Here is a 57,671-nt window from a genome sequence, read left to right as displayed (position 1 = left end):
ATATGAACGACGTTCGTCGCATTCATTCCTTTCGCCGTCACGACGAGGATTGCGATCCCTTCTGCCCTCGCCATCCGACTGATAACGGGATTTGCGGAAGTCCGATCCACGCCTTCCGCCAAACGAAGATCCTCCACGGCCTGAATGACCGCCGAATGACTTGCCACGACGGTTTCCGCCGTTATTGCCACGGTGTGCACCGTATGATCCGCGCGATGTGCGCCGTTCCTCTGCCATGCCTTATTCCTTTTCTACAATCACGGGGTTACCGCATATGTGCTTATCTCATGAGCACTGTCCTACACCATCCCGTTCCTTGCGAGAACGCGCCATGATGCATCAGGCTCCGTCTGTGAGTTTGATATTGCCTAGTCCACTATGGATATGGAATTACTGATGGCGCTCCACAACGCCCAGAGCCTTCTTGCCTCGACGGATCACAGCAAATCGTCCCTGCAGGAAATCCGCCTCTTCCATGGTTCGTTCCGCATCTTCAACACGTTGATTATTCAGGTACACACCACCGGAAGCTATGGTCTTGCGTGCTTCGGAAATGGACTTGAACAATCCTGCATTGACGCCGGCTTCGGTGACGCGCTCACCGACTGCACCAGCGGCAAATTGCTTGTCACCGTTTTCGTCAGCGATCTTCAAACCATCAAGCGCCGCTTCCAATGTGCTCTCATCGATGCTTGCAAGTTCCGCACCACGTCCGAATAATGCCGCGGCTGCATCGATGGCCTGTTGAGTCGCCTGCTCTCCATGCACGAAACTGGTCACTTCCCATGCCAAAGTGCGCTGCGCCTCTCGAGCACCAGGGTTGTTCTGAACCTCCTGTGCAAGTCGCTCAATTTCAGCTTTGGGGAGGAATGTGAAAGCACGCAGCAGCTTCTCCACTTCCCCATCGGGCTGATTGAACCAGAACTGGTAGAACTTGTATGGGCTGAGCATGGTGGGATCGATCCACATCGCATTGCCCTCGGACTTGCCGAACTTCTTGCCTTGGCTATCAGTGATGATGGGGCTCGTGAAGACATTGACGGTTGCGCCACGCACCTTGCGAATCAGATCAAGTCCCGAAGTGAGATTGCCCCACTGATCCGAACCACCCAATTGAAGCGTGCAGTTGTATGCGTCAAACAAGTGTAGGAAATCATTGCCTTGCAACACCTGATAGCTGAACTCAGTAAAGGAAATGCCCTCTTCCGAATTCAGGCGACGCGCAACGGTGTCCTTTGCCAGCATCGTGCCCAACCGGAAATTCTTGCCGACATCACGCAGGAAATCGATAACCGACATATCCGCAGTCCATTCGTAATTGCTTACGAATTGGACGGGATTTTCTCCTGAAGTCTCGAGAATGCGCCCGATCTGGGATTTCAGTCGCTGTGCCCACTGGGATACGACTTCCTTCGGATTCAACGTGCGTTCGCCGGATTGACGAGGATCCCCGATCAAACCGGTGGCGCCACCGACCAAAGCGATCGGATGATGACCTGCGGCCTGGAGATGACGCATATTAATCAACTGAACAAGATTGCCTATATGCAGGGATGCTGCGGTCGGGTCGAAACCGCAATAATATGTGATTGGCTCTCCATCCAATGCCGCTGCGAGTTGTTCCTGGTCCGTGGACTGGGAAATCAACCCGCGCCATTGCAACTCATCGAAGAGGGAATCGAACCCTGCTTCCTTGAAATTGGTGACGTGAGCCATCAGTACTATCTCCCTATCAAATTGTGTAATATCAACATGCATTCAAGCCTATTAAGTTTCTCAGCAGAGGGAGACACTTGCGTGCCTTTCGACAACGGCTCTGCAGTGTCACATGATGGCGCATAAGAAGATGTATGAGTTAAGACATATGAAAGGCATCGTCGCCATAGACTTATTGCCGTATTGAAAATGTTTGCTGATAGCTGCGAGTTATCTCATCAGGGAACGCAGTGATACGTCAGGCAAGCAGATATTTGTCACACTGGCATGACGATGCCGCGACGCTCCGGGCTCAACTCGGATTATCGCGGCATCTCAATTAGTCACAACACATTGAACTAGTCATCATATCGAGGTGTCCATGTATGGCTGCGCACGGCCTCTTCGACATCCGGAATATCGACTCGGTTGAGTCCTTCCTTGATGGCTTGCTTCGCAACTGCCATAGCGACGGTATGCGAGAATTCGGTCAGCTTGGAAACTGGAGGCAACACGGCGGCGCCCGGCTTCGAAGCATCAACAATGCCACCCAGTGAGTGCGCTGCCTGCGAGATCATGGTATCCGTGAGCAGTCGGGAATGTGCTGCAATGACACCCAAACCGAGTCCCGGATAGATCAAGGCATTGTTGGCCTGGCCGATTTCATAGCTGACACCCTTGTATTCGATTGGTTCCGAAGGAATGCCGGTAGCGACCAATGCCTTGCCATCAGTCCATTCAATAAGGTCCTTGGCCTTGGCCTCCGCCAACTCCGTTGGGTTGGACAGAGGGAAGATCATCGGGCGTTCGCAATGGGCCGCCATGCTACGCACCACATCTTCGGTAAATGCTCCAGACATCGTTGAGGTTCCCACCATAATGGTCGGATGAATCTCGTCGACCACGGCCTGCAAGGTGGTCAGCTTGTCCGCATTGGCGAATTCACTGCGCTTGCGAGCAAAAGGACGTTGCTTTTCGGTCAGGTCACTCATGTCGTCGAAGAGCAGTCCCTGCTTATCGATGAGGTAGAAGTGCGAACGTGCCTCTTCCTCACTCAGACCGTTGTCAACCATTTCCTGATACACACGCTCAGCAATGCCGCATCCTGCGGTGCCGGCGCCGAAGCACAGATACCGCTGATCCAGCAGCTTGCCTCCTGTAATGTTCAGCGCTCCCAAGATACCGGCCAGTGTAATGATTCCGGTTCCTTCGATGTCATCATTGAAGACTGGATATGTGTCAGCGTACTTATCCAGCAGCACTGCGGCATGTGAGCGACCGAAGTCTTCGAAATGCAGGTAGAGATTCGGGAATTGACGTTCAGCTTCCTGAACGAACTTGTCGAGGAAGGAATAATAGGTGTCGTCATCAATACGGGTGTGACGAGTTCCCAGATACATCGGATCGTCCAGCAAGGATTGGCGGTTCGTGCCGGCGTCGATGACAACAGGCAGGACGCGGGCCGGATCAATGCCGGCTGCGGCGGTGTAGACCATAAGCTTGCCGACAGAGATTTCCACGCCATTGGTTCCCCAGTCACCAATGCCAAGAATACCTTCGGCGTCGGTGACCACAATGATATCGATATCGCGTCCGTCCGCGCCCAGCTTCAGTGCGGATTCAATGTCTTGCGGCCTGGTGGCATCAAGGAACACCGCGTTCTGCGGTTCGATGTAAAACTCGCTATACCGCTTGATATCCTGGGCGATAACAGGGTCATACACCACTGGCATGAATTCAGCGACGTGGTCGGCGAATAGAGCGTAGAACAGTGTGCGATTGCGGCTGAACAGATTCATCAGATAATGACGTCGAGCCACATCATCATGCTGCCCCTGATAGTTGAGATACGCCTGCTTGACTTGTTCTTCCAAGGTCTGAACATATGGAGGAAGCAACCCAACCAATCCGTACCGTTCACGTTCATCGAGAGTGAACGCAGTCCCCTTGTTCAAAAATGGATCATTCAACAATTCAAATGAGGTTTTATTCTGTTCCATCATTTACTCCTTGATCCGGTTGTTGCCGCCCCAGCCACCGAACCCGATGACCCATGAGACGACCTCATCCATGTGTCTTCAGATTATGAACCTCATTCATCACAATAACAGAGCAAAACCTGTGATTTCCCTGTATGCAACAAAGAAGATATCTTGACGTTAGGTGTTGAACATGCACCTATGCACATCTCTCTATGCATGGCGTTAAACCTTGCAATAATACCGTTTCTTGATGTGAGAACATCACGACGTCACAGCCTGGATGCGCAGCTTGATATTAGATTTACGGCATCATCCTCGCAACTTCATAACGAGAGGAAGCTCACATTCTTATTGTGCATTTCACCAGCCGTTTCGCGCTGGTCAACAGGCATCAGGCTGATGATGTCAGTAGGTCACCACGGTTAGATTGCCGTGGTCATATTCCGCGAGGAAGATATCCGAGATATTGTCATATCCCATATCCTTCAGCCTTGCAGTCAGCCATTCCTCATCGTGCTCAACCATTTCCAGAACATTGGTCTGGATACTGCCATCCGTGATCACAGGATATTTGGGATTTTCTTCACCGGCCTTCACGATGATGAGCTGACCGTTCTGCTCCAAAACAGCCCTTTTCACCTCGCGGATACTGTAGACACCTTGCGAACGCAGTTTAAAGGCCACTTCCTGTGCGGTTAACCCGGCATGACGACATGCTTCCACATCAAGATCGCCTCGTTGAATCAAAATTACCGGCTCGCCATCCATAATCCGTTTGACGACAGAACTGCTCGATTTCGCCCATTTGAGTAACAACACCAGACCCAGCCAGATAAGCAAAATGATGATGTATTGCACTATGGTGACCGAGGTGCTGTAAATCACACCGCCGACGATACCGCCCAACACATAATTCTGGACCTGATCGGTTGCCGAGGATGGCGCAAGATTGCCTTTGCCGGAGACGTTGATGACGAATACCAATGACAAAAGACCCAATGCAAGCTTTATTGCGATGTCAAGATATGACAAGTTGACCATTATTGCGCCTCCACAAGCTCGATATCAGGGTTCTTCAAGGTGATGGATTCCAGGACGTAGCCGTCATCGCTGTTATCTGATGCGACAATGCGGTAATAATGGTTGTCCACTGCAATAAGCGTGCCATCCAATGAAGAAGCACTGCTGATATACACCTTGTCGGTGTCTACCTCAAGCTTTTTGGCAACCGATTCGACCACTTGAGCAGCGTTCGCGAATCTGCTCTCCTTCGCTGTCTCCTGCTGGAATTCATCGAATTTGATGAATCCCATAATGAGGAGTCCGACTATGAGAATCAAGGACAATTCGCGATATTTCACCTCGCCATGGGTTTTGTACAATCTGAAAAGCGAAGCACACAGCAGAAGCACCATAACCGCAGTCATGGCGATTTGTATGCCATTGTTTATGGCACTTTGATTGGTGAGATAACCATATGAATACAGCTTCATATCTCCCCTTTCCTGCAGTGCAATGCTATCAGCATCGGCGACTCCGGTGAATTACAACGATTCGGGGGCTTTGTATGCCGCACCATCGCTTATGCTGCGCACGAATTCACCCATTTTGGCCATTTTGCCCTTTGCCGTGATGATCTGCTCGCGCACACGAGCGGGCGAGGTTCCGCCTTTGCCGTTTCGGGCGTTCACTGAACCTTCTGTGGACAGCACTTCACGCACGCCTGCCGCGGTTTGCGCATCAAGGAAATCGTGGAAGATGTTGGCGAAATCCGCATCGCTCAAATCCCACAATTCCTGGCCACGCTGTTCCGCCAACTTCACACAGGCTCCGGAGAGTTCATGTGCATGGCGGAATGGCACTGCATTGCGTACCAGCCACTCTGCAATATCGGTGGCAAGCGCGAATCCGGTAGGCGCTTCCTTTTCCATGCGCTCAGTATCGAATGTCATGGTGCGCACCATGCCGCTGAATGCAGGCAGGAGCACTTCGAGAGCATCCACCTGATCGAATACGGCTTCTTTGTCTTCCTGAAGATCGCGGGCGTATGCCGTCGGCAGACCTTTCAAGGTGGCCATCAAGCCGCTGAGATCACCGATAAGACGACCCGCCTTGCCGCGTGCAAGCTCTGCGATATCAGGATTCTTCTTTTGCGGCATGATCGAGGAACCCGTGGAGTATGCGTCATCCAAGGTGACGAAAGCAAATTCCTGAGTATTCCAGATAATGATTTCTTCGCTCAGGCGAGAGATGTCCACGCCGATCATGGCAGCGATGAATGAGAATTCGGCAACCACATCTCGACTCGATGTTCCATCAATGGAGTTGCTCGTAACACGGCTGAATCCGAGTTCCCTTCCCACTGCGTCCGGATCAAGTCCCAAAGTATTGCCGGCAAGGGCACCCGAACCGTACGGGCTGGCATCGGCGCGAACGTCCCAGTCGGCGAGTCTGCTGACATCCCTCATCAAAGGCCAGAAATGAGCCATGAGTTGATGAGCCAGCAATACAGGCTGTGCATGTTGCATATGCGTGCGACCCGGCATGACGGCATGCCCCGCCGCTTCTGCCTGTTCTACAAGGGCCGCTGCAACATCCAAAGTCGCCGCTGCGATAGTGCGCGCATGGCGACGCAACCACATGCGGATCAGCGCTGCAATCTGGTCGTTACGCGAACGCCCTGCCCTGAGCTTTCCACCGAGTTCATCCCCGGCTATTTCCAAGAGCCCGCGTTCCAGAGCTGTGGCTTCGTCTTCATCGCCTTCGATCGGCACGAATGCCCCGCTGTCGACCCGGCGTTGCAACTCATCGAGAGCGGACTCCATGCGATCAAGTTCTTCGGCTGTGAGCAGCCCGGCTCGGCCAAGTGCACGGGCATGGGCACGGGAACCTGCGATATCATCATCCGCAAGTCGCCAATCGAATTGGGTTGATTTACTCAATCGAGCCAATTCAGGTGAAGGGCCCGACGAGAATCGTCCTCCCCACAAGGCAATGGATGTTTCTTCTTGCTGCTGTTCACTCATAACGGGATTCCTCGCTTCGATTCAAGTAATTCGCATCTACCTTGGATAGTGCATGAGCGATGCGACAATTCGGACTTCCAACTCCTTGCGGAATGGATATGACAAGTGCCGGCGGGATGTGATGTGAACCCGCCGGCACTCATGACCGTAACTTATTTGACGGTGTTTTCAGGCACTTCGATTCCATTGCCGAATTTCACATCGCGAGCTGCAGCCACCTTGCTCGGCAGGCCGTAGATCTCGATGAATCCGACGGATGCGTTCTGATCGAAGCTGTCACCGGAATCATATGTGGCCAGATTGTAGTCATATAGCGAAGTGTCAGAGCGGCGACCGGTGACCACTGCTCGACCGCCATGCATGGTCATGCGAATCTCACCGGAAACATAACGCTGCGTTTCCTCAATGAAGGCATTGAGCGAACGCACTGCCGGAGAGAACCACTGGGCATCGTACACCAGCTCACCCCAACGCTTGTCGATATCGCGCTTGATGCGGTGCTGTTCACGTTCGAGGCAGCTGTTTTCCAGCTCTTGGTGCGCTGTGATCAGTGCGACTGCACCAGGAGCCTCATACAGCTCCCTGGACTTGATGCCGACCAGACGGTCCTCAATCAAATCAATGCGGCCAATGCCCTGGGCGCCGGCACGGCGATTCATCTCCTCAATGGCCTGCAGAGGAGTAACGTCACGACCGTCGATCTTCACGGGAATGCCCTGCTTGAACTCAATAACCACTTCATCCTCAACCGGTGGGAATGCAGGATCATCGGTGTATGCGTAGCAATCCTTGGTCGGCGCATTCCACGGATCCTCAAGGAAGCCGGTTTCGATTGCGCGGCCCCAAACATTCTGATCAATGGAATATGGGCTCTTTTCAGTCTGCACGATCGGCAGCTGGTGGTCCTTGGCGAACTGGATTTCCACATCGCGGGTCAGCGAAAGATCACGGATCGGGCTGATAGCCTTCAACGTCGGATCGATCGACTGGATGGAAACCTCAAAACGAACCTGATCATTGCCCTTGCCTGTGCAACCATGAGAGATGGTATCGGCTCCGAACTGGTGGGCGGCACGGACCAGATGCTTGGTGATCAAAGGACGAGAAAGTGCGGAGACCAAAGGATACACGCCTTCGTACATCGCATTGGCCTTCAGCGCCAGCATGCAGTACTCATCGGCAAATTCTTCGCGCGCATCAACGACATACGCCTCAACGGCGCCGCAATCCAAGGCGCGCTGCTTGATGGTTTCCAGGCTTTCCCCACCCTGGCCGACATCAAGAGACACGGCAACGACGTCCTTACCGGTGCGTTCCTTTAGGAACGGAATTGCCACCGAAGTATCCAAACCTCCGGAATATGCCAGAACAATACGATTCTTATCGCTCATCACGACCCTTTCATAACATGGTATGCACTAGAATATACAACACCCTGCATATATATACACTATCGGTGCGTCGCCTTTACGCAGTAGCACTTTGACCGGTCGAAGCTATCTCCAAAAGCCATTGCGTACGCTGGGTTGCAGATTCATCATCAACGCAGACCACCATGACCGTGTCATCACCGGCTATGGTCCCCAAAACATCCTCCATAGGCTGCTTGTCAAGCACGCTGGCAACATATTGAGCGGCGCCTGAAGGCGTGTGCACGACCATCAAATTGCGAGCCGCAGCCACAGAAGTCACCAAACCGGAAAGCACACGGGACATCTGCTGTTCCACCTTGGCTGTTGACAGGCTTGCTGGCTGAATTTGAGGCTGTGGCTGATCAGCAACCACGTATGCGGTGGATCCGTCTTGCAATCTCGTCTTGGTGGCATGCATTTCATCCAGGTCGCGGCTCAGGGTGGCTTGGGTGACCTCAATGCCCTCATCCGCCAATATCTGAGAAAGCTGCGACTGCGAAGTGATGATATGGTTTGCAAGCGCCTGCTCAATCGCGCTGAGACGTGCAGCGCGACTGGCAGGACGTTGGAGGGATGGAACCGATTCGCTCATCAACGCATCAGGCTTTCGTCTTCACGCTGCCAACCAATAAGCCAGGTGAGCAAAGCTTTCTGCGCATGCAGGCGGTTCTCGGCTTCATCCCACACCACTGATTGAGGACCGTCGATAACCGAAGAAGTCACCTCTTTGCCGCGATATGCCGGCAAGCAATGCTGGAACAATGCATCGGGCTTGGCCAATGACATGAGTTCATCATTGACCTGATACGGCCAGAATGGCTTGGAACGTATGGCATATTCCGCCTCTTCGCCCATTGACACCCATGTATCAGTGAACACGCAATCCGCATCGGCAACTGCCTTACGCGCATCAGTGGTCACAACAATCGAACCACCATTTGCCGCAGCGATTCGTTTGGCATCTTCCACGATATTGGCGGCAGGGAGGAAACCATTCGGGCCTGCAATTCGCACATGCATACCAGCGGTAGCACCAGCAAGCAAATACGAATTGGCCATATTATTCGCACCATCGCCAACATAGGCAATGGTCATGCCCTCGAGCGCATCAACTCCCCCACGCATTTGTGCAATCGTGAGGAAATCAGCCAAAACCTGACAAGGATGGAAGCTGTCTGTTAGTGCGTTCACCACAGGAACGGTGGCATATTGCGCCATTTCCTCAATGCGTTCCTGGCCGAATGTGCGCCACACCAGAACCGAAGTCATACGGGTCAGCACCCGTGTGGTATCTGCAACCGGTTCGCCACGGCCAAGCTGGGAGCCGGACTTGTCGATGACCAAAGGATAGCCACCCAATTCAGCCACACCGACCGAGAAGCTCGAGCGCGTGCGGGTGCTTGGCTTATCAAAGAGCACAGCAACCGCCTGTGGCCCTTCAAAGGGACGGTGATAGAACCGATCTTCCTAAAATGCATGCCCAATGACAGGATCTGCTTCTGCTCTTCATGGTTGATATCATCATCGCGCAGCATATGCCGCAGTCGTTCCGTCATCTCTTTTCCTTTCTGATTCATGCCAATCGTCTTCGCCAATGGCATTGTTATCCGTTACTGAATGCCTTCCTGATGAACATCCAATGGGCTCAATCAGTCATCTGGCAATTCGCAAGGTATTTGGTTCAAAATCGAGAGCGCTTCATTGACTTCAGCCTCGGTGACGATCAGAGGAGGAGCCAGACGCAATGCATCAGGCGCCACGGCATTGACGATCAGACCATGTTCCAAAGCCCATTCCATTGCGGCATGAGCACAAGGATGCTGCAGTTGGATGGCATTGAGCAATCCAGCGCCACGAACACCTGTGAACAGCGGATTACCGCCTGACATCACGCCTGCACGCAACTGCTCGCCACGCCTCCGAACATTGTCAAGAACATGGTCTCTCTCGATGGTTTCGAGTGTCGCCATTGCCGCCGATGCACCAAGCGGATTGCCGGCAAATGTGGATCCATGCGAACCCGGCGTAAACAGTTTGGAAAGCTTGTCCCCGAAAGCGATCATGCCTCCCATGGGGAATCCTGAAGCAACACCCTTGGCGAAGGTGATCATGTCAGGAACGACGCCTCCGGAAAGCTCTTCGTTCTGGAATGCAAACCAAGTGCCGGTACGCCCTATTCCGGTTTGCACTTCATCGATTATGAGCAATGCTTTGTGCTCGTCACAGAGCGCACGAGCAGCCTTGACAAAGTCGGCGCCCACTGGACGCACTCCCGCTTCGCCTTGGATGAGTTCCATGATGACTGCGGCAACCGGCCCCTTGGCATATGGGCCAGATCCCGTCATGCAGAATTCGTCGCGCAATGCGTTGACATCGCCCACTTCAACGAAGTCAACCCCTGGCAGCAATGGTTCATATGGCTTACGAATAACCGGCTTCCACGTGGCGCTCAGCGCACCTAATGTCCGGCCATGGAATCCATGTGTAAGCGCGATAATTCGGGCGGGTTTCCCCCCGAACATCGTCGTGGATCCCGGCAGCGTGCGACCATACAATTTGGCCAACTTCAACGCCGCCTCATTGCCTTCTGCACCCGAATTACCGAAATACACATGCGAACCAGCAGGCGCACCGCTGAGCTCGACAAGTTTTGCAGCCAATTCGATCTGCGTCTTCGTGGCGAAGTAATTACTGACATGCGCCATGGAAGCGGCCTGTTCCTGGACCGCCTTGACCCATGCGGGATGCGCGTAGCCCAAAGCGTTGACTGCTATCCCTGCCAAGAAATCCAAGTATACATTGCCATCAACGTCCCACAGTCGGCAACCTTGGCCATGGTCCATAACACGCAGAGGCGTACCAAACACATTCATATGCACTTGTGAATAGCGCTTAAGCAGCGCTTCATCCTGCGCGCCCAAACCGTGCTGGGTATTAGTGGCCATAGGTGCTCCTCATTTCAATGCCTTCGTCCGGTACCACCATGGTTCCGATGCCGTTTGTTGTAAATATCTCATTCAGTATGGAGTGAGGCTTTCTGCCATCGATGATATGGGCTTTGGAAACCCCTCCTTCGACGGCTCGGGCACACGCTTCCATTTTGGGTCTCATGCCGGATTCCAGATCCGGCAGCATGTCGCGCAGAGTATCCACTCCGATCGATCCGACAAGGGAATTGCGATCAGGCCAATGTGCATATAAGCCGTCCACATCGGTGAGTATCACCAGCTTGCGTGCGCCCAGCGCACATGCCAGTGCGGCCGCCGCAGAATCCGCATTCACATTGAGTACTTCGGTCGGATCGTCTTCATTCGGGGCCACTGAGGAAACGACCGGGATGCGACCGGCAGATATGAGATCCTCGACCGCCGAAGCATCGACGCTGACCACGTCACCGACCAATCCGATGTCGGTCGGAGTGCCATTGATCACCGGCTTTCTCTGCATTGCGGTGAGGAGCCTGCCGTCTTCTCCTGACAATCCGACCGCAAAATGCCCATGGGCGTTGATAAGCCCCACCAATTCCCTGGACACTTTTCCTGTCAGCACCATGCGAACGACATCCATGGCCTCCGGAGTGGTCACCCGCAATCCGCCCTTGAACTCGGACTTGATTCCCAAGGCCTTCAACATATGGGAAATCTGCGGCCCACCGCCATGAACCACAATCGGATGCATGCCCACTTGACGCAGAAATACCATGTCCTCTGCAAAACACTGCTTCAAATGCTCGTCCACCATGGCATTGCCGCCGTATTTGACGACAATGCGCTGACCAGCGAACTCTTCTAGCCACGGAAGGGCCTCGATCAATACCTCCGCCTTCTGATCGGCCCGTAAATCGGCATGCACGTCGAAGTGATACCCCGGCCCTTTCAGCTCTGCCACTTGTTATCCTTCCTGTATGCGATAACCATCGAACGACATCTTCGTGTGCCCACCTGAATGAGGACTGGAATTACGATTCGTAATCGGCATTGATATGGACATAATCATGGGTGAGATCATCGGTCCACACCGTTGTCTCGGCTTTGCCTATATGCAAATCAATATCAATATGCACTTCGCGAGCGCTCATATTGACCAGGCTTCTGTCCTGACCGGGCTTTCCACCATCGCACACTTTGACGCCATTGATGACGACATCGACATCTTCCGGACGGTATTGCGCAATATCTTCGGGAACAACGCCCAAAGAGCTGACCACTCGACCCCAGTTCGGATCATTGCCATAGATTGCACATTTGAGCAGATTTGATGCAGCAACGGAACGAGCGCAAGCCAAAGCGGCATCCTCATGTTCAGCGCCTTTCACCACGATGCGGATGTCATGGCTCGAGCCCTCACCGTCACCGATGATCTTCCGAGCAAGCTGCGCGCAGGCTTGTGAGACCAATGCATTGAATTCATCCGGATCCGGCTCGACTCCGGAAGCTCCTGATGCCAGCAGCAGAACCGTATCATTGGTGGACATGCAGCCATCAACGTCAATGCGGTTGAAGGACATGTCCACAGCCGAGTTCAATGCCGCCTGCAAGGCCCCCGCGCTCACCACTGCATCCGTGGTAATCACGCAAATCATAGTGGCCAATTGAGGGGCGATCATGCCCGAGCCCTTGACCATGCCGCCAACGCGATACCCTTTTCCGTCCAGCTGAACGGTTTTCGGCTGAGTGTCCGTTGTCATGATGGCTTCAGACGCATCAATGCCGGACTGCTCATCCGATTGTCTTTGCCGCAAAGCCTCCTTGGCACCAGAGAGCACACGATCAAGAGGCAGCAATTCACCGATGAGACCCGTGGAGCATACTGCGACCTGTTGAGACTGAATTCCAAGCTCTTTGGCAACTTCTTCAGCACTTGCCTTCGATTGCTCAAAGCCTTCTGTTCCTGTACACGCATTGGCGCAACCTGAGTTCAGCACAACAGCCGTGATATGCCCATCAGCGACAACAGACCTCGACCACTGCACTGGGGCTGCGCAGAAACGGTTCGAGGTGAACACCCCGGCACAGGCATCAAGCGGACCTTCATTGACCACTACGGCCATATCCTTTTTGCCCGCCACCGAAGAAACTCCTGCGACCACACCAGCCGCGCTGAATCCTTGTGCATACGTCACACTCACGGTGCCACTCCTATCTTGCTTAATCCTGCGTCTTCCGGAAGCCCCAATGCGATATTCAATGATTGGATCGCCTGACCCGCCGTGCCACGATTCAAATTATCAATGGCCGCAAAAGCGTACAATCTGTTGGCATGCCTATCAACGGCCACCTGGATATGCGCCGCATTGGAGCCCAGAACATCAGCCGTTGCTGGCATCGTTCCTTCTGGCAGCATGACGATAAACGATTCGTCTTGGTAGACACCACGCCAAATATCGCGAATTGCAGCATCATCCATACCCATCGCCTTGTCGCTCAAAGGAGCTGAAACGACAGCAAGTATTCCTCGCGACATAGGAACCAGTATCGGCGTGAAACCAAGGGTGAAACGAGAGGCTTCAGATGCATCAAATCCTGCTGCATGTGCAAAATTCTGCAGCACCTCAGGAATGTGCCTATGCTTGCCGCCCACGGAATACGGGCTCGCCGAACCGAATGCCTGCGCCGCCAGCAATGAGGGCTTGGAGAGGTTCTTGCCCGCACCGGAATAGCCAACGGCGAGATCGACGACCACATCTCCAGTAACCAGGCCGGCTGACAACGCCGGCTGCATGGCCAGTGTCGTTGCGGTCACATTGCATCCAGGACCCGCTATGCGGTGCGCACCACGCAACTGCTCACGTTGACGACGGTATGCCCCTTCAGCATCCCATCCAAGCAGCAGCTCCGGCATGCCATATACCCAATGATCGTAGAAATCGCCGCCATAATATTCATCCCAGTCTTCACTGCATTCCAGACGATGATCGGCGCCCAGATCCACGACTATTGACTGAGGATCCAGATGTTCCGCCAATTTTCCAGAAGCACCGTGCGGCAGAGCGAGGACGATAACATCGTGGCCATTGAGCACTTCAGGCGTAGTGTCTTGAACGACTGCATCCGCAAGCTGCGGAATATGCGGCATATGCTTGCCCAGTCGATCTCCGACCGAGGAATGACCTGCAACTGTGGTCACCTCAAAATCCGGATGTGAGACAAATAGGCGTAATGCTTCGCCTCCTGCATAACCGGTAGCACCTGCCACCGCGACCGAAAAACGTGCCATAAAACTTCTTTCGCCAGTACTCCAAAGAGGAGATACTGGCGAGTATACACAGTTATGCAGACCATTGCATAATTATGCAAATGGTGTGTCGTTCACGGCATTCATAGTCAAGCTATGCCGAGATACCACCCGTGGGATCAGAAGCAGTTGAGCCAAGACGATTCATAAGCCATTGATAGACCTCGTCTGTCGTTATGCCATGGGATATGAGCCATATGCGCACAAGAAAAGAAATGGTACCCAATACGACGGCAGCAAGGGCCAGCCAATAGCCTTTCATATGAAGCATACGAGTACGCCTCATCGAGAAAGCCCTGACGATAATGGGCAAAATGGGAACCGAGAACAAAGCCATAACCAGCGCAAGAACCGCATTGACATCCCAGCGGCCATACAGCGGATTGCGCTGAGGATCGTCAAAATCCTCCCTATGCATGACGCCGAAACCTTGCGGCGCCATCCCGGACTGCCGATCACGCATTCCTGAAGGACGCACTCGCGCATCCTGACTATTCGTCATACGCTGACTCTGCTGCGGCTCGTCCTTATGGCCGTTGTCTTCGCTTTCCGGCTTGCCATACACATACGGATCGTAATCAGCGGGGAACTGTGCGGCCATTTGACCGAATTCCGGCTGTTTGACTTGCCCGTACTGCGGCTGAACCGGAGCGTTACTGCTCTGGCTCTCGTTGCTATTACCAACCTGCTGCGGTTCAGCCGTCATACGGACTCCTTATGTGCTTCGGATATTCAGTGATTCGAGAATATCAGGCGCGTAGCGTGGCTCCCAACGTTTCCGCCCTCTGCACAATGGCAGCACGAATCGCTTCCGTATCCTGCGAATCCAAGGTCTTGTCCTGGGCGCGGAAGGTCACAGCAAAAGCGAGTGAACGGTTGGCCTCTCCCAATTGCTCGCCCTCGAAGACATCGAAGAGTTCGATGTGCTCGAGCATATCTCCTGAAGCCTCGACAATGGCCTGCTTCAATGCTTCGGCACTGAGCGACTTCGGCGCCGTAAATGCGAGATCCTGCCTGACCAGAGGGAAGGTCGAAATGGCCTTTGCCTGCACAGGCTTCGCGTCCAGCGTGGAGAACAAAGCCGAGAGATTGAGCTCAAATGCAGCGCTGTGTTCAGGAAGCCCAAGGGCCTCGTTCACACGTGGATGCAATTCACCGACCATGCCGACTTCAACTCCAGCGGAAAGCACCTTGGCAGCACGGCCAGGATGCCATTGCACTGGCACGTTTTCAGACTGTGGCTGGTCCAACTTGAGCGATGCACCCAGACGCTCGCCAATGCGATTCACAGCCTCGACCGCATCGCTCCAATCCACGGCACGTTGATCGCCAAGCCATCCGGTCTGTTCCGCCAAGCCGGTGAGTATGCCGGCAACATGCATGGGCTGTTCAGGCAGACCGGCATCAAGGGCCTTGAGCTGCTCATCAGTGGGGCGTACTCCACCCGGTAAGGCGGGGATGGCCGGAGCCTGAGGATCCCACAAATACACATGTCCCAATTCATACAGGCTCACGTTTTCCACACCACGACGCAAATTGCGCTGCACTGTCTGTGCCAAGGTGAGCAGAATGGAACGGCGCAGATACGGGCGATCACCAGCCAGTGGATTGGCAACCTCAACGCTTATCGGAGCCACTTCATCCTTGTCGTACCCGAAGGCCTTGAAGTCCTCATCGCCAACGAATGGGTAGCTCAGCGTCTCATCCATGCCGAATTCAGCGAGCTCCTGAGCCACACGACGACGATATGCCTGCTCCGGGGTCAACCCGACATGGCCGTGAACCGGTGCCGGAGGAACCGTCACAGGAATTTCGTCATAACCGACCAAACGCGCGATCTCTTCAACCAGATCACAAGGCTCATTGAGATCAGGACGCCATGTCGGAGCGGTTATCGAGAACTCGCCATTGCCGCCACCTGCTACCGTGCAGCCAATATCGCTCAGGATATTGCTGACTGTGTTGACATCGACATCCAAACCGGCAACGCGGCTTACTTCATTTGCCTTGAAGTGTATCGGCAGTCGGCGCGAAGTCATATTGATATCGGTCGGATGCTCCGAAGGCGTTCCACCTGCGAGCTGTTCCAAAAGATTGACTGCCATCTGGGCTGCTGCAGGCTGCAATTGGGTATCGACTCCACGCTCGAATCGACGCGAAGCTTCGGATGGGATCTTGTGGCGACGGGCGGAACGTGCCACGGTCACCTGATCAAAATGGGCGGATTCAAGCAGGATATTGGTGGTCTCTTCGGTAACCTCACCGTACAAACCTCCCATAACGCCCGCTATGGCGAGGATGCGAGAACCGTGCTCGCCATTAGGAGAATCCGTGATCACCAAATCCTCGGGATCAAGCTTATGATCCTTGCCATCCAAGGTCGTCAGGGTCTCACCCTCATTGGCACGGCGCACGACAATAGGACCTTCGAGCTTATCCAAATCGAAAGCATGCATCGGCTGACCAAGATCCAACATCACGTAGTTGGTGACATCCACAGCCAATGACAGCGAACGCATACCCGCTCGTGTGAGGCGACGACGCATTGCATTGGGCGTGTGTGCCGAAGCATCAACGCCGCGAATCACTCGCGCATAATACCGATCGCATCCAGGTACCCCGTGAATCGGGGCATTGTCTTCGATCGACACCTCAATATCGGTGGGAGTTCCCGGCTCCAGACCAGTAACCACAGGAGTCTGTTCATTCAAGGCAATAACCGGATCCGTGTACGCAGCGCCTGTGGAATGATGATATTCCCCTGGCCACGCCGCGATATGAGAAGGCATATCCACGATCAGGAGTGATGTTAATCTCCAAAAGGGCTGGTCAAGATGCAGCAGATGCATGGCATCGTCGCCGGGCTTCAACGCCTCATATTCCGCTTCGCTGAATCCATATTCACGCAGCAGGATGATGCCATCGTGACTGTCTCCCAAGCCAAGCTCGCGTTCCGAGGCACACATGCCATCGGAGATGTGGCCATAGGTCTTGCGCGGTTCGATCTTGAAATCTCCGGGCAGGACTGCACCTGGCAGAGTGACGACAACCTTTTCACCAGCTGCCATATTAGGAGCGCCGCAAATGATGCCTCGCGGGACCTTATTGCCATCCTCATCGACTGCGTTGTATTGCTCGCCGACATCCACATGGCACCAGTTGATGATTTTGCCGTTCTTCTGCGGTTCAGGAGTCGCATCGACCACATAACCAACCACAATGGAGCCGGTGACCTGGGAGGCATGGATTTCCTCTTCTTCAAGGCCGACCTTGACCAGATCCTTGGCAAGCTGTTCATATGTGAGGTCTTCAGGAACCTCGACATGGTCCTTCAACCAATCAATATCCACCATTGGCATGGGTTATCACTCCCCCATCACAAATTGTTTGCTGAAACGCACATCACCTTCGACCAGGTCGTGCATGTCATTGATATCGTGGCGCAAAAGCAATGTGCGCTCCATACCCACGCCGAATGCGAATCCGGTGTATTCCTCAGGATCCAAGCCTGCGGACTTGAGCACATTGGGGTTCACCATGCCGCAGCCGCCCCATTCAATCCAACCGGGCCCGCCCTTCTTGTCGGGGAACCACAAATCCAGCTCGGCGGATGGCTCGGTGAACGGGAAATAACTCGGGCGCAGGCGGCTCTTGGCTTCCGGGCCGAACATGGCAACGGCAAGCTTGTCGAGCACGCCCTTCAAATCAGCCATCGTAAGGTTCTTGTCCACTGCAAGAGCTTCGCACTGATGGAATACGGGGGTATGCGTGGCATCGAGTTCGTCAGTTCTGAACACACGACCAGGTGACGCAATATAGAGCGGAACGCCATGCGTCAACAGAGCACGAACCTGATCCGAGGATGTCTGCGTACGCAAAACCATATTTGATCCGACAAAACCTGCGGCATCCTTGGCTTGGTTTCCTTTGACATAGAATGTGTCCTGCATTTGGCGGGCGGGGTGATCCGGACCGAAGTTCAAAGCGTCAAAGTCGTACCACTCGCTTTCCACTTCGGGCCCTTCAGAAATCTGCCAACCCATGGAAATAAAGAAGTCTTCGACATTTTCCAGTAATTTCGGAAGAGGATGGCGAGAGCCCAAAGGTTTGCGATGCACCGGCATCGTCATATCCACGGTTTGCGCAGCCAATGCCGCTGCTTCTTCGGCTGCCTTGACCTGCTCTTCCTTGGCTGCAAATGCGCGACCGAATTCGGCGCGCAACTTGCCCATGAGCTTGCCTGCATCCTTCTTTTGATCTGCGGGCAAAGCGCCGATGGCCTTGCTGGCTTGCGTCATTGCCGAATCCGCTCCTGCATAGCGGGTCCTAATAGATTTCAGAGCCTCCATGCTGGAGGCCTTCTCGATGAGTTCGATGCCTTCGCTCACTGCGGCGCTTACCGCCTGGGCATCGAATACCGCACTCTGTGCCACGAGTAGCCTTTCTGTTTTCATTGGTGCAAATCACCTGCGAACCACGTAGTCGCAAGCGTTTTACCGACTCAGATTCTTCCAATATGACTCGACATGGCCATACTAATCAACATGACTGCCGCACTGGTGGCAAGGTTCAAGGATTCAGCCTTGCCATATATGGGTATGGACACGATACGATCCGCCCTGCGCAACACATCCTCTTCCAAACCACGGGCTTCATTCCCGAAAAGCACGGCCTTGGACTGGTTCAGATATCGTTCGTCGGTCAGCACATCAGGCAATAGCCGTGGTTTCCGGTCCGCTGTGCCATAGACATCAGCTGCCATAACGCTTATGCTGTGCTGCTGCGCCCAAGCGAAAAACTCTTCTGTGCCCATATGCAAAACAGGCAGATGGAATAAGGAACCCGCTGTGGAGCGGATAACCTTGGTGTTGAAAACCTCCACGCATTCATCCACAAAAATAACCGCATCACAGCCGGCAGCATCGGCTGCCCTGATTACCGCACCTGCATTTCCGGGATCGCGAACCTGCCAAAAAGCAGCCACATTATGCAGCTCCTGTGTGGGTTCGAAAGCCTCCCGCATAGCTCCGATCCCAGCCACAGCCGCAATGCCCTGAGCATCCTTGCTCAACCGTTGCATAACCTCGGCGGTCACCGGATGCACATAGATCTCCCCCTCATATTCCAGAGCGGATTCCACTATGCGCCTCGATGTCGGTGTCATCGCCTTGAGCGGGTCGCCACCATCCGTGGAAGCCACCTGAACATAGATGTCCTGTATAACCTCAGGACGGTACGCCACTGCCTCGCGCACAGACTGAGGGCCTTCAATAAGGAATTTTCCAGACTTATCACGGCCACGTCGTGAATTAAGGTCGGCCGCTCTTCGTATTCGCTCCGCCTTGGGGTTTTCGATAGCATTTGTCAAACCTGTCATATGTCTCAACTGTACGCCCTGCACATTACAGGCGGTATGCAATCGGCTTATTCTTGTTCGTATTTGCAAGGCTCCTCCTGCCTTCCATATCGCATAGTCAGCAAATGACAACATTCAGGAAGCTTTTCAGATTCTGACAGTTGTAACGCAGACTTACTCCAGCGCACTGCCAAATACGCAAGGTTCAATGAGTCCATCCGGCAAATCCACGCTGCGCTTCAAACACAGGGTGCGGCACCTCATTGTCAAAGGACCAACATGTTCGCATGGAATAACGCATGGCGAAGCGTCACCCGCAATAAGGGGCGTAACGTCCTCATCGTCATCATTGTCGCCATAATCGCAGCGGCGGCAACAATAGGCCTGTCAATCAGGCAGGCAGCTCAAACCGCACGAGATACTGGACTGAGCAATACCACCGTCACTGCACAGATTAGCGTGGATCGAAGCAAATTGATCAGCGATTCTCGAAGCGAATCCTCTGATTCCGGCACTCCTGATTTCGATAGCATGCGCGAAGCGTTGAGCGACAAGGAACTCAGCTTGTCTGACTACGAAAAGTATGCCGAAGCATCGTCAAGCGTGCAGAGCACCTACTACTCCGAAACCACTTCCCTTGCCGCCACGGATTCGTTCCAGCCTGTCGAGGATTCGACATCCTCCTCCCAGTCCTCCTCGGATTCCTCGAGCTCCGAAATCAACGCCGAAGACGGTCAAGATGCTCCGCAAGGAGGCGGTGGCGGCAGAATGCAGCAGATGTCCGGCGATTTCCAGCTCACTAGTTTCAGTTCAGATACCGCAGTGGCCAATGCAAGCAACGGTTCATTCACCATGGTGGATGGCTCTGTATTCGGTTATGAGGAATCTTCGAACGGACAGGTGATTATTTCCAAGGCACTCGCTGACTTCAACAATCTCTCTGTCGGGTCCACGATTACCGTTGCCGATGCATCCGATTCCTCCACTACCTACACCTTGACCGTGGTTGGCATATACGAGAACACCACGGATTCCAGCTCGCAGGGTGGCCCCATGGGCTCGTCCGCTTCCGATCCGGACAATGCCATCTACACCTCCGTCTCCACGTTGAAATCCTTGGGATTGGATAGCGATTCCGATAGCGATTCGGCGGCTCAGCTCAGCTTCACCTACGTATTCGCCAACAAGGATGCATACGAAACCTTCGTCACCGATGTCAAGGCAGCCGGTTTGTCCGACGATTACACCGTTTCCTCAGCTGATGTTGATGAATACGAATCCAGCTTGGTTCCGTTGAACAACCTCTCCCAGTTCGCACTCACCCTGCTGCTGATTGTGCTGGGCGTCGGTGCCATAGTGCTGATCGCCATCAATGTCTTCAATGTCCGCGAACGCAAATATGAAGTCGGCGTTCTGACGGCCATGGGCGTGAAAAAAGTTACCGTGGCGGCACAATTCGTATTCGAATTGTTCATGGTCACGCTTATCGGCTTGGCCATTGGCGTGGCAGCAGGTGCAGCGACATCAGTGCCTGTTTCCAACCAATTGCTCGCAAGCCAGGTTGCAGCCCAGGAAAGCGAACAATCCAGCCAGCAGGCACAGTTCGGGCGAGAGATGCAGGGTGGACCGGGCGCTCAGACATCATCTGATACGTCAAGCGATTCGGATAGCTCCTCCTCTGATTCAAGCTCGTCTTCCAGCGAGAGCTCGCAGAGCACTTCGAATGATTCCTCCAGCACCGCGGCACAGACCCCATCGGCTCCCGGCAATTCACCATTCGGTCAGGCAACGAATTACCTCTCCGAAGTCAATGCCACGGTGAACCTCTCGGTGGTCGGACAGCTCGTGCTTATCGGCATCGCACTCACGCTGTTCTCCTCGCTCGCCGCAGTGATCTTCGTCATGCGATACGAACCGCTGCAGATCCTCGCCGATCGATCCTGATTTCCACGGTGGTGGGCGCCTACCCCGCGCCCGCCACCCTCTCAAACAACATCACATCCTCGTTGTTAAACCCCTCCCATCCGAGAAACTTCATCAGCCTCGCCCTTAAGGAGCACACATCATGGCAAAGCAATCCACCACCACAGGAACCACCAAGGAAAACAATCTCCACGATAACGCCCAGGAAGATGAGCGCACGCAGCTCGATGCTTCCACTGACACATCTGAAGCCATCCTGGAACTGCGCAATGTGGGATACGCCTATTCAAAGGGCGGAAAGAAAGTACTGCGCAATATCAGTCGTACATTCCACACCGGTTCGGTCACCGCGATCACCGGTCCTTCCGGAGCAGGTAAGACCACCATGCTTTCGTTGATTTCGGGACTCACCAATCCCACTGAGGGCGAGGTATTGTATCAGGGATCCCCTCTGTCCAAACAGGATCGCTACCGCTACCGCAGCCATGATATTGGCGTCATCTTCCAGAGCTTCAATCTGCTCCCCGCTCTCACCGTTTCAGAGAACATCATTCTGTCTTTGGAGGCATCGGGCAAAAAACTCAACGAATCCAAAAAAGATGTGGCGTTGCGATTGCTCAAGGAGGTCCATCTTCCAGAAGATTATGCCAATGAGCGCATTCTGCATCTTTCCGGTGGTGAACAGCAACGTGTGGCCATAGCGCGAGCCTTGAGCTATGATCCGCAGATTATCGTCGCCGACGAGCCCACCGGAAACCTGGATCTGGCAACCCAAGATGACATCATGGGCATTTTCCGCGATTTGGCTCATACTCAGAACCGCTGCGTCATAATCGTCACTCACAGCCCCCAGGTCGCACAGGCTTCTGATGAAGTCTTTGAATTGGCTCCTCTTCGTCGCACCAAGCAGCAGGATAGATCATCATCAAAGAACGCTGAACATCACGTCTGATGTCCCCTCTTATCACAGAAGCGGGCTAATTCCTTATTGCAAGGCGGATTCCTTAATTTCTGCCGCACAGCGCATCGATACCAGTGCGCAGATATAAGGAATCACCGACCAAACAGATTCCCAGCACCTCCAACTACACCTTTGAAGGAATAATCATGAACACCAACAACAAGCTCCACTCAGCAGACCAATCCGAACACATGCTGCCGCCTATCGCTCGGTCACGCACGCGACAGCAGCTTGGCTTGCGCAGGATCGGATACATTCTTGCTGCAGCAACGGCTGCACTCGGGTTGACGTTTTCTGCGGCGCGCAAGACGGTCGAAGCTTGATGCTCTCCCGAAGAATCACCATGAAAAGACAGGATGACATGGCTTCATGAAGTTGACAACGGTTCATGGGCTGCGGACTTCCTCGCCAAGGAAGTGTATCGGATCCTGAATCTTTTCCCCTTGCATAACAGCTGGCGACACCGTTCATACAACGTCACCAGCTGTTATGCGTCCGATCATGTGCTCATATCAGCCGAGTATTGGATACGGTCGGAATCGCGCCTCAGTACTGAGACGTGTCATATCCAGCATGACCAGCCCTTACAAGATTCATCGGTGAGGTTTGCCGCCGACTTGCCCGTTGGAAAAGCTCATCCTGCTTACATCAATCATCCACCGAAGAAGGCGAAGTGACCGGTCGCTCCTGCCACGCACAATGCAATAACGGGCACGCATAGGCATCCAACGACGAATATCCGATCTCGCAGTCTCACTTCGCTGATTCGCGCATGGCTTCTCGGCCCCGAACCACCAAAACCACGAGCTTCCATGGCCACTGCAAGCGTTGTTGAACGCCGTATGGAGAGTACCAATAGCGCAAATGCCTGCGGGAAGAATGAACGAATTTTCCCGTCCTCGCCAAGACCGCGAGACCTTCTCGAAGCGGTGAGGGCAGCCCAATCATCCTGCAGCACGGAGAAAAGTCGCATACCTGCCAAACCGCCATACACGAATCGATCCGGCAGATGCAGCACCTGACTGAATGAATCAGCCAAATCGGTGGCATCAACACCGGCTATGGTGATTATGGCAGGAATTCCGATTGCAAGAATACGCAAAGCCGTTGCCAGAGCCAGAGTCACCGATCGCTCGCTGATCAGAATCCAGCCCCATTGCCACCAGATTTCACCGCCGCTTTTTCCATAGAGCAGTACGGCCAAAGCCGATCCAGGAGCGCCTATGAACACGGGCCATGTCGACGCAATCACACGCCAAGGCATCAATCCCATGGCCATCAATAGCAGGAATTCCAATCCCAAAGCCACGGAGGCGGACATCCAATCCAATGAGAGCAGCAAAGGCAACGAAGCCGCAAAAGCGCCTATTAATCGGTATGCAGGATTCATGGAAGCCAAGACCGGAGAACGACTTGACTGCCTTGGTTCCTCGTCACGACGATTGACTTCACTGACCAGAATGCTCTCCATACCGGGCACAGAGGCATCATCGGCTGTGGAGGGCAAGGCCTGTTCGACATCCTCGCTGTCGTCAGCATCCTCATCTATCGTCCGTTCGACAGGCAGATCTGCCTTCGCGGGCAACATTGGCGATTCTCCTTGTGCTTGCTCCGAGGCATCGAGTCGTTGGTCCCAAACACCCGACTGGTGTTCAGGCAGCAGTTCAATTACTCGAGCCTGAAGTTCGCGCACCAATTCCCTGTCATGAGTCACCACAACAATGCCGACTCCGTCATTGCGCAAGCTACGAATAAGTTCCACCATCTGCATCCAGGTATTGCGATCCTGCCCGAAAGTCGGTTCGTCCAATATCAGCAAACGAGGCGCAGCGGCCAAAGCGGCTGCCACAGTCAATCGACGCTTTTCTCCTCCGGATAAGGTGTACGGATTAGCCTTGGCGTAGCGATCCAGACGGAAGCGTGTCAGCAATGATTCCGCTCTACGCTTGGCATCCTCTTGGCTCATACCCGTGCGTATCGGACCGAGCATGACCTCATCCAAAACACTTCCAGTGGCGAATTGATGTTCTGGATTTTGGAAAACATAGGATATACGAGACGCCAAAGCACGAGATTTCCACGATATCGGTGCAACACCCAAGCCGTCGGCAAGAGCTTGGGATGCCTGAACGCTTCCAGAGACAGGAGGAAGCAATCCCGCCAAGGTCAGCGACAGTGTCGATTTGCCTGCGCCATTGGCTCCGACCAAAGCCGTCACTTCACCTGCGGCCAGAGCAATGTTGATATCAGAAGCTATCGCTTGACCGTTGCGTCCGATTGCCAGATTTTGAGTGGTTACCAGGATCTCGCCCCGACGAGTGTCTGTGTCACCGTTTTTCGGCGAATCATCGTGAGCAACATCCCCTTCGCACGCAGCGGCATCGGATACCTGCGCTGCCTGGTCGTTCGATGAAGTCTGCTGTCGATCGCTCATTGACTTGCCGGCACTCTCATGCCGCTTGTCAATATAAATGCGAGGAAGCCAAATACCCAAGCTGGCGAAATCGATATCGGTCCTCATGAACACGTCATCAGGACTGCCGTCTGCAACTATCACAGTTCGCCGTTGTGCGCCGTGACCGGTCTCGCCAGCATCGCCAGTATTCGTCTCGACTCCAAGCACAATAACCCTGTCGAGCATCTCGACCCATGGCTGTGCATGATGTTCAACAAGAACCATGGTCGCACCCGTACGATCCACGACATCTTTGACCGCATCCACTATTTGCTCAACACCGTCCGGGTCGAGATTCGCAGTCGGTTCGTCCAGCAAGAGCACGCCGGGTTGCATGGCAAGAGCTCCAGCCAAAGCAAGACGCTGGGTTTGTCCGCCACTGAGATGAGTGGTCGAGCGATGCAATTGCAATCCCTCAAGTCCCACGGCTTGCAAGCTTGTGCACACACGGTCCCATATCGCGTGCCGTTCTACATTCAGGTTTTCCGGACCGAAAGCCACATTGTCACCGAGGCGCTGAAATATGACCTGAGCATCAGGATCCTGCAGAACAAGACCGACCCTGCCCCGCGCTTGCTGAACAGGAACGCCATCGACCAGTACGCTGCCCTCGCTCACGCCGCCGTCTTCGTCAACCACTGCCTGCACGTTGACCTGCTTATCGGTTGACGGCCCCTTCTGACTGTGTCTGATGCGGATGCAGTTCCTCAGATGAGGTGTTCTCTGCATGTGAACCGCCCGTTTGCGATGGTTCGTGCTGCGCCTCTGATATTTCGGAACGCATCCCCTTCGCGCCCCCAGCAATCCCGCTGCACCCTCGAGCATGGTGGACTTGCCGATTCCAGAAGCACCGAGAATCAATACCTTCTGTCCGGCCGGAATGTCCAGGCTCAACCCTCGAACCGCAAAATTGCGTCGTGACGCATGGCGATATCCCCAATTATCAAAACGTAGTGACGCCGCCCCCAATGGCTGCGTATTGTCATGCTGCGTAGATTCCTGCTGTGGCTTGGCTTGTTCTGCGCTCACGCCGCAACCTCTCCTTCTTTGCACGCTGTAAACCAATGAATACACATGTGGGCGGCAACGTTTGATATTCGCTCCGCCCACCGATTTGTGCGACGCCCTTCTAGAAGAGCCGTGCATATCACGCTTCGCACAGTGTTATCAGATTGTGGCTATTGCCACGGTTCTCAATCAGAGACACCTCGAATCTCACGACCTGATTCGAATGCATCCAAAGCTCCGGTTTTTGCGATTGCTATGTAGAGATACCACATCAGTACACCTGCGAATATGGCTCCTGAAATAATCGTGGTGACTGCGTACATGATGCCGTACGAGCCCAGAATATCGATGCTCTGCAGATTCGTGAAGAATGAATATGCCCAGCATCCGAGGCCTGAAATGGCACCTGACAGGACCACTGCACCCATATTCCAACGCTTATACCGCAAGATCAGGAATACCACTTCAGCACCCAAGCCCTGCACAAGTGCGATAGCGAAGGTTTCCGCACCACCCCATTGGTTGCCAAACAACGCTTCCAATACGCCGGCCACGACTTCGGCATAAATGGCCACACCGGGCTTGCGAACAATTACCGCGGCAAGAGGTCCTGCAAACAGCCATAAACCGTTGATGATCCCGGCAAGGCCAGGAATAACGCCATCCAATATCGTCCAAGGGCCGGAGCTGACGATTGCCACCACCCAATAAATCAGTGCGCTGGCCACGCCAATCACAGAAGCCACCGCGATATCGACCACGCGCCATTGCAACTGTTCTTCGTGCTTGTTTGGGTAATCTACTGCAGACATATGTGCCTTTCTGCTCGTTGCGCTGTAGGTTGCAGCGCAGGGACTGAGGCACGGGAAAAATCGACATCCGTGCGCCGGCATTATCCGGTTTCACGTTCAATCGGTCGAGGTAGTCCTCATCTCAGCCGCGAGGCATTCGCCAAGCAGCTCCCGTGTCAATTCTCACAGTGTAAAGTCACCTATCGTCAAGCTTTGGCAGGCGTGACGGCAGTGGCCTCTCAACATTCTTTCACTCACCTCCGAGTTTGCTGAGTAGCAAGGCTTCAGCGATGACATTGTTGCGCAAACCTGATAAGGAAATGGACTCGTTCGGACTGTGAGCATTCGCCTTGGGATCTTCCGGTCCGGTGACCAATACCTGTGCCTGTGGGAATATGCGCTGCAATTCAGGAATGAACGGAATGGAACCGCCCTCTCCCTTATTGACGGGATCAACGCCGAAAGCTTCTTTCATGGCCTGCAAAGCATCCTGGGTAGCTTCAGCGTCCGGATCCATCGCCCAACCCATACCGTTATCCAGTGGGGTCACTTCGACCTTGGCGCCGAACGGAGCGTTCTCGACCAGATACTTGGCCAATGCCTGCTGCGCCTCCTGTGGCTTCTGGCCTGGCGCAGTGCGCATCGAGAGACGAATGCGCGTCTGATTGGCAATGACGTTGAAGGAGCCTTCAACAGGATGCACATCCATGCCAATGACCGTGATGCTTGGCTTCGTCCACAAGCGTTCGGCCAATGACCCGGTTCCAGCCATCGTGTAGGTCGGCTCAACAGCGGCATCGGCGCGCACGGATGCTTCATCCAAATCACGTTGCAGACCACCGACAACTTCTTGAGAGGCAACGCCCGGGACGATCACATCGCCATGCTCGTCATACAGGGACGAGATGAGCATCGCGGCCAAGGTATTGGCATCGAGAATCGGTCCGCCAAATTGCCCTGAATGAACAGGGTGACCCAAAACCGAGACTGTGACATCAAGAGTGGTATTCCCTCTCAGACTGGTGGTCAGGCTTGGAATGTCGGCAGACCAGTTGCCGGAATCAGCCACGATGATGACATCACTGTCGAATTCTTCGCGATGTGATTCGATAAATGGAATAAAGCTCGGAGACCCCATTTCTTCCTCGCCCTCGATAAATACCTTGATATTCACCGGCAGGTCATCGCCCAATGCCTGCAAAGCCCCTGAGTGGATGGCGATTCCGCCTCCGTCATCCGCCGATCCGCGCCCATACAGCCTGCCGTCGATCTCTGTTCCCACAAATGGATCGGTATCCCATTGTGAAGCATCCGGAACCGGCTGCACATCATGATGGGCGTACAGCAAAACCGTTGGCGCCTGCTCGTTTACGATTTTGGATCCGATGACTTCCCAAGCTCCGGCGCTTCCGTCTGGATTAGTGGATTGCACGACCTTCGCATCGACCCCGACCTTGATCAGCTCATCGGCCACAAATTGGGCTGACCGCTTCATATGATCGGCGGCAATGCCCTTTGAAGACACGGAACCCAATGCTATTTTCTGCTTGAGTAACTCCACGATTCGTTCCCAATCGTCATTCACCCGTTTGCGCAGTTCATCGACTTGACCAGCTGCCATCGCTTTCTCCTTTTGCTTGGGCCAGTTCCACCTTTTGCTTAGACGACTTCGCTATGCAACCCGCAGCCCTCTGCGAGATGCCCATTCGTGTCATCAATGCTTCCTTCCATCCTCGCTAACTGCCAAGACCAAAGCATTAGGCATGCACTTCAAATCGGTGAAAAATCAACATCTAGCGTCGAGGCTTCACCGTAGTCTTCAAGCATGGTTTGGAATCCGTTTAAGAAAGGCGACGCCGCCGAGACCGCCCAGGATGCGGTTCCCGAGCAGCCCGCTTCACAAAGCAAAGGTCGTCCGACCCCAAAGCGCAAGGACGCACAAAAGCAGAATCTACGCCCATTGGTGCCGACAGATCGCAAGGCCAGTGCAAAGGCTGCACGTGAACGCGTGCGCAAGCGTGAAGACGCTGAATATGAGGCAATGCGCACTGGTGATACCGCGCATATGCCACGTGCAGAGCGCCTGCCTTGGCGTATTTACATCCGTGATTACGTCGATGCACGATTCAATCTCGGCGAGTTCTTCATCCCAGTCGCCGGAGTTGTGCTCATTTGCATGCTGTTCTTTGGATCGATGCCAGCGGTTCTGCTCGGATCGACCATCGCGTTGTATGGCTATCTCTTCGCAGCCATCATTGATGTGGTATTCATGTGGCGCAAGCTTAAGCGCAAGCTGATCGATAAATACGGCGAACAGGCCGTGGCTCGAGGATCCCGGTCTGCCACATATGCTTGGAGCCGTGCCATCCAGATCCGGCGTTTCCGCTTGCCTAAGCCACGCCATGCAAAGCGTGGTCATTGGCCAGAATAAAGAATCTAGAAATTGTTGTGAAATAACCGCACAATATGGCTCGCAATTGGTTGTGACTAGACAACGAAAGCGGCATCGGCATTGAGCAATGCCTCATATTCTGTGATGTGGGTGCAAGGAAACCTGTTTTCCTTGCACCCACATCATTTTGCATCCATATCATCGGCAACTCATACCGGAATTGATGTCTGCATAGGGTCTTTTGGTAGCGAGTCCTGATATCGATGCCCAAAAGGATCACAGCAGTCCCAATCCCTACGGGCATCTCTCCTGATAGGATGTTGAGCCAGTGCGTGCAACTTCGCATCGTATGCATGCAGAAACAAGCAAGTGAGGAATTGATGGCAGACAAGGAAGCACGCGGCAAAAGGCCGAATATCATCAAGCAGATCATTCAGATCTACAACTACACCTACGCCGAAGACAAGCAGCTCCCCTGGTTTCTTGCCGGCGCCTTTGCACTGCCGGTAGTTTTGATGATTGTTCTGGGCATCGTATTCAATTGGTCGATTCTCAGCTGGATCATGTTCATGGTCACCGCGATCATGCTCGGTCTGTTGCTGTTCACTATCGTGCTTACCCGCCGCGCCGACCGAGTAGGTTATGCGAAGATTGAAGGCCAGCCGGGAGCTTCGGTGAGCGTGCTGAGCAATATCAACCGTGCCGGATTCAATTTCCCGCAGGAGCCTGCATGGATCGATCCGAAAACCAAGGACGCGATTTGGCGCGGCACTGGCTACAACGGCATCTACTTGCTTGGCGAAGGCGACTATGCTCGCGTGAACAAGGCGATGAATCGTCAAGAACAGAGCATCAAGGGCGTAACCGCAGGCTCGCATATCCCTGTGTATCGCATTATGGTGGGCACTGGCCCTAAGCAGGTTCGACTGAAGAATCTGCGTCGCACGGTTATGAAGTGCAAGAGCTATATCCCCACGAATCACAAGAATGGATTGATGGCACGGATTCATCCTCGTCAGCGCTTCTTCCTTACCAAGGCCGAATTGGAAACCTTGAATGATCGTCTGCGCACCTTGCAGGCAAAGAATGGTTACGGAATCCCCAAGGGAATCGATCCGAACCGTCCGCAGAAGGTCAGCCGTCGAGCGATGCGCGGACGCTGATCGTTCCGTTCCTTAATATTCAAATCCCCGGATTTTGAACCGCACCCATCTGGACTGAAAAAATACAGGTCCATGATTGCAGGTGCGGTTCATTTTATTTAACTCAGGGATTGTGATATCACCATGAACAATATGGTGATAATACGGTATCTCGCAACTCGGCGTCCATTGGTATGAGTTCGATATATACCAATGCAAAACATAACTAAATACTGCAATTGTAATTACATAGAGAAGAACAAATTCGTTTCACGAGCCCATATCAACCACATAAATATACGAATCATCACAATGAGGTCTTCGATGCAAACCGGCATTGATGCCGCCGAATAACGCTGAATACACCATTACGAAACATTCTCGTAACCAAATGGGCAAGTCAACGAAACTCACCACCCTACACTGGTTACTCGTAAGTTCTTTTCGAAAGGAGCGTTTCATTGACTGCACTCACCACTAAGGAAGACGCCGAGGCCCTGATCAACCAAGAGGGTATCGAATATGTTTCTGTTCGTTTTACCGATCTGATTGGCGTGCAGCAGCACTTCAACGTTCCAGCGAGTGAATTCCTCAAGGACGCATTTGACGAAGGCATGCCGTTTGACGGCTCGTCCATCGAAGGTTTCCAAGCCATCAACGAATCCGATATGAAGCTGGTTCCGGATATCACCACGGCATATGTGGATCCCTTCCGCCGCCACAAGACTCTAAATGTTGCTTTCTCGATCGTTGACCCTGTCACCGATGAACCATATTCTCGCGACCCTCGTCAGGTTGCCGCCAAGGCCGAGGCCTATTTGCAGGCGACCGGCATTGCTGACACGGCATCATTTGCACCAGAAGCTGAGTTCTTCATCTTCGACAAGGTGCGCTTCGAGAACAGCATGCGTCGTTCCTTCTACGAGGTTGATTCCATCGAAGCACCTTGGAATTCCGGCATCGACACCGAAGATGACGGCACCCCGAATATCGCTTTCAAGAACCGTGTGAAGAAGGGCTACTTCCCTGTTCCACCGGTTGATCATTATCAGGATCTGCGCGACGACATGGTCGCCAATCTGCAGCAGGTCGGCCTGATCCTCGAACGTTCTCATCATGAAGTCGGTGGCGCCGGACAGCAGGAAATCAATTATCGCTTCAACTCACTGCAGCACGCCGGCGATGATCTGATGAAGTACAAGTACGTGGTGCACGAGACCGCTGCTTTGGCTGGTAAGGCTGCGACCTTCATGCCTAAGCCAATCGCAGGCGATAACGGAACCGGCATGCACTGCCACCAGTCCTTGTGGAAGGATGGTAAGCCACTGTTCTACGATGAGACCGGATATGCAGGACTGTCCGATCTGGCTCGCTGGTACATCGGCGGCCTGATCAAGCACTCCTCTTCGGTGCTGGCATTCACCAATCCTTCTATGAATTCATATCATCGTTTGGTTCCTGGATATGAAGCACCAGTCAACCTCGTGTATTCGGCTCGTAACCGTTCCGCCGCCATCCGCATTCCTCTTGCTGGAACCAGCCCTGCGGCAAAGCGCATCGAGTTCCGCGCTCCGGATCCATCCTCGAATCCGTTCCTCGCCTTCTCCGCACAGCTTATGGCAGGTCTGGACGGTATCCTCAACCACATCGAGCCACCGGCACCGATCGACAAGGATCTCTACGAGCTGCCTCCAGAGGAATACACCGGCATCAAGCAGGTTCCGGCATCTCTGGACGAAGCATTGAACGCTCTGGAAGAGGATCACGACTTCCTGAACGCAGGCGATGTCTTCACCGATGATCTCATTGAGACTTGGCTTGACATGAAGCGTGGCGAGTTGGAAATGGCCCGTTTGGCTCCGACCCCTCTGGATTACGAGCTGTACTTCCATATCTGATATGTGGTTGCCCATAGCACTTCGTTGCACATCGAGCATCGACCACAGCTAGTGTTGGTTAAGTAAAACAGTGGGCTGTGCCTCATTTGAATATGAGGCACAGCCCACTGTTCTTTGAATGCGACTAGTCTTCGATCACAAAGGCAGAGCGCAACATCTCTTCAACCCCATTGGCATCGGGATCATGGGATGGCTTGCCAGTGTCCATGGCATGCACGATTGCCATTTCTTCGTCAGTCAATGCAAAGTCAAAAATGTCAAGATTGGCAGCGATATGTTGCGGATTGGTGGACTTCGGCAACACCACCGCACCGTCCTGAATTTCGGCGCGCAGGATTATTTGGCCGACATTCTTGCCGTATTTCTCAGCCATCGCCATAAGCGCAGGGTTGGTCAATAATTCCCTGTTGCCATGCCCCAGCGGGAAGTAGGCCTCGATACGAACGCCGAGTTCATCGGTGATCGCACGCAGATCCTTTTGCTGGAATGTCGGATTAAACTCAACCTGATTCACCGAAGGAATGGTCTCGAACTGCGGCACGAAGCTGTTCCAAATCTTCGGCGTCATATTCGAAACGCCAATCGAACGGATATCACCCCGCTGCCTTGCTCTCCTCCATCGCCTTCCAAGCACCAGGAACATCACCGTAGGCTGATGGATCAGATACAGATCGATATGCGTGCCCAAATGACGAAGGCTGCGTGCAATACCCTTCTTGGCACCTTCATATCCATAATCCTGCAGCCACAACTTAGAAGTGATGAAGATGTCTTCGCGCGGAATACCGCTCTCAGCGACCGCGCGACCGACTTCTTCCTCATTGAAATATGCCGCAGCCGTATCGATATGACGATACCCGGCATCCAAAGCACTTCGCACAGCCTTGTATGTCGATCCGTCGTTGGGGATCAAGTATGTGCCAAATCCGATCTTCGGGATTCGTACCCCATCATTGAGTTCGAAAGATTCCATCATTGCTCCTTGTTGTTTGTGTTTGTGAGAATTCCTATTGCTGGTGTTACAAATGAGCCACTCAGACCCTATGCTGGTTTAGCGCCTCGGCGACATGCCAATCGTGGTGATCGATTATGGTGCTGTGACCGGTGTCCAGCGTGGCAATACGAGCCTTCTCATCGTCGGTGAGTTGGAAATCAAAAACATCGATATTTTCTTCTATGCGTTCGCGATGGGTCGATTTTGGAATCACCACAACACCGCGTTGAATATTCCATCGCAAAATCACCTGCGCCATACTCTTGCCATGGGCCACTGCGATTTCCGTGAGTATTGGCTCCTGCCAAATGCCACGGCCTCCTTCGGCAAATGGCCCCCAAGCCTCAACTTGCACGCCAAAATGCTGAGCAACCTCAAGATCAGTGCCTCGTTGGAAATATGGATGGTTTTCAATTTGATTCACCATTGGCTTGATTTCTGCGTTCATGCACAAATCAGCCAATCGTTCTGGATAGAAATTCGATACGCCGATGGCGCGAATCTTCCCTTCCTTGTACAGATCAGTTAGCGCACGCCACGACCCGTAGTAATCAGATAACGATTGATGCAGCAATACCAGATCCAAGTAATCCATGCCGAAACGTTTCAAAGAACGCTCGAAAGCAGCCTTGGTTCGTTCATATCCGAAGTTGGATACCCAGATCTTTGAGGTGATAAATACCTCATCGCGTTTCAAGCCACTCTTGGCAAATGCCGAGCCCACGGATTCTTCATTGCCATACGCTTCAGCAGTGTCGATGAGTCGGTAACCAGCATTGAAAGCGTCAAGCACCGCTTGTTCACACACTTGCGGATCCGGCACCTGGAACACCCCAAGTCCCAATATCGGCATGGTCACGCCATTATTCAACGTTACTGTTTCCATGATTGCCTTTCGTTCTGAATGTGTTGTATTGAAGTTCAAAGCTCTGTTGTATGCAATGAATCCGCGTACGCTACGCCTTGGTTTTCCAGACCGTATTGCGAAGATTGTGCGCAAGGCGCTTCACTCTGTCATGCAAATCGAATGAACCCTCGGTCATTGCCCATAGGGTCACATAGCCGTAATACTCAGCGAGAATGGAATCACACGCAAAATCCACAGACATATTCGGCGCTAATTCTCCGGATTGCACTGCTCTCTCCAATTGCTCTCGGATGACTTGCTCGTCAAACTGCAGTTTCAACATTCCGTTGCTGTCAGCAGCCGAAACCGCCCCCTTCATCCACTCTTTGCATATTGAGACACCCTGCTCTTGGATGTACTGAGAGGAAACATCCAAAAATGTCTCGATATTGTCAAAGGCACTGCCGGATAGATGTTCGACGGAATCTTTGAGATCACCGAAGCGTCGGAATGCGATATCAAAAGCAACATCTTCTTTGCGCTTGAAATACACATAGAACGTTCCTTTGCTGACGCCTGCTTCTGCGACGATTTCATCTACTGAAACATTGCTCAGTCCTCGACTCTCATGCAAACGTTCCGCAGCGCGCACGATGTTCTGGCGCGTGAGTTTTGCTGCTTCCTGACGTTTGCCCATAATCATTCCTTTCGACTCTTTCACTATACACCAGTCACTGACTGTGGTCATTGACTGAATTCATTTATTGCTCTGAGCGTAGAATGCCTTGTTGTACAAGTCGCCAAATGCATCAAATCCGTCGCATCCGACGAATTGAACATTGCCATCAGACGGGTCATTCGCTCCGACGCAAAATCCACCTCTTATCTGCGACCTTATTCAAAAACCAGTCATCATGGCTTATCACCACAACTGCGCCCGGATAATCGGCCAACGCCTGAGCCAAGGATTCCTTGGACTGAATATCCATATGATTGGTCGGTTCGTCCATAATGATGAGTCTGGGATTGCCCACAAGTCCGAGGCAGAGCAACAATTTTCGCAGCTCTCCTGGTGATGGACTGGCTCCGGCAAGCAGCCTGTCCGGATCCGCATTCAATCTTGCATATGCACTGAGCACCCGAGAACGTTGCTGTTCATCCAATGCATGCAACCGATCTATCGCATCCTGCAATACTTGTTGATCAGTGTTTTGCTCGATGTATAGGCATGTCTCATCCTTGGGCAACACATGCACCATGGCCTGAACCAATGTGCTCTTTCCAGCGCCATTCACACCGCTTATGCCGATATGATCTCCAACGAATACTTGGATTTCCATATCCTCTCTGCCGACGGGACCACCCTGCACGCCGTGCCCAAGCACCCCTTCCATGCCCATATCGACCACATAATTATCAATCCCATGCGCAGTCATCGCATTATCCACTGTCCGCCGATCCAAACTAAGCACCCGTCCATGTCCAACGGCATCCCCATCGAATTCCATGCGAGCATCATAGCGTTTTGCCGCTTCCGACAATGCTTCTGCCGAAGATTGCGCGGCCTTCAAGCGGCCTTCCAATTGCGTGTATCGTTGTTGCACACCCTTATCCAAGCTGGTGCTTTTGGCGGCTTTATGCGCATTTCGGGCATCATGGTCCTTCGGATCGATGCTACCTGATCTGCACTTGGCCGCTTCCACTTTGCCTATGGCTTGCATGCGGTCTGCGCGCACCGATTGCAATCGCGCCACCTCATTGCGGGCTGCAGCCAACGCCGATGACCGACTGGCATCATTCGCATCACGCTGTGCAACAGCCTGCTCATATGCTCCGCGATACAACTCGACAACCGTGATATTGCGCCCGCTGATATGCCTACGTTCGAACATCACAGTGCGTGTGCACAATGCTTCAATGAGATCAACATCATGCGATACCACAATGCCAATGCCCTGATATCGTTGCAACGCTTCGACAATATGACGTTTCGTCTCTGCATCCACATGATTGGTGGGCTCATCCAATATCAAAACATCCGGCTGAGCACTTATTGCACATGCAAGCTGCACACGCTTGGCTTCGCCTCCGGAAAGCTCCCCGTATCGGTACAGCCATTCCTCGTCAATATCCATAAGCTGCCTCACCTCGATGGCAAAGGCTGACCAATCATTCATCAAAGATTCCAATTGCGGCGGAACGATATCGGTTTCCTGGGGACAGTAGGCGATCACCATCGACTTGGGAGCGGGAGATATCATTCCGGAGTCCGGCTGTAACTGGCCGCTGAGCAAGCGCATCAAGGTGCTTTTGCCTATCCCATTGTCTCCGGCAACGGCGGTCCATCCTTTTGCAAAGGTGACGGAAACTCCGGAAAATAACGGATCATGAGCCTGTGGTGGCGTGTATGATATTGCACTCATCGAAACGACACTTGGTTGAGACATATCAAACTCCTTATTTATCCTGTGCACCGCCTACTAATAAGACGTTCGCGAAACACATCCGCGTCAATCGTCGACTTACGAATGTCAGAGCACAGCATTTGACAAGGCAACAGAACAAGCTCTTAGGTATTCAAACATGGATTTGATGCGCGCATCGATCATTGGTGGGCACAAGTATCGCAACATGCTGCTCAGGTTGGTGAAATTGTCACCGAAAGCTTATATGGAATACCGATGCCCGATTCGTTTCAAAGACCTGCAAAGGAACATATGTTGGCCCGAAAGCGAATGATGAACGCGTTAAATGAGAGCTTTTCCGATGCAACGATGCGCGGCAGTGCGCTTCTGTACGCACGCTTGCCAGGGATCCCCTTGCTGCACTCGTCGCTTATCGGTTAATCAATGCTCGATTCCTTCCATCCGGATTCGCCTGGCATATCGGCTTATCCAACTCGTGCACACTGTACATGACATGTGAGACTTGGGCAACTATCAACCTCGCATGCACGCTTTTTGACGATTCTTGAGAAGGTTCTATGCACACTCTGGCACGCCTTCCAACCTCACGCTAGTGTGGTATCGAATCACAAGGAGGAACGATGAGCGAAGCCCGCCAAATCGAAGCGGCGATATATGAGCGTTTAAGCAAAGTCATTGACCCGGAATTAGGACGTTCTGTCACGGATCTCGGCATGATAGTGGCCATCAATGCGGATGCCATCGAAACCAAGGATGCGTCGCAATCCTATGACGTAACCGTTCATGTCGAACTCACGGTTGAGGGATGTCCACTTTCACAAACCATAACCAACCAAATCAATGGCGCCGTATCCTCGTATCCGGATGCCACGCTCATCCCGCATATCGAAGTCTCGTCCATGAGCAAAGACAAGCTCACCAATCTGGTTGAAGGACTCAAGGCGGAGCGTAAGCACAACCCATTTACCAAACCAGGATCCAAGACAAGAATATTCGCGATTGCATCAGGCAAGGGCGGAGTCGGCAAATCCTCGGTTACAGCCAATCTTGCGGCGACTTTTGCCGCCTTGGGATACAAAACCGCAGCGATCGACGCGGATATCTACGGTTTTTCACTGCCCAAACTATTCGGTGTTCACACTCAGCCGACCAATCTCAACGGTATGCTCATGCCAGTTACCGCTTGGGGCGTGAAACTCATTTCCATCGGCATGTTCGCAGGAGCCGACCGAGCGATCTTATGGCGCGGACCGCGTCTGCAACGATCCTTGGAGCAGTTCCTCTCGGATGTGTGGTGGGACAATCCCGATGTGCTCCTGCTCGATTTGGCTCCTGGCACTGGCGATATGGCTATTTCCGTCGCCCAAACCCTGCCGAACGCTGAAATGGTTATTATTACCACTCCCCAACCCAGTGCCTCAGACGTCGCCGTTCGATCCGGCTTGGTTGCGCTGCAAGTGCCTACGACCGTGCGAGGCGTGGTAGAGAATATGAGCTACTTCGATCATCGTGGCGAGCGATTGGAAATATTCGGCCATGGAGGAGGTCAACGCGTCAGCGAACAGCTCACCCATGCCCTTGGCACTGAAATCCCTCTGCTCGTGCAACTTCCTCTACAGCCTGAAATCCGTGAAGTCGGCGAGGCTGGTCGTCCAGCGGTGCTCGATGCCGATGGCGCGCTCAGCGACTCCCCTCTGGCCGCTTCTTTCGCCAATTTGGCACGCCAGCTGATGAAGCAACCGCAGCCTATGCAATCAGCTCAGTAGCCACGTACGGCACCTCTCTAACCGATGTGCCCGACAGAGCGATTGCATGACCAGACCGCTGGTCATTTGTATGGTTGTGCATTCAGCAACATGTGCAGTGAACCAGCCGACATTCCACACAATGTGGTATTGCACTAAGTCTCCGTTACCTCATATGGCAAAGTGCAATACCACTGGTGTGCGTTGACGGTATTTATTGCACAATAGCTTCCGGTTCATCGGGCGAACCCGTTTCCAAAAGCGTATGGAATTGCCGTTCATCAAGCATTGGTATGCCTAATTCCTCGGCTTTGGCTGCCTTGGAACCGGCATTGGCTCCGATCACCACATAGGTCGTTTTCTTGCTCACCGAACCCGAAGCCTTGCCGCCATGGGTGATTATTGCCTCTTTTGCCGAGTCCCTGCTGAAATCCCCCAAAGACCCGGTCACCACCACGGTCATGCCCTCAAGAGTTTGCGGAGCGTCATTGACTTCAACATTGCCGCCCACACCTGCCTCTTTCCAGGAGCGCAGCACTTCTCCCCGCCAGTCACCCGGCTGCTTGGCCGCCGAAAACCAATCCACGACGCATTGTGCGATTTCAGGCCCGATGCCGTCCAATTGAGACAGTTCTTCAACGCTGGCATTGGCTATGGCATCCAAGGACCCCAAGCGCGATGCGATGATTCGGGCAGTGGGTGGCCCCAGACGTCGAATTGACAAAGCAACCAACACTTTCCATAGATCTGCGCGTCGTGCCTTATCGATTTCCTCGAGCATTTTTCGCGTATTCTCAGCAGGCCTGACATATATCGGCTGACGAATCTCTTCTCCACCGACCTTGCGCACAGCTTCATCCACCACAACCGCATCCTCAGGCACTGCGAAACCGGGATATCGGTTGGCGGCATTCTCACCTTTCTCCTGAAGCTCTTGCGAAGAACTGGACTCCTTCGAAGCAGTCGAACTTTGGGTGACAGCTTCTTTGGGTTTGTCTTTTGCGGCCTTTATCGGCGCAGTCCAGAAAGCCGGAACCTGATGCCACAGGCCGGACCCTCCAAGGCTGCGTCGTGTCTTACGTAATTTGCCATTGGATCCGCGCACCTTCTTGATCTCAATAATCGGAGCCTCTCGCCATACCAGCACATTGCGCAGCCTTTGCGCATCAAGCGCGAATATGCCTGCTTCATTGGAAAGCACCGGTTGTTGTGTTTCCGGCAGAGTCAACGAAGCATCAGGCTCATATGGTTCAGGTTCCTGCCCGGGCTCAACGGTGATTTCATGAATATGCGGCGCATATGTGGCCGTTGTATCAGGCCTATTGTCTTCGGGATTCGTCAATGCTATGGCACTTTGATCACCGAGATGTTCGATGTCAAAGGCCTTGCGTGATGCCAGATTGATGATACGTTCGGTCAACTGAGCCGGACAACCCTCGATATTTGGGCAGCGAATATCCTTATCGCCTTCTTTTGCGGGGGCCAGACGAGTTCCACATGAAGGGCAGAATTCCGGCATGACGAAGGCGTGAAGACTCTCCTCCCGACCTTTACGTCGCTCCAATACAGGGCCGACCAGCTCAGGGATCACATCACCGGCTTTGCGCACAACCACAGTGTCCCCAATGAGAATTCCCTTGCGCTTCACCTCAAAAGGATTATGCAAGGTCGTGCGAGCAACGGTCGACCCGGCCACATACACGGGCTTCAGCACGGCCACCGGAGTGACTCGGCCCGTACGCCCGACTTGCACGGTGATATCCAGCAATTCGGTATTGACTTCTTCCGGCGGATACTTGTAGGCGATAGCCCACCTTGGCGCACGCGAAGTCGCTCCCAGTCTGCGCTGCAGAGCCAGATCGTCGACCTTGACCACAATGCCGTCCAAAGCATGCTCGATTTCATTGCGATGTTCACCATTGTGCTCGATAATCTCTTCTATTTGAGAGAAGGATGTGACTTCATGATTGTGAGGGGATACTGGAATACCCCACTGCTTGTATAGCTCGTATGCCTGGGATTGATCGACCACTTCTGGTCGTGCATGCCGATCATTTGACGCTCCCCAGCGAAGACTTCCCAGACCATGGGCATAGAAACTCAAACGCCTTGTCGCCGTGATGCTGGGATCCTTTTGACGTAACGAACCCGCTGCGGCATTACGGGGATTGGCGAAGGGTGTCCGCCTTGCTTCTTCGGTCCGCTCATTCAATGCACGGAAATCATCCCATCTCATGAATACTTCGCCGCGGATTTCCACGAATTCAGGAATGTCATCAGCATCCCCCTGCAGCTGACCGGGAATGGACTTGATTGTGCGCACATTGAGGGTTATGTCTTCTCCCGTAACGCCATCGCCGCGAGTCAGCCCCTGTTCGAGTACGCCATTGCGATATATGAGGTTCAGGGCCAAACCGTCTATTTTCACTTCGCAGGTCATGGGCAGAGGCTTGCTTTCAGGCCAATCCAGATCGCGACGCACGCTGTTGTACCACGCATGCAATTCCTCAATGGAGAACACATCGTCCAAGCTCATCATGCGTGAAGGGTGGCGTACGGACGCGAAGTCATTGGAAAACGAGCCGCCAACCCGGTGCGTCGGGGATTGCGGATTATCCAATGACGGGAATGCCGATTCCAGTGCCTGCAAGCATCGCATACGCGCATCATAGGCGGCATCAGAGCTCACCGGGGCATCGTCTATGTAATATGCAATTTGGTCAGCCTCCACCCAAGCCGCCACTTTCGCCCACAACCGAGCGGCGACTTCGACACTGAGCTGAGCTACCTCAACACGAGACAGCTTCAGAGCATCCTCATCTGTGGGTTGTAGTGAAGCGACCCATGCACTGCTATCCAAAACTTCATCCGAGGATTTCGGCGCTTGCCCCTCCTCTTGGGCGAAATCCCAAGCCAACTGCTCACCTTGGTCATTGCTTGACGATTTCGGTTCCACTTGCCTACTCTTTCGCACGTCATGAGCCATATTCAACCCCTGTTATTCGCCACAAATGCCATTTCAACTACTGATTGTAGAGGAGAAATGGCAAGAAGAAACAGCCGGAAGCAGTGGCTAGTATTACCACTTCTTCCGACCTTTGCCTTGTATTTCTGCGTTATTACGCTCCCAAGGAACGTAGGAACTGAACCTGCGCCATATCGATACCATCATTGTCGTCAGCACTCATACGCGCCGAAGCCACCGATAAGGTTCGCGCCAAGACGAACATGCCATTGTCAACGCTTGCACGCGCCGCATCACGCACGATATGCGCGACCTGAGTATGAGGCCAGACAGGCAAATCATGTTCAATCAACACCGATTGCGCCTCTTCGACATCTCTCGGAATGCTAATGCACTGAGAATCAGCGCGAGCGCTTAATTCTCGCAGTTCCGTCTGAAGAGCGGCGATTTGTCCGGGAGCGATGTGTTCGCTCATCATATATGCCGCCGCGGCAACGTCGAATTCGTCGCGCATCCATTCGGCATATGCAAATCGGTAGTAAGCGAAGGCTGCATCATCGCGATCCAAAGCCACGCGCAGTGCATTCAGGCATGCCGCACGAGCTGAATCCCAATCCTCATTACGCGCCAATTGCATAGCGAGTCTCATATGCGACAACGGATATGCAGGAGCATATGAGACCATCGCGTTCAAGTGTGGCAACGCCTCCTGGGGACCTCGTAATTGAGCCAGAACATCGGCCAATTCCATATGCGCATAGAACAGATTGTCGGGAATAAGCACTGTATGCTCGCCCGGCGTGGCAAACAAGTGATTGTAAACCACGCGTTCAGCATATGAGTTGAAATAACGAGGAACACCGCCATTTTCGGCAAAGAGTGCGTCCAGCCTTTCCACATGTTCCTGCGCCATTGCTATGGCTTGCTCTGGTTGTCCCGAGAAAAGCATGTCACGGGCCTTTATCCTCATGGCGTCCAAATCCTTGGCAACACTGAAGGACAGATCCGGTGTGTCCTCACCATCGATTAGCGCCTTGCTGATCTGTGAAGACAATGCGCCAAGCTCCGGATCAGCGATGCGCTGCACTATGGCCATGGCCTGCTGAGCCTTCGCCACAGAAGGCAACTGAGCGTCAGCAGCCAATCGATGGAAATCGCTGACCGCGCGATGCAGCAAATCCTCTCGCTGAATGGAGAGCCCGATCGCATCCTCAGCTCCGAAAATTCGAGTCAGCCCCGGAGAAAACTGTGCATCGGCAAGTTCGGGCTGTTCTTGGGCGCCAACAGGTGCGAACTGCACGGCATGCACATCCACATCATGATCTTCAATAGCCTGAAAACCGCCATCGGCATCCAATCTCATATTCGCCGAGAACTTGCGATAGGTCTCCTCAGGATGCCGCAAGCCATCCTCATGCAATCTTGTCAGGAATTGCTCGCGTGAGAAAGTGACTGAAACCATATGCCTTACCGTTGGATTGCGCTGAAGCACATCCAAAGGGTTATTGCCATCCTGCGCAAGACCCTCTGAAGAATCACTGTTTGCGGCGGCATTGGCATTGCCATCCGCATCATCCTCAGATGCCAAAGATTCGTCCTCAGGCAATTCGAATGTCATGGAGTCAAAATCCACATCACGCATAAGATCTTCGAAGCGCTGATCAAGGGATGCCGTTGAAGCCTGAGCAGCGTCAACCTCATCGCTGCGAGGCTGTCCCTGTTCCAAGTGGCCTGTGTCAGATTCCTTGGCATCACCGGCTTCGGATGTCTGCATCGCAGATCCGGAAGCAACGGAGGCTTCACCATGCTCAGATGAATGATCTGATTCCTCACCTCCTGCGTGGCTGGCCGAACCTGCGCTGTCATGGGGACGTCCCTCACTCCCAAGAGTTCCGGCCAAGGTTGGATCACCGTGGATATCGCCATCCTTGGGATCACCCTTGGCGCCGGATACGCGCACATTGGACGCTCGCATTCGCTCGAAGGCGTGCATGGCTTCTCCCATAAGAGCTGATATGGCTGAATTTTGCTCAGCCACCGCCTCCTCAAGTCCTATGGAATCAATGTGCAAGGTTACGTTTTTGACATGGGCATCAGCTCCGAAAGCCAAAGCCGCCATCATCAATCCGACTCGCAGGTTATATTGGGCACTCATTGCTGCGCGATCTGCCTGTGAAAGCGGCATCCAAGTGCGTCGATCCACATCGTAGCGGCTCATGGGCATCATTGAGGCACCTGCTGTCGTAAACGCCATGGCGACCTGCCCGCCGACAAGATTTGAGCGCATCTCCATATCGAATCGATAAGGCAAACGCAACTGCCTGATTAACAGTGAAAGCGCCTGTCGATACACCCATTCAGATCCTGCAGCGTCAACCGGATGAGCGCCCTGCAGAGGTTGCGAAACACCCGATTCCGACTGTCGCATGGGATCTGGATGCTCTTCATGCATGCGTGCGGCCGTGTCACGTGCCATATCCACCATGCGGTTTACAGCCATGCGATCATCAGCAAGATCAACCTCTCGTCGACGCTCATCACCATCCACAGGCGTGCGCAGAGTCAGCAATGCTGGATTCTCCAAAAGTATGAAATCGATCTGCGCGGCCTGAGCCTTGGTTACCGTATCCTCAACCGGATATGCGCCGATATTGGCATTATGCTCAAGCAATGCGCTAATTTGAGCAAACCGATTCAGATTGCCTTCAATACGAAGGGATGTCAATGCCGAAGCGAAATCCAAAGAAGAATCCCAAGTAAAGAAATAGTTGCCCGAAAAGCTCGAAGTGAATAAATGCAATTTCTCAGCGCCATGAACCGCTTCAAGGCCACGCGCTTCACCCAAAGCTCCGGCCTCCTGCATCAGGTCGGCAAAGTATTCCTCCAAGCCCGAAACCCGCATCCCATGATCCCTGGCGTCCTTGGTATCTTCGACACTGCGGCGAATCGCGCCAATGGGCGCTTCCCTATTCAATCGACGGAAAATATTGCCTGAACCAAATCCAATGAGCATGCCACTCATACGCGGCAACACATATGCCACAAGAAAACCAATCGCCATGGCATCGCGATATTCCAGATTGAGTCTCAGTTCTTCAGGCAGCGCCGTTCGCATCTGTTCCAAGGCATATCTGCCATCACTTTTGAGCCAGGAAGCCAACCATGTCATGCGGCCAGTATCGTCACGTCCAACCATACCGCCTTGCAATGCATGAGCAGATTTGCGATCCGCAGCCTTCTGCGGCAATATCGGCAACCCGAACGGTCCCCGACCACGGTTCCTGCCAAGCCGGCTGGCATCAGAAAGATGCAATTCCGACTCTTCTACGAACATGAAACGCGGTTCGATATCATGCGTATCCATATCAGGCTCATGGCCCATGAATACGCGCCCTTTGCCATCCGCGAGCGCGATTTGCGTGAAACGACCGCGATCCATGAATACACCGATTGAGAAGGACTGGCCACCCGATTTCGGCAATTGAGCCCATCCCAGGCTCACACCGGATGGGACACCTGGTAGATCGGTGTAAATGCGACGCTTCACCAAAGCAGACAGATTGATTGCTTGCTCACGCATAACCCGCATGGCATCTTCAGGCAGGGCATTCGCCATGACTTGCTCCTGACGTCCGGATTTCCTGCGCTGATCGGACGAGACGATATGCATACCACGCAAAAGACGCGACAGCATATCGTCAGAACGTCGACGTCCATGCTCATGTGGGTGAGGTGTGAATTCAGGCATAACTGTTATTGTCCTAACCCAACCAGACATACAGCTTATAGATGAATGCCTAAAATCTGCGCAATACCAAGCATTCTCCCCTATGCAGAACCTTTGCACACATCGACATATAGAATCGGATAAGTGAGCGTATTCCCAGTCTCGTTATCGCAGAAGGCATGCATGCATATGCGCAACCTCCATCGTAATGTCTCATTGACGTTGAGAAAGGGACGCACAAAGCTCTTGGCACTGCTGGTCGCATTATTGGCCATAGCCAGCGTGGAGATCATCGGATTCAATATGCCATTCTGGAGCACGCTGTCGGCCAGCACCGATTCAGCCTCCGCTTCCAATATCCTCGGCCCCGGCCTGCAACAACGCGATGACGGTTTGCTGGAAATCACTGATCCCACGCAAGCCTTCCTTGAAGTCGAGGCAGACGGCTCCTCCTCCTATGCTCGCATCGATCCTGATACCTCCATCTCAGACTCCTCCGAGCAGGATTCCGAATCAGCCGCAAAGGATAAGGATATTGTCAAATCCCTGTATGTGAGAGTGGATAGCGATGGCATTGCCGGCAAAACGCAGTCGGTTGATGTGCGCGTTCCTCGATCACTGTATGTGCATAGCAATGCGCGGCACACCATACGCCTTTGGATTCAAGAACCTGCAGGTTCGCTTATTCCCATAGCTGCGATTCGCGCCAATGTCCGCGTTCCTTTTCATATCGATTGGCTCCGTGTCGCCGCGATGATAGTCGTGCTGGTCTTAATCATGCTGTTCAGACCGCATTCGTTGCTTTGGAATACCCCTCTGGATACGAAGAAGACTTCCCAAAGGCTTCTTTTCGCCGTGGCGCTCCTTCCCTTTGCCTTGATGAGCATATTCCGCATCATTTGGCTATTGAGGTTCTCACAACCGTCGTCATTCCATATCGATGGTGGCTATACTTATGATTTTGACCAATACGGCCATCTGGCAGACGCATTGATACACGGTCACACATGGCTGGATCTTCCCGTTCCGCAAGCGCTTGCCCAAGCCGATAACCCTTATGACACCGCGGTTCGCGATCAATTGCTCGCCCAAGGCACTACGCCCATCTACTGGGATTACGCATTCTATGAAGGGCATTGGTATTCCTATTTCGGAGTGCTGCCAGCCTTATTGTTATTCGTCCCCTACCGCTTGCTCAGCCCGCTCTTGCCAGGCCTAAGCACTTCACTGCCCTCGGATGCCGCCGTGCTCTTCTTGATGTTCGGTTTCCTGGTTTTCGGGAGCTTGCTGATTATTCGGATCGTTCACATGGCTTTTCCTCATGCCAGCCTGGCCTTTGCATCCATAGCCCTGACTCTGTTCGCGATCGGATCCAATTCGTATTATCTATGGTTCCGCACCAACTTCTATTCAGTGCCCATATCGGCATCATTACTGCTCAGCTCATTGGGATTATGGCTGTGGCTGGGCGCTTTCAGGCCTCGGCATGAACAAAGTCGGAACTTAGCTGCCTCTGAATCGAACGCTGCATCCCAAACCGCTAATCCCATCAGAACTCGAGGCATCTGGGCAATCCTAGGAACCACGCCGATTTCCCTCCCGCATTTAGCCTCAGGTGCGATTTGCATAGCAGCGAACGTTGGCTGCAGACCTGCTTTTGCTTTGGTGGCTCTTGCGGGACTGCCTCTGTTTTCCGATCAAATTATTGCATTGAAACGAGCCCTGAAGAACCATTCGGTCAGTGTTGCCCACGCACTCAAACCGATTCTTGCCGTGACCATTCCCGCTGTGCTGATAACCGTCCCACTGGCTTGGTACAACATGCTTCGATTCGGCTCGCCCCTCAATTTCGGCAACGCCTATCAGCTCACGGTCACCGATATGACTGCGCATCATACCGATTGGGCCAATGTCATGCCAACTCTTGGATATTACTTATTGCTGCCACTTCGGCTCACTCATCGATTCCCTTGGATCGGCATATCACCAACGCCTCTGCCACAATGGGGATATGCTGAACCCATGGTAGCCGGGATCGTGGTGCTATGCCCGTTCCTCGCATTGGCTGTGGCAATCCCATTGTTGAGGAAGTATTTCGCCAATATCTTGCTACGGAATATGCTCACTGCTTGTCTCGGCATTGGGACGCTCATTCTTGTGGTGGACAGCATACAGGGTGGCATAGGATGGCGCTATATAGCCGATTTCGCCTGGCTTCTGGCCATGCCTGCAATAGGAACGCTGGCGGTAATGCTTGGAGAACATCGCCGAAAACCACTCGAATCTTCAACTCTGCAGCAATCCGACCTTGCCTCGCGATGTGAACACATACGCTCTTCCGACGATTCTCGATTGGGTATCGGTCTATGGGTATTGCGTTGCATTGTGGTCGTCATACTGCTGTATTCAATAGTCATAACCGCGATGTCTGGTTTTGTGTCAGGACGAGACGATGCCATGCTGCGTTCTAATCCCGAACTCTGGCATCGCGTGGCTTCATGGTTCTTACCGCTTTTATGACTGCCGTCCGCGATTCCCTTTTCCTTGGGTCTTATTGATGAGGCAGATGACTAGTTGATTGAAAGTCTGTGTGATATTGGCATGTCAGCTTACCGATAAGAAGTTTAAGCTGGGTGTGAGTCGGGGGTAAGTCGGCAGAACAAGCTACCGACTTATCGTTCATATGACGCTTAAGCCAACAGTCTTAACAGTCTGTGGACTTGAGCTAGCGAGCCAAGCCTTAACTCGATTGCATCGTCTATCGTGGCGACTGCTACGCAACTGTCCGCTTGTTCAAAATGAACATGCCTACCGTTGATGGTAATGTCGCCATTGATGATATAATTAGTCATATCAACTTCCTTTGCGGTAATGCCGCAATCGGATACCTCGACTAGTTGCAGCTAGTTGTAGGTATTTTTATACCGACTAGCAGCTTGATTGTAAGGCAACCGTCTGGTGCCTCGTGCGTGGTAAAGGAGTCGAACCCTTACCGCGCCTACTCGATATCATCATCGAGTAGCTTGCGTGGATTAGACACATGCAAAGCGTCACAGATTGCTAAAGCTTTACCAAGAGTCATGTTAGAGACGGATCGCCTACCTGTCTCGTAGTCAGCTATTCTGCCTCTATCAAATCCGGGTATTTTTTCTGCAAGCTCTTTCTGTGTCATGCCACGTTTCAAACGTAAAGTCTTGATACTCATTTATCCACCTCATTACTTCGGTGGACTCATTGTATCCATTTCAAACGCTCAGGGGACAATTCCATGCCGGAACCCTAGCGCTGGTGGAACGCGGTTAACGTTCCCGCTATTCAATTCTCAAACCCTCCATTGGCTCAATGTCGTTCATGAATACATATCTGCCGATAGACGAGTACCGAGTCGGTCTCAACTCATGTAAATCCATAGATTCGAACACCACAGCAAACAGATCACCGTGTTCTACAATAAGCACTATGAGCCTTCTGAGACTTTTCAAACGCACTCCAGCCGTTCCCACCGTTGACTCGGTGACGATTCGACTTGAACAGGCCGAACACGTCTATGATGACGGAACAGTGGGATTGCGTTCGACAAATCTAGAGATTCACGAACGCAGAGTTGCGGTTATCGGGCTTAACGGCTCTGGCAAGACCACTCTGCTCAAGCTGATGGACGGTGCCTTATTGCCCTCATCCGGCATGGTTACCATCACGGCAGGTGAGCAGAAATTCGACACTGCACAGCGCAAGGAAAACAAGCGAATTGCCGCTCATATCGGAAAAGTGCGACGCGAAGAAATACCCAATGCATATTATCAGTCCAAAACAATAGCCGAAGCGGTAGCGACAGCCGTTCGCAAAGCTGGAAGTGTGCCGCGAACAGAAATCGATGCCCTTGTCGGCGACTTATTTGCCCGATTCGCATTGGCTGATAGTTCAAGACTAAATGCTGCGGAATTGGATAGCGAGCGCCGCCACTTGCTCGCCGTAGTTGCGGCACTAGCCACTCGCCCATGCACGATTGTCGCAGATGAACCGACAAAAGGCTTGGATGAACACGGCACCGATCGTGTGGCAACCGCTCTTTTCTCCGGAAATCTGCAAGTTATTTTCGCGACTCATGATGTGGCCATGACCACGAATCCTCACTTTGCGATCGACCGGACGATACTCATGCATAATCAGAGCGTCATATTCGACGGCAATCCACATGAAGCCGCGGAACGATATGACAAGCTTGTCCAAGAACTTATGGGCAAGTCTGCTCTATGACTCTAGGCCTTACACAGCATCGCGATCGTATCCAGAACTTCATCGATACGATGTGTCAATTCCTCAGGTTCTGGCAATAGAGAAACTGTCAAATACCCATCCGATGCCAAATCGAAGAAATAACCGGGCTGACCGCTAAGACCGTGGCGTTCAATCAGGCTAAGCACCATGGTGTCGTCATCAACCACGGCGGGGAAACGCAGCAGCACATTCCATCCACCTTCAGCTCGTAGCATGCTCACCAGATGCTCGGGTCGCTGCTCAAGAATGCGTTGCACCATATGAAAATTGTTCTGTACGCGCTGTTTAACGAGTGCCGTCTGTTCAGGAGCAAGAGCAAGCAACTCCGGTATGCGAGTGGCGATGAGATCGCCCATAGGCAGATAATCATCGGCAATGACATCCAAACGACGTTGAGCCTGTTCAACATCTTCTTGAGGCCCTGACACCTGGATCCAACCGACTTTGGCATGAGGTGCTGCCAGCATTTTGGAGAATCCGTCCAACGCGAATGTCAATACGCCCTTCTCACCTGCCCATCGAGCATTGCCTGCAAACGGCTTCAAATCATAGTCATAAAACACTTCATCCGCGATTATCGCCACTTCGTACTTGCGGCACAGCTCAACGAAGCGCTCTCTTTCGCCTGGCTTCACATATGAACCGGTGGGATTATTGGGATTGATCACGACGAGCGCCCTGATATGATGCCGCGTATCGGCCTCAAGCAAAGCTTCCACTTCAGCGGTATCGATAAACCATGAACCGTCATATTGCAATCGGTAATCCATGGTTGTGACACCCTCAAGCTTTGCGATTGATGCAATAAGCGGATATCCAGGCTTTGGAGCCAGAACAATATCACCAGGATCACACAGCAATTTGAAGAGCCACGAATATGCTTGCGAAGTTGAACTCAGCACATACAGGCTATCCGCATCAATGCGACTCGCACCATGCGAATCAAACGAATTCCGTTCATTGAGGAAGTTTGCCAATGCACGGCGAGCCATTAGTGGACCTCTGGGATTCGCATCATATTCTTCAGAAAGAATGCGAGGAGCCAGTCCGAAACGTGTGGGATTGGAATCATTGAGTTTACGCAACTTCGTGCCATGCCTTGCAGCCGCGATTTCCGCTTGGGCGATTGCATTGGGCTCCCCCATATCGACCCGTGATGAGAATCGCATTGCCGACCAACCTCTTTCCTGTCATCCGCTCTGCCGTGCAACGAGTTACCATACTGCTCCGAACCATCGTCATGGCAATTATCGACACTCAATCGGTAATATCAAACTCGACATATCGCACCGCGCACTGCTTTCCCTTGACAAAGCATTGACAGCATCAGGCATCACGAGATTATTGATTCCTGCGCAGTAATTCCACTCAACTTCATGCATCAAATCAGCACAGTTCTCGGTGGATCGAAGCCACCAGAACCGCTCATCACACCGATAAGGGATCCGATATGGTGAGAGACGGACAGGGTAAGCGTATGCCCAAATCCTTGTCCTTGACCAACAAAGCAATGAGGCGACACCTTTGGTGCCGCCTCATACGATCTCTGCTATCGCAAATCAGTGCTTGGTGCTCGCATAATATGCAGCGCCGATAATGCCTGCTTCATTGCGCAACTTCGCAGGAACAATCGGAGTCTTGATATCGACCAGAGGCAAGAACTTCTCGCTGACGCGGCTGACGCCGCCACCGACGACGAAGAGATCAGGGTTGAAATACTTCTCCATCAAGCCGTAATACTTCGTCAGACGCTTCGCCCACTTCTTGTAGCTCATATCCTGCTGTTCACGGACCGAGGACGCCGCATACTTCTCGGCATCGCCCTTGCCGTCAGGGAGTTCGATATGACCCAATTCGGTGTTTGGAATCAAATGACCGTTGTAGATAAGCGCGGTGCCGATGCCGGTGCCAAGCGTGGTGGCGATGACCAAACCATCCTGACCCTTTGCCGCACCGAAATGCTGCTCAGCCAGACCAGCGGCATCGGCATCGTTGACGACGACAACCGGTCGACCGCAGGCCTCGGTGAATACTGCGGTGATGTCTTCACCGATCCACGACTGATCAAGATTTGCAATGAAATCCAACGGCTGCCCTGGCTTGATAGGTGCTGGGAACGCAATGCCGACCGGAGCCGATTCCGGGACTTCAAAATGCTCAAGTTGCTGCTTGACCACTTCTGCCACAGCTTCTGGCGTAGAGACCTTCGGAGTCAAGATCTTAAACCTAGGCTCGGCGAATTCGCCAGCTTCCAAATTGACTGGCGCTGCTTGATGCCCGAACCTCCGATATCGATGCCGAACGCCTGCGCTGTTTCAATCATCTTTGACCTCTCTTGTGAGAATATGGTGTGCAACCGGTATGAGCATAGTAACTCTTCCCATAGCCAATACAGATTCCAACTTGCATAAAATGTGATAACGATTGCACAAGTGGCGCGACTCGCTGATATAGATATCGGAATCGTTCGCATTGCATTCGATATCGAAGGTCAAGAATATGGAAGAGCCGTTGCCTCAGTCACATACAGCAATCTGAGGCAACGGCTCCAGACAATTTCAATCTTTGTGGATCTCACGCTTCCAACATTGGCAATGCCTAGATAACATCACTAAACGCCATAAACGCATTTACCACTATGAGTCGCAATCAGTCCTTCTTCAAAGCAGGCATAGGCTTCCATTGACCATCATGCAGTAGGGCACGAGAATCTCGCCAGCCTTTCCACAGTTGCGCCACTCCGGTGCGAATATGTTCGCGATCCACTGCGAACAGGCGGATCAATTCCTTTGCTGCCGTGGCTGCCGTGCCCAGAGCGAATAGCACAGGACGATAATCTCCATGCGCCATGAAGTATCTCGCCATATAGCCTCGATTGCGCATAATGTGGTAACGATTCATGTCTGAAGTGGAATTCAGCTGACGCACTCCGGCAATATCCCAATTGCTGATTTCACGGGTGCGACGCAACACCATATCAGGTACCACTATTGGATTGGTCACCTTGCTGGCCAGATATCCGTACATCGTGTCATCCCAGTAGATGAAGAATCGAGGATCAGGGAAACCGATCTGCTCAACGATATTGCGACGGAACAATCCCCCTTCAAAGCACATGGTATTCATGACGCGATATCCGGCAGGACCGAATGCCGCAGGCGCAATGGGATTCGGAATGCCCAGACTCACGAGGAACTGGTACTGCCAATAGAAGGGGCCGCCGTCATAGTCATATCGGCTTCCTTGAACCACATCATGCTTGCCGGTCCACTTGGCGAGTTTTTCGATGCTGTCCGGCAGAACCGCCACATCGTCATCCATAACCCAGAACCACTCTGCGCCGAGTTCATACGCCTTCTTTACACCGGCATTAAATCCGCCTGCCCCGCCAAGATTGTCGGTTTGCGGCGCATAGACCACGCGATTCTCATTGCCAGAAGCATCAGGAACCGTCGTGCCCCATTGTTTGGTGACGATTTGTGCAAACTCTTCAACCATATGTTGGGTTTCGTCGCTGTGCTCGTTATCAACGATTACCACGCGCCACGGAGCCACGCTCAATTCCTGTATGGATTCCATAAGCGTAGCCAGCAATTGCTGGCGCTTGAAGGTGACGACGACTATGGCAAGCTTTTCGATAGTCGCTTTTGCGGCATGCTTGTGTTCACTCATATCCCCATTCTTACACTCGCCCTCGCCACAGCCCGACGCCCGAGCGCTTCCAACCGGCAGCCGCATGGCTCCGTGTTTTGCCTGCGACGAACGAAACCTTGCAATATCAGTCATTCTGGAGTATAGATGGAAAGGCAAGTTTCAGGGAAGGTGCAATTCCTTACTGGCGGTGACAGAAGTTGGTCACATTCACTTCTGCAGCCCGCGAGCCGTGCAAACGGCAGATACCGGTGTGAGTCCGGAGCCAACGGTCACAGTCCGGATGAAAGAAACGGAGCCCGCAATGGGTGAATTCCAGCATGCCTCAAATCAAGGGCATACTTCTCCAGATATCTCCTCGGATGCCAATGAATCAATACCGATTGACTCTGCATCGGCACAATCCGTATCATCCAGCGAGAATCACAACAGCATGCCAAAAAACCGTCGACGCCCATCGGCTCTCCAAGCCCACTCGACAGGCGTCGCCGATTCAGGCAGATGGTCGAGCCGACGCATCGCGGTCTATGCATTATTCGTGGCATTGACCGCCGCGACCAGTTTTATCGAAGTACCGCTTCTCGTGCCATGGCTCAAATATGATCCATCGGGAATCATCGCCCTGGTCGCTGGTTTCGCTTTCGGCCCATCGGCTGCCGGCATTGTCAGCGTGCTCAGCTTCACTCCGCATCTGTTCACCAATCCTCTTGGTGCCATCATGGGTATGGCCGTCGGATTGGCGCTTACGGTTCCTGCGGCACTGATATATCAGCGCTTCCGCACACGTAAAGGAGCATTATTTGCCCTTATTATTGGCTCCATATGTGCCATCGTCATTGCCATTGCAGGCAATTTGGTCATTACCCCCATATACACCGGCATGACCGTTGCCCAAGTAGCTGCTCTTATCGTGCCGGTATTGCTTCCATTCAACGTGTTGAAGATGTTCCTGCATATCGTGTGCACATTCATCATCTACAAGCCGATCTCCGATTTGCTCCACCGCTGAGCGCTTTCAACTCGTCTCGCGGTTTCATCAAGGGCAAACGCCAATTTGAAATCGTGAGATGATTGATTTCACGGAATGACGAAGTCACAGACATGCAAGAAAGATACAGGGTATGACTCAGCGAGGTCAGAGTGCAAATCAGGCGTATGCTGCCCAACTGCGCCATGTTTCTTTCAGTTATGACGCCTCGTCCTGGGCTCTCAATGACATAAGCCTCGATATTCGGTCCGGCGAATGGGTTTGCATTACCGGTCCCAATGGTTCGGGGAAGTCCACTCTGTCCAAGGTCATTGCAGGCCTGTCAGCTCCTGATGATGGCGTGGTCACTCTGCTCGGCAATATTGTTTTTGATGCGCAAGGAGCCCATGCCGCTCAATATCGTTCTGCCCGACGAGACATTGGGGCTGTGTTCCAGAATCCCGAGGATCAGATTGTCACCACGGTTATTGAGGATGATGTGGTATTCGGGCCTGAGAATCTCGGATTTTCTCGTCGAGACATGGCTCAAGCCATTTCGGATTCGTTGCATTCGGTCGGTTTGGAATCAATGCGCTTCGCCGATCCGACGCATATCAGCGGAGGCCAGCAACAACGTGTTGCCATAGCGGGAGCCATGGCCATGCATCCCCGCATGGTTGTCCTCGATGAAATCACGGCTATGCTTGACCCCGAAGCTCGAGAAGATGTGATGCGAATCCTCTCGGCTTGGCATGCCCAAGGTGTCACCATCGTGCATGTCACCCATCTTGCCCAAGAAGTGCAATTGGCACAGCGGGTCATACGCATGGACCACGGCAGGATCATTGCTAATGACGTGGCTCGACACAGAACAGACTCATTCGAGAAAAGCAATAATGCCCCACCGGTAGAAGAGCAATCCCTCGAAGAAACCACACTCTGGTACGCCTCCGAATCGGAGCACATTACCGATCTGAACGGCACAGCCCGCAACACAACCCGCGAATGGGCGATAGCCATCGACTGCGTTACCTACCGCTACCCTCATTCTCAGCAAGCAGTGTTGGATAATTACCCGTTGTTCGTCGCTCAGGGGCAAACCGTTGCGCTTATGGGCCGCAATGGTTCCGGCAAAACCACATTGGCCCGACTGATAAGCGCCTTGGACTCCCCTGACGAAGGTTCCATAACCGTTGCAGGGATACCGGTTTCATCTCGTCGAAATGCATCGCTCTTCGGCACGCGAAAACCCAAACCAGCCAATTCACGGCAGCGCAAAGCCTTGCGCCGCTCGGTCGGCTATGTCATGCAGCATCCGGAGCGTCAATTATTCGCGGAAACCGTGGCCCAGGATGTGGCCTATGGTCCTCGTAATCAGGGACTTGCCGAGGATGAGATCGCCAAAAGAGTGGATGAGGCTCTGTCTTTGCTGCACATACAAGATCTTGCACAGAGGTCTCCGTTTGATCTATCTGGAGGGCAGCAGCGTCTTGTTGCCATAGCAGGAGTGATAGCCTGCCATCCTCAGGTACTGATCCTCGATGAACCCACTGCGAATCTCGATGCCCACGCCAAACAGCGCATTATTAATATGCTGACACATTTGCATAAGCAGGGCGTGACCATTCTTATGATCACCCATGACGTTGAAGAAGCGCATTCCCTGGCAGATCGCATCGAAATCATGCCCGACTCCAAAGATTCCTATGCAGATGGCGATGACGATTCCAATGGCATCAACGGCACCGCCGATATAGTCGATAACCTTACCGACGCCACTGGCAATACGACACAAAACCAATTCAGTACAGATTCGCCATCTCATGAGACTCCGCGTGCAGCCAACGTATCAGTGTCGAGACACGCTTTGCAATATGCATCACGACCCTCTGTCGAACACATTGACGTGAATAACCAATCCATGTCGTTGCAGTCACCGAAGGTCAATGCCAGCGTTCGGTCTTCACTGCTTTCTTCGTTTGATCCGCGTATATTGCTTGTCGTGACGATCATCGCGATGTTCAGCGCTTTCACGATTTCGAATGCTGCACAACTCATGGTCGCAGGAACACTGGTGGTGGCCGCAGCCTGTGCAGGTCGCATACGAGTCGGAGAACTGGTGCGAGCCACCCACGGTTTTTTGGTACTGTTTATCTTCACCGGATTGCTCAATATCTTCTTCGTACGAACGGGATCAATACTGGTTCAATGGGGCCCCCTAATCCTCACGACAGGGGGCATAGCCGCTTCGGTGCTGTACATTTGCCGCTTCGCCTTGGTTATCATCCTTGGTGCCATCGTCATGAATGCGACCACGCCCATTGCTGTAACCGACGCCTGCGAATCGTTGATGAGTCCTCTGCGTAACTTCGGTATTCACACGCAAGATATTGCCCTGGTTATGTCTCTGTCGGTACGTTTCCTTCCGACATTGTCAAGCGAAGCACGTGCCATCGCCGATGCTCAGGCAAGTCGTGGAGGCAGCATAGAAAGTGGTTCTCCATTGCAACGTATCCGCGCTTTGGGGGCAATCGTCGTTCCAGTGTTTGCAGGGACACTTCGCCATGCCGACAATCTCAGTCTCGCCCTTGACGCACGCAGCTATGAATCCGGCATTCAACGCGCGCATTGGCGTGTGATGAGCGTACGCCGTCGCGACATGGCGCTTATTGCATGTGCCGCACTGTATATCGTGGCTTTGTGTGCTGCCGCATTGTTTTAGGCTGACACACGGCTAGAGATTGGCATCAGGGAGTGTCAGCTCAAACTATCGGCATCATGCCGGTATTCGTACCATACGGTATCTTCGAGGCGGTAACATATGCGCCTTTCGAAGACCTCGCCAGGCGCGAAGATGGTCAATAGCAGCAACGGCAATACGAAAGAAGACGCCCATGGCATTAACAAAAAAGCAGGTCAAGCAACTACGGACCTTGGCAAATCACCTCAATCCTTTGATCATTATCGGCAAGAACGACCTGACCGAAGGCGCTATCGGACAAACGGACGAAACACTGGAAGCTCATGAACTCGTCAAATGTTCAGTTCTGGATGGTTCGGGATTGACCGCAAAAGAAGCTGCTGCCGAACTCTCCGAGCAGCTCAATGCAGAAGTCGTGCAGGTAATCGGCAACCGATTCGTGCTCTTCCGCAGATCAAAGCGAGACAGTATCGGGCATATTCAGCTCGTCCGCGAGTAGGCTCACGATCTGCCATGCTGTCGGCTTCCAACAAGTCATGGCGGAGATTCAATGACGTCGTATGCATTGCGCATTCATTGATGCGCTGAACGCGTACGGCGTCATTTCCGTACCAACCGAACTACGATGGAATCCATGAGCACGCAATATCAATCATCAGCACAAAGTAATACAGACGAGACCACACGACTTGAACCAGGCCAAGCGGCACCGGATTTCACTCTGCCAAGTGATGAAGGCAAGGATGTCAGTCTGGCCGATTTCAAAGGTCAGCGAGTTATCTTGTATTTCTATCCTGCTGCAATGACTCCGGCCTGCACTGCTCAGGCCTGCGATTTCAGGGATAATCTTGCACGATTGACCGCTATGGGATATGCGGGTTATAGGCCAAATTGTGTGTCTGGTGGTGGTTTTATTCGGTGGCGTTTGGGTATCTGGTGCTGGTGTGGAATTCGTTCCAGTCGATGCCGGTTCCGTATCGGTTGGGTATGCCGAACGTTTCGTATGCGCCTTGGGGGCTCCTTTCCCGATGCCAGCCTGTGGAGTTCCTCGATTTTCTGGTTCGGTGAACGCGTTTTCCACCAGCCAGGATGCGG

General features: G+C 53.0%; 40 protein-coding genes, 4 pseudogenes and 2 riboswitches (1 of these 46 running past the window's edge). Of the genes and pseudogenes, 13 read left to right on the top strand and 31 right to left on the bottom strand.

Annotated features, from left to right (window positions below; translation table 11 throughout):
* The 17 genes and pseudogenes from BITS_RS04475 to BITS_RS04395 all read right to left on the bottom strand — a co-directional run.
* Positions 1-237: the beginning of a hypothetical protein gene (locus tag BITS_RS04475; RefSeq protein ID WP_051264328.1), read on the bottom strand. The gene continues 1,788 nt to the left of window position 1, outside the view; 237 of the gene's 2,025 nt are visible here — the first part of the coding sequence; the start codon lies at positions 235-237; its stop codon lies off the left edge, out of view.
* Between the two features lie 153 nt (positions 238-390).
* Positions 391-1,716 carry a tyrosine--tRNA ligase gene (gene tyrS / locus BITS_RS04470; protein WP_026641931.1) on the bottom strand — a complete coding sequence of 442 codons (1,326 nt, stop codon included), beginning with the start codon at positions 1,714-1,716 and terminating at the stop codon, positions 391-393.
* A 338-nt stretch (positions 1,717-2,054) separates the two neighbouring features.
* Entirely contained in the window at positions 2,055-3,698 is a 1,644-nt protein-coding gene (locus tag BITS_RS04465; protein WP_238556549.1) for a malolactic enzyme, read from the bottom strand.
* Positions 3,699-4,082: 384 nt separating this feature from the next.
* The gene (locus tag BITS_RS04460; protein WP_034533720.1) at positions 4,083-4,718 is read right to left on the bottom strand and encodes a DUF421 domain-containing protein; all 636 of its coding nucleotides are present in this window, start codon (positions 4,716-4,718) and stop codon (positions 4,083-4,085) included.
* On the bottom strand, positions 4,718-5,170 hold the full coding sequence (locus BITS_RS04455) for a DUF3290 family protein (RefSeq protein ID WP_026641934.1): 453 nt from the start codon (positions 5,168-5,170) through the stop codon (positions 4,718-4,720). The genes BITS_RS04460 and BITS_RS04455 overlap by 1 nt, the downstream gene beginning before the upstream one ends.
* 51 nt (positions 5,171-5,221) lie before the next feature.
* Positions 5,222-6,703 carry an argininosuccinate lyase gene (gene argH, locus BITS_RS04450; RefSeq protein ID WP_026641935.1) on the bottom strand — a complete coding sequence of 494 codons (1,482 nt, stop codon included), beginning with the start codon at positions 6,701-6,703 and terminating at the stop codon, positions 5,222-5,224.
* A 152-nt stretch (positions 6,704-6,855) separates the two neighbouring features.
* A complete protein-coding gene (locus BITS_RS04445) occupies positions 6,856-8,094 on the bottom strand; it encodes an argininosuccinate synthase (protein ID WP_026641936.1) in 1,239 nt (412 codons plus the stop codon).
* Between the two features lie 76 nt (positions 8,095-8,170).
* Complete coding sequence (gene argR, locus BITS_RS04440) at positions 8,171-8,707, bottom strand: arginine repressor (protein ID WP_026641937.1); 537 nt, start codon at positions 8,705-8,707, stop codon at positions 8,171-8,173.
* A pseudogene (gene argF, locus BITS_RS04435) lies at positions 8,707-9,671 on the bottom strand (ornithine carbamoyltransferase). The gene argR and the pseudogene argF overlap by 1 nt, the downstream one beginning before the upstream one ends.
* A gap of 93 nt (positions 9,672-9,764) precedes the next feature.
* On the bottom strand, positions 9,765-11,060 hold the full coding sequence (locus BITS_RS04430; RefSeq protein WP_026641939.1) for an acetylornithine transaminase: 1,296 nt from the start codon (positions 11,058-11,060) through the stop codon (positions 9,765-9,767).
* Positions 11,050-12,003 carry an acetylglutamate kinase gene (argB, locus tag BITS_RS04425; protein ID WP_034533724.1) on the bottom strand — a complete coding sequence of 318 codons (954 nt, stop codon included), beginning with the start codon at positions 12,001-12,003 and terminating at the stop codon, positions 11,050-11,052. The genes BITS_RS04430 and argB overlap by 11 nt, the downstream gene beginning before the upstream one ends.
* Positions 12,004-12,073: 70 nt before the next feature.
* A complete protein-coding gene (gene argJ / locus BITS_RS04420) occupies positions 12,074-13,243 on the bottom strand; it encodes a bifunctional glutamate N-acetyltransferase/amino-acid acetyltransferase ArgJ (RefSeq protein ID WP_026641941.1) in 1,170 nt (389 codons plus the stop codon).
* Positions 13,240-14,331: an N-acetyl-gamma-glutamyl-phosphate reductase gene (argC, locus tag BITS_RS04415; protein WP_026641942.1), complete on the bottom strand. Its 1,092-nt coding sequence runs from the start codon at positions 14,329-14,331 to the stop codon at positions 13,240-13,242. Before argC ends, argJ begins: the two co-directional genes overlap by 4 nt.
* Before the next feature lie 112 nt (positions 14,332-14,443).
* Positions 14,444-15,055: a DUF4190 domain-containing protein gene (locus BITS_RS04410; RefSeq protein ID WP_026641943.1), complete on the bottom strand. Its 612-nt coding sequence runs from the start codon at positions 15,053-15,055 to the stop codon at positions 14,444-14,446.
* A 43-nt stretch (positions 15,056-15,098) separates the two neighbouring features.
* On the bottom strand, positions 15,099-17,708 hold the full coding sequence (gene pheT / locus BITS_RS04405) for a phenylalanine--tRNA ligase subunit beta (RefSeq protein WP_238556548.1): 2,610 nt from the start codon (positions 17,706-17,708) through the stop codon (positions 15,099-15,101).
* Positions 17,709-17,714: 6 nt separating this feature from the next.
* A complete protein-coding gene (pheS, locus tag BITS_RS04400) occupies positions 17,715-18,782 on the bottom strand; it encodes a phenylalanine--tRNA ligase subunit alpha (protein ID WP_026641945.1) in 1,068 nt (355 codons plus the stop codon).
* Positions 18,783-18,850: 68 nt separating this feature from the next.
* Positions 18,851-19,726: a TrmH family RNA methyltransferase gene (locus BITS_RS04395; protein ID WP_026641946.1), complete on the bottom strand. Its 876-nt coding sequence runs from the start codon at positions 19,724-19,726 to the stop codon at positions 18,851-18,853.
* A 258-nt stretch (positions 19,727-19,984) separates the two neighbouring features.
* Here BITS_RS04395 and BITS_RS04390 point away from each other — a divergent pair, with 258 nt between their 5' ends.
* From BITS_RS04390 to BITS_RS09090, 3 genes are all read left to right on the top strand, one after another.
* Complete coding sequence (locus BITS_RS04390) at positions 19,985-21,649, top strand: ABC transporter permease (RefSeq protein ID WP_034533727.1); 1,665 nt, start codon at positions 19,985-19,987, stop codon at positions 21,647-21,649.
* Between the two features lie 121 nt (positions 21,650-21,770).
* Complete coding sequence (locus BITS_RS04385) at positions 21,771-22,580, top strand: ABC transporter ATP-binding protein (RefSeq protein WP_081693507.1); 810 nt, start codon at positions 21,771-21,773, stop codon at positions 22,578-22,580.
* Positions 22,581-22,735: 155 nt separating this feature from the next.
* Positions 22,736-22,912 carry a hypothetical protein gene (locus BITS_RS09090; RefSeq protein WP_155804627.1) on the top strand — a complete coding sequence of 59 codons (177 nt, stop codon included), beginning with the start codon at positions 22,736-22,738 and terminating at the stop codon, positions 22,910-22,912.
* A gap of 329 nt (positions 22,913-23,241) precedes the next feature.
* On the opposite strand, the gene BITS_RS04380 is transcribed toward BITS_RS09090, so the two are convergent.
* From BITS_RS04380 to BITS_RS04370, 3 genes are all read right to left on the bottom strand, one after another.
* A complete protein-coding gene (locus BITS_RS04380; protein WP_044259525.1) occupies positions 23,242-26,013 on the bottom strand; it encodes an ATP-binding cassette domain-containing protein in 2,772 nt (923 codons plus the stop codon).
* Between the two features lie 224 nt (positions 26,014-26,237).
* A complete protein-coding gene (locus tag BITS_RS04375; protein WP_026641949.1) occupies positions 26,238-26,864 on the bottom strand; it encodes an ECF transporter S component in 627 nt (208 codons plus the stop codon).
* A gap of 48 nt (positions 26,865-26,912) precedes the next feature.
* Positions 26,913-27,028: riboswitch (TPP riboswitch) on the bottom strand.
* Between the two features lie 65 nt (positions 27,029-27,093).
* Positions 27,094-28,464, bottom strand: coding sequence for a dipeptidase (locus tag BITS_RS04370; RefSeq protein ID WP_026641950.1), 1,371 nt, complete (start codon positions 28,462-28,464; stop codon positions 27,094-27,096).
* 204 nt (positions 28,465-28,668) lie between these two features.
* Between BITS_RS04370 and BITS_RS04365 the strand changes: the two genes are divergently transcribed.
* From BITS_RS04365 to glnA, 3 genes are all read left to right on the top strand, one after another.
* A complete protein-coding gene (locus BITS_RS04365; RefSeq protein ID WP_026641951.1) occupies positions 28,669-29,274 on the top strand; it encodes a DUF3043 domain-containing protein in 606 nt (201 codons plus the stop codon).
* Positions 29,275-29,615: 341 nt separating this feature from the next.
* Positions 29,616-30,398, top strand: a complete 783-nt coding sequence (locus tag BITS_RS04360) for a DUF4191 domain-containing protein (protein WP_026641952.1) — start codon at positions 29,616-29,618, stop codon at positions 30,396-30,398.
* A gap of 440 nt (positions 30,399-30,838) precedes the next feature.
* Entirely contained in the window at positions 30,839-32,275 is a 1,437-nt protein-coding gene (gene glnA, locus BITS_RS04355; protein WP_026641953.1) for a type I glutamate--ammonia ligase, read from the top strand.
* 124 nt (positions 32,276-32,399) lie between these two features.
* Here the strand turns inward: glnA and BITS_RS04350 are convergent, their stop codons facing one another.
* From BITS_RS04350 to BITS_RS04335, 4 genes are all read right to left on the bottom strand, one after another.
* Positions 32,400-33,251: an aldo/keto reductase gene (locus tag BITS_RS04350; RefSeq protein ID WP_081890979.1), complete on the bottom strand. Its 852-nt coding sequence runs from the start codon at positions 33,249-33,251 to the stop codon at positions 32,400-32,402.
* Between the two features lie 58 nt (positions 33,252-33,309).
* Positions 33,310-34,155 carry an aldo/keto reductase gene (locus BITS_RS04345; RefSeq protein ID WP_026641955.1) on the bottom strand — a complete coding sequence of 282 codons (846 nt, stop codon included), beginning with the start codon at positions 34,153-34,155 and terminating at the stop codon, positions 33,310-33,312.
* A gap of 70 nt (positions 34,156-34,225) precedes the next feature.
* Positions 34,226-34,813 carry a TetR/AcrR family transcriptional regulator gene (locus BITS_RS04340; protein WP_026641956.1) on the bottom strand — a complete coding sequence of 196 codons (588 nt, stop codon included), beginning with the start codon at positions 34,811-34,813 and terminating at the stop codon, positions 34,226-34,228.
* Between the two features lie 157 nt (positions 34,814-34,970).
* Entirely contained in the window at positions 34,971-36,563 is a 1,593-nt protein-coding gene (locus tag BITS_RS04335; protein WP_026641957.1) for an ATP-binding cassette domain-containing protein, read from the bottom strand.
* 599 nt (positions 36,564-37,162) lie between these two features.
* On the opposite strand from BITS_RS04335, the gene BITS_RS04330 reads away from it, so the two are divergent.
* Positions 37,163-38,308 carry an Mrp/NBP35 family ATP-binding protein gene (locus tag BITS_RS04330; RefSeq protein ID WP_026641958.1) on the top strand — a complete coding sequence of 382 codons (1,146 nt, stop codon included), beginning with the start codon at positions 37,163-37,165 and terminating at the stop codon, positions 38,306-38,308.
* A 193-nt stretch (positions 38,309-38,501) separates the two neighbouring features.
* Here the strand turns inward: BITS_RS04330 and ligA are convergent, their stop codons facing one another.
* Both ligA and BITS_RS04320 read right to left on the bottom strand, forming a co-directional pair.
* Positions 38,502-41,273 (bottom strand): NAD-dependent DNA ligase LigA, encoded by a 2,772-nt coding sequence (gene ligA / locus BITS_RS04325; protein ID WP_044259493.1) that lies wholly within the window; start codon positions 41,271-41,273, stop codon positions 38,502-38,504.
* A gap of 133 nt (positions 41,274-41,406) precedes the next feature.
* Complete coding sequence (locus BITS_RS04320; protein ID WP_420795455.1) at positions 41,407-44,946, bottom strand: tetratricopeptide repeat protein; 3,540 nt, start codon at positions 44,944-44,946, stop codon at positions 41,407-41,409.
* 177 nt (positions 44,947-45,123) lie between these two features.
* Between BITS_RS04320 and BITS_RS04315 the strand changes: the two genes are divergently transcribed.
* Positions 45,124-47,499: a hypothetical protein gene (locus tag BITS_RS04315; protein ID WP_238556547.1), complete on the top strand. Its 2,376-nt coding sequence runs from the start codon at positions 45,124-45,126 to the stop codon at positions 47,497-47,499.
* Between the two features lie 478 nt (positions 47,500-47,977).
* Here the strand turns inward: BITS_RS04315 and BITS_RS04310 are convergent, their stop codons facing one another.
* On the bottom strand, positions 47,978-48,184 hold the full coding sequence (locus BITS_RS04310; RefSeq protein WP_026641962.1) for a helix-turn-helix domain-containing protein: 207 nt from the start codon (positions 48,182-48,184) through the stop codon (positions 47,978-47,980).
* Positions 48,185-48,438: 254 nt separating this feature from the next.
* Here BITS_RS04310 and BITS_RS04305 point away from each other — a divergent pair, with 254 nt between their 5' ends.
* Complete coding sequence (locus BITS_RS04305) at positions 48,439-49,236, top strand: ATP-binding cassette domain-containing protein (RefSeq protein ID WP_034533733.1); 798 nt, start codon at positions 48,439-48,441, stop codon at positions 49,234-49,236.
* Positions 49,237-49,238: 2 nt separating this feature from the next.
* Here the strand turns inward: BITS_RS04305 and BITS_RS04300 are convergent, their stop codons facing one another.
* The 3 genes and pseudogenes from BITS_RS04300 to BITS_RS04290 all read right to left on the bottom strand — a co-directional run bounded on the left by BITS_RS04300 (position 49,239) and on the right by BITS_RS04290 (position 52,929).
* On the bottom strand, positions 49,239-50,426 hold the full coding sequence (locus BITS_RS04300; RefSeq protein WP_026641964.1) for a pyridoxal phosphate-dependent aminotransferase: 1,188 nt from the start codon (positions 50,424-50,426) through the stop codon (positions 49,239-49,241).
* A gap of 390 nt (positions 50,427-50,816) precedes the next feature.
* Positions 50,817-51,580, bottom strand: a pseudogene (gene ppgK, locus BITS_RS04295) (polyphosphate--glucose phosphotransferase).
* 326 nt (positions 51,581-51,906) lie between these two features.
* Positions 51,907-52,929 (bottom strand): glycosyltransferase family 2 protein, encoded by a 1,023-nt coding sequence (locus BITS_RS04290; RefSeq protein WP_026641966.1) that lies wholly within the window; start codon positions 52,927-52,929, stop codon positions 51,907-51,909.
* Between the two features lie 133 nt (positions 52,930-53,062).
* A riboswitch (FMN riboswitch) is annotated at positions 53,063-53,207 on the top strand.
* Positions 53,208-53,341: 134 nt separating this feature from the next.
* Between BITS_RS04290 and BITS_RS04285 the strand changes: the two genes are divergently transcribed.
* The 4 genes and pseudogenes from BITS_RS04285 to BITS_RS04270 form a co-directional block, all read left to right on the top strand.
* On the top strand, positions 53,342-53,917 hold the full coding sequence (locus BITS_RS04285; RefSeq protein WP_034533767.1) for an ECF transporter S component: 576 nt from the start codon (positions 53,342-53,344) through the stop codon (positions 53,915-53,917).
* Positions 53,918-54,029: 112 nt separating this feature from the next.
* Positions 54,030-56,597, top strand: a complete 2,568-nt coding sequence (locus BITS_RS04280) for an energy-coupling factor transporter ATPase (RefSeq protein ID WP_044259491.1) — start codon at positions 54,030-54,032, stop codon at positions 56,595-56,597.
* 172 nt (positions 56,598-56,769) lie between these two features.
* Positions 56,770-57,075: a YhbY family RNA-binding protein gene (locus BITS_RS04275; protein ID WP_026641969.1), complete on the top strand. Its 306-nt coding sequence runs from the start codon at positions 56,770-56,772 to the stop codon at positions 57,073-57,075.
* A gap of 135 nt (positions 57,076-57,210) precedes the next feature.
* Positions 57,211-57,450, top strand: a pseudogene (locus tag BITS_RS04270) (peroxiredoxin); the annotation flags it as partial.
* A gap of 37 nt (positions 57,451-57,487) precedes the next feature.
* Here the strand turns inward: BITS_RS04270 and BITS_RS09505 are convergent.
* Positions 57,488-57,671: pseudogene (locus tag BITS_RS09505) on the bottom strand (hypothetical protein); the annotation flags it as partial.

The sequence above is a fragment of the Bifidobacterium tsurumiense genome (assembly GCF_000741765.1).
Classification (GTDB): Bacteria; Actinomycetota; Actinomycetes; order Actinomycetales; family Bifidobacteriaceae; genus Bifidobacterium; species Bifidobacterium tsurumiense.
The sequence above is the reverse complement of the archived record's forward strand: the minus strand, read 5'-3'. Positions and strand labels throughout refer to the sequence as shown.

Coding starts and splice junctions, on each gene's coding strand:
- tyrS (WP_026641931.1), bottom strand. CDS start 1,716: ATGGCTCACGTCACCAATTTCAAGGAAGCAGGGTTCGATTCCCTCTTC.
- BITS_RS04465 (WP_238556549.1), bottom strand. CDS start 3,698: ATGATGGAACAGAATAAAACCTCATTTGAATTGTTGAATGATCCATTT.
- BITS_RS04460 (WP_034533720.1), bottom strand. CDS start 4,718: ATGGTCAACTTGTCATATCTTGACATCGCAATAAAGCTTGCATTGGGT.
- BITS_RS04455 (WP_026641934.1), bottom strand. CDS start 5,170: ATGAAGCTGTATTCATATGGTTATCTCACCAATCAAAGTGCCATAAAC.
- argH (WP_026641935.1), bottom strand. CDS start 6,703: ATGAGTGAACAGCAGCAAGAAGAAACATCCATTGCCTTGTGGGGAGGA.
- BITS_RS04445 (WP_026641936.1), bottom strand. CDS start 8,094: ATGAGCGATAAGAATCGTATTGTTCTGGCATATTCCGGAGGTTTGGAT.
- argR (WP_026641937.1), bottom strand. CDS start 8,707: ATGAGCGAATCGGTTCCATCCCTCCAACGTCCTGCCAGTCGCGCTGCA.
- BITS_RS04430 (WP_026641939.1), bottom strand. CDS start 11,060: ATGGCCACTAATACCCAGCACGGTTTGGGCGCGCAGGATGAAGCGCTG.
- argC (WP_026641942.1), bottom strand. CDS start 14,331: ATGGCACGTTTTTCGGTCGCGGTGGCAGGTGCTACCGGTTATGCAGGA.
- BITS_RS04410 (WP_026641943.1), bottom strand. CDS start 15,055: ATGACGGCTGAACCGCAGCAGGTTGGTAATAGCAACGAGAGCCAGAGC.
- pheT (WP_238556548.1), bottom strand. CDS start 17,708: ATGCCAATGGTGGATATTGATTGGTTGAAGGACCATGTCGAGGTTCCT.
- BITS_RS04395 (WP_026641946.1), bottom strand. CDS start 19,726: ATGACAGGTTTGACAAATGCTATCGAAAACCCCAAGGCGGAGCGAATA.
- BITS_RS04390 (WP_034533727.1), top strand. CDS start 19,985: ATGTTCGCATGGAATAACGCATGGCGAAGCGTCACCCGCAATAAGGGG.
- BITS_RS04385 (WP_081693507.1), top strand. CDS start 21,771: ATGGCAAAGCAATCCACCACCACAGGAACCACCAAGGAAAACAATCTC.
- BITS_RS09090 (WP_155804627.1), top strand. CDS start 22,736: ATGAACACCAACAACAAGCTCCACTCAGCAGACCAATCCGAACACATG.
- BITS_RS04375 (WP_026641949.1), bottom strand. CDS start 26,864: ATGTCTGCAGTAGATTACCCAAACAAGCACGAAGAACAGTTGCAATGG.
- BITS_RS04370 (WP_026641950.1), bottom strand. CDS start 28,464: ATGGCAGCTGGTCAAGTCGATGAACTGCGCAAACGGGTGAATGACGAT.
- BITS_RS04365 (WP_026641951.1), top strand. CDS start 28,669: ATGGTTTGGAATCCGTTTAAGAAAGGCGACGCCGCCGAGACCGCCCAG.
- BITS_RS04360 (WP_026641952.1), top strand. CDS start 29,616: ATGGCAGACAAGGAAGCACGCGGCAAAAGGCCGAATATCATCAAGCAG.
- BITS_RS04350 (WP_081890979.1), bottom strand. CDS start 33,251: ATGATGGAATCTTTCGAACTCAATGATGGGGTACGAATCCCGAAGATC.
- BITS_RS04345 (WP_026641955.1), bottom strand. CDS start 34,155: ATGGAAACAGTAACGTTGAATAATGGCGTGACCATGCCGATATTGGGA.
- BITS_RS04340 (WP_026641956.1), bottom strand. CDS start 34,813: ATGGGCAAACGTCAGGAAGCAGCAAAACTCACGCGCCAGAACATCGTG.
- BITS_RS04335 (WP_026641957.1), bottom strand. CDS start 36,563: ATGTCTCAACCAAGTGTCGTTTCGATGAGTGCAATATCATACACGCCA.
- BITS_RS04330 (WP_026641958.1), top strand. CDS start 37,163: ATGAGCGAAGCCCGCCAAATCGAAGCGGCGATATATGAGCGTTTAAGC.
- ligA (WP_044259493.1), bottom strand. CDS start 41,273: ATGGCTCATGACGTGCGAAAGAGTAGGCAAGTGGAACCGAAATCGTCA.
- BITS_RS04320 (WP_420795455.1), bottom strand. CDS start 44,946: ATGCTGTCGCGTCTTTTGCGTGGTATGCATATCGTCTCGTCCGATCAG.
- BITS_RS04310 (WP_026641962.1), bottom strand. CDS start 48,184: ATGAGTATCAAGACTTTACGTTTGAAACGTGGCATGACACAGAAAGAG.
- BITS_RS04305 (WP_034533733.1), top strand. CDS start 48,439: ATGAGCCTTCTGAGACTTTTCAAACGCACTCCAGCCGTTCCCACCGTT.
- BITS_RS04300 (WP_026641964.1), bottom strand. CDS start 50,426: ATGCGATTCTCATCACGGGTCGATATGGGGGAGCCCAATGCAATCGCC.
- BITS_RS04290 (WP_026641966.1), bottom strand. CDS start 52,929: ATGAGTGAACACAAGCATGCCGCAAAAGCGACTATCGAAAAGCTTGCC.
- BITS_RS04285 (WP_034533767.1), top strand. CDS start 53,342: ATGCCAAAAAACCGTCGACGCCCATCGGCTCTCCAAGCCCACTCGACA.
- BITS_RS04280 (WP_044259491.1), top strand. CDS start 54,030: ATGACTCAGCGAGGTCAGAGTGCAAATCAGGCGTATGCTGCCCAACTG.
- BITS_RS04275 (WP_026641969.1), top strand. CDS start 56,770: ATGGCATTAACAAAAAAGCAGGTCAAGCAACTACGGACCTTGGCAAAT.